The 56186-nt window shown below is 67.9% G+C and carries 55 protein-coding genes and 1 tRNA gene (2 of these 56 only partly in view); 33 read left to right on the top strand and 23 right to left on the bottom strand.

Features of this window, described 5'->3' with window-relative positions; genetic code table 11:
* The 12 genes from OKW76_RS01335 to OKW76_RS01280 form a co-directional block, all read left to right on the top strand.
* On the top strand, nt 1–172 hold the 3' portion of the coding sequence (locus OKW76_RS01335; protein WP_265553085.1) for a response regulator. Its footprint begins 548 nt before the window's first position; 172 of the gene's 720 nt are visible here — the last part of the coding sequence; its start codon lies off the left edge, out of view; the stop codon is at nt 170–172.
* 44 nt (nt 173–216) lie between these two features.
* Nucleotides 217–1524 (top strand): sensor histidine kinase, encoded by a 1308-nt coding sequence (locus OKW76_RS01330; protein ID WP_265553082.1) that lies wholly within the window; start codon nt 217–219, stop codon nt 1522–1524.
* Between the two features lie 51 nt (nt 1525–1575).
* A complete protein-coding gene (locus OKW76_RS01325) occupies nt 1576–2274 on the top strand; it encodes an endonuclease/exonuclease/phosphatase family protein (protein ID WP_265550464.1) in 699 nt (232 codons plus the stop codon).
* Nucleotides 2267–4558 (top strand): patatin-like protein, encoded by a 2292-nt coding sequence (locus OKW76_RS01320; RefSeq protein WP_265550462.1) that lies wholly within the window; start codon nt 2267–2269, stop codon nt 4556–4558. Before OKW76_RS01325 ends, OKW76_RS01320 begins: the two co-directional genes overlap by 8 nt.
* A gap of 65 nt (nt 4559–4623) precedes the next feature.
* Nucleotides 4624–5022 carry a LapA family protein gene (locus OKW76_RS01315; protein ID WP_265550460.1) on the top strand — a complete coding sequence of 133 codons (399 nt, stop codon included), beginning with the start codon at nt 4624–4626 and terminating at the stop codon, nt 5020–5022.
* Nucleotides 5019–5693 carry an orotidine-5'-phosphate decarboxylase gene (gene pyrF / locus OKW76_RS01310; RefSeq protein WP_265550458.1) on the top strand — a complete coding sequence of 225 codons (675 nt, stop codon included), beginning with the start codon at nt 5019–5021 and terminating at the stop codon, nt 5691–5693. Before OKW76_RS01315 ends, pyrF begins: the two co-directional genes overlap by 4 nt.
* Before the next feature lie 31 nt (nt 5694–5724).
* Nucleotides 5725–6360 carry a phosphoribosylanthranilate isomerase gene (locus tag OKW76_RS01305; RefSeq protein WP_265550455.1) on the top strand — a complete coding sequence of 212 codons (636 nt, stop codon included), beginning with the start codon at nt 5725–5727 and terminating at the stop codon, nt 6358–6360.
* A 258-nt stretch (nt 6361–6618) separates the two neighbouring features.
* Nucleotides 6619–7848: a tryptophan synthase subunit beta gene (gene trpB, locus OKW76_RS01300; RefSeq protein ID WP_265550453.1), complete on the top strand. Its 1230-nt coding sequence runs from the start codon at nt 6619–6621 to the stop codon at nt 7846–7848.
* A gap of 109 nt (nt 7849–7957) precedes the next feature.
* Nucleotides 7958–8767 carry a tryptophan synthase subunit alpha gene (trpA, locus tag OKW76_RS01295; RefSeq protein WP_265550451.1) on the top strand — a complete coding sequence of 270 codons (810 nt, stop codon included), beginning with the start codon at nt 7958–7960 and terminating at the stop codon, nt 8765–8767.
* Nucleotides 8764–9618 carry an acetyl-CoA carboxylase, carboxyltransferase subunit beta gene (gene accD, locus OKW76_RS01290; protein ID WP_265550448.1) on the top strand — a complete coding sequence of 285 codons (855 nt, stop codon included), beginning with the start codon at nt 8764–8766 and terminating at the stop codon, nt 9616–9618. The genes trpA and accD overlap by 4 nt, the downstream gene beginning before the upstream one ends.
* 117 nt (nt 9619–9735) lie before the next feature.
* Nucleotides 9736–11046, top strand: a complete 1311-nt coding sequence (locus OKW76_RS01285; RefSeq protein ID WP_265550447.1) for a bifunctional folylpolyglutamate synthase/dihydrofolate synthase — start codon at nt 9736–9738, stop codon at nt 11044–11046.
* Between the two features lie 68 nt (nt 11047–11114).
* Nucleotides 11115–11543 carry a DUF6628 family protein gene (locus tag OKW76_RS01280; RefSeq protein ID WP_265550445.1) on the top strand — a complete coding sequence of 143 codons (429 nt, stop codon included), beginning with the start codon at nt 11115–11117 and terminating at the stop codon, nt 11541–11543.
* Here OKW76_RS01280 and OKW76_RS01275 read toward each other — a convergent pair.
* Together OKW76_RS01275 and OKW76_RS01270 are read right to left on the bottom strand one after the other, a co-directional pair.
* Nucleotides 11536–13203, bottom strand: a complete 1668-nt coding sequence (locus tag OKW76_RS01275; protein ID WP_322740105.1) for an AmpG family muropeptide MFS transporter — start codon at nt 13201–13203, stop codon at nt 11536–11538. The two genes, OKW76_RS01280 and OKW76_RS01275, sit on opposite strands and share 8 nt — an antisense overlap.
* Nucleotides 13204–13304: 101 nt before the next feature.
* Nucleotides 13305–13736, bottom strand: coding sequence for a response regulator (locus tag OKW76_RS01270; RefSeq protein ID WP_265550443.1), 432 nt, complete (start codon nt 13734–13736; stop codon nt 13305–13307).
* Between the two features lie 141 nt (nt 13737–13877).
* Between OKW76_RS01270 and OKW76_RS01265 the strand changes: the two genes are divergently transcribed.
* The 3 genes from OKW76_RS01265 to OKW76_RS01255 all read left to right on the top strand — a co-directional run bounded on the left by OKW76_RS01265 (nt 13878) and on the right by OKW76_RS01255 (nt 15954).
* Nucleotides 13878–15161: a pseudouridine synthase gene (locus OKW76_RS01265; protein ID WP_265550441.1), complete on the top strand. Its 1284-nt coding sequence runs from the start codon at nt 13878–13880 to the stop codon at nt 15159–15161.
* Nucleotides 15162–15166: 5 nt separating this feature from the next.
* Nucleotides 15167–15706 carry a 16S rRNA (guanine(966)-N(2))-methyltransferase RsmD gene (gene rsmD, locus OKW76_RS01260; protein WP_265550440.1) on the top strand — a complete coding sequence of 180 codons (540 nt, stop codon included), beginning with the start codon at nt 15167–15169 and terminating at the stop codon, nt 15704–15706.
* 80 nt (nt 15707–15786) lie between these two features.
* Nucleotides 15787–15954, top strand: a complete 168-nt coding sequence (locus OKW76_RS01255; protein ID WP_256507545.1) for a hypothetical protein — start codon at nt 15787–15789, stop codon at nt 15952–15954.
* Between the two features lie 6 nt (nt 15955–15960).
* On the opposite strand, the gene OKW76_RS01250 is transcribed toward OKW76_RS01255, so the two are convergent.
* The 3 genes from OKW76_RS01250 to OKW76_RS01240 all read right to left on the bottom strand — a co-directional run bounded on the left by OKW76_RS01250 (nt 15961) and on the right by OKW76_RS01240 (nt 18887).
* Nucleotides 15961–17616: an inorganic phosphate transporter gene (locus OKW76_RS01250; RefSeq protein ID WP_265550437.1), complete on the bottom strand. Its 1656-nt coding sequence runs from the start codon at nt 17614–17616 to the stop codon at nt 15961–15963.
* A 75-nt stretch (nt 17617–17691) separates the two neighbouring features.
* Nucleotides 17692–18435 (bottom strand): ThuA domain-containing protein, encoded by a 744-nt coding sequence (locus tag OKW76_RS01245; RefSeq protein WP_265550436.1) that lies wholly within the window; start codon nt 18433–18435, stop codon nt 17692–17694.
* A gap of 53 nt (nt 18436–18488) precedes the next feature.
* On the bottom strand, nt 18489–18887 hold the full coding sequence (locus OKW76_RS01240) for a GFA family protein (protein ID WP_265550434.1): 399 nt from the start codon (nt 18885–18887) through the stop codon (nt 18489–18491).
* A gap of 104 nt (nt 18888–18991) precedes the next feature.
* Between OKW76_RS01240 and OKW76_RS01235 the strand changes: the two genes are divergently transcribed.
* The gene (locus OKW76_RS01235; RefSeq protein ID WP_265550433.1) at nt 18992–21283 is read left to right on the top strand and encodes an ATP-dependent helicase; all 2292 of its coding nucleotides are present in this window, start codon (nt 18992–18994) and stop codon (nt 21281–21283) included.
* A gap of 786 nt (nt 21284–22069) precedes the next feature.
* Here OKW76_RS01235 and OKW76_RS01230 read toward each other — a convergent pair.
* Together OKW76_RS01230 and OKW76_RS01225 are read right to left on the bottom strand one after the other, a co-directional pair.
* Entirely contained in the window at nt 22070–24139 is a 2070-nt protein-coding gene (locus OKW76_RS01230) for a catalase (protein ID WP_265550432.1), read from the bottom strand.
* A 102-nt stretch (nt 24140–24241) separates the two neighbouring features.
* Nucleotides 24242–24583: a hypothetical protein gene (locus OKW76_RS01225; RefSeq protein WP_265550431.1), complete on the bottom strand. Its 342-nt coding sequence runs from the start codon at nt 24581–24583 to the stop codon at nt 24242–24244.
* Between the two features lie 116 nt (nt 24584–24699).
* Between OKW76_RS01225 and OKW76_RS01220 the strand changes: the two genes are divergently transcribed.
* From OKW76_RS01220 to OKW76_RS01200, 5 genes are all read left to right on the top strand, one after another.
* On the top strand, nt 24700–24858 hold the full coding sequence (locus OKW76_RS01220) for a hypothetical protein (RefSeq protein ID WP_265550430.1): 159 nt from the start codon (nt 24700–24702) through the stop codon (nt 24856–24858).
* 92 nt (nt 24859–24950) lie between these two features.
* On the top strand, nt 24951–25775 hold the full coding sequence (locus OKW76_RS01215; protein ID WP_265550428.1) for an alpha/beta fold hydrolase: 825 nt from the start codon (nt 24951–24953) through the stop codon (nt 25773–25775).
* 109 nt (nt 25776–25884) lie between these two features.
* Nucleotides 25885–27213 (top strand): MFS transporter, encoded by a 1329-nt coding sequence (locus tag OKW76_RS01210; RefSeq protein ID WP_265550427.1) that lies wholly within the window; start codon nt 25885–25887, stop codon nt 27211–27213.
* On the top strand, nt 27210–28127 hold the full coding sequence (gene cysK / locus OKW76_RS01205; protein WP_265550425.1) for a cysteine synthase A: 918 nt from the start codon (nt 27210–27212) through the stop codon (nt 28125–28127). The genes OKW76_RS01210 and cysK overlap by 4 nt, the downstream gene beginning before the upstream one ends.
* A gap of 222 nt (nt 28128–28349) precedes the next feature.
* Nucleotides 28350–29651 carry a cell wall hydrolase gene (locus tag OKW76_RS01200; protein WP_265550423.1) on the top strand — a complete coding sequence of 434 codons (1302 nt, stop codon included), beginning with the start codon at nt 28350–28352 and terminating at the stop codon, nt 29649–29651.
* A 151-nt stretch (nt 29652–29802) separates the two neighbouring features.
* Here OKW76_RS01200 and OKW76_RS01195 read toward each other — a convergent pair whose 3' ends face one another.
* The 5 genes from OKW76_RS01195 to OKW76_RS01175 all read right to left on the bottom strand — a co-directional run bounded on the left by OKW76_RS01195 (nt 29803) and on the right by OKW76_RS01175 (nt 33875).
* Nucleotides 29803–31608: an acyl-CoA dehydrogenase C-terminal domain-containing protein gene (locus OKW76_RS01195; protein ID WP_265550421.1), complete on the bottom strand. Its 1806-nt coding sequence runs from the start codon at nt 31606–31608 to the stop codon at nt 29803–29805.
* A gap of 29 nt (nt 31609–31637) precedes the next feature.
* Nucleotides 31638–32045, bottom strand: coding sequence for a MerR family transcriptional regulator (locus tag OKW76_RS01190; protein WP_265553079.1), 408 nt, complete (start codon nt 32043–32045; stop codon nt 31638–31640).
* Between the two features lie 52 nt (nt 32046–32097).
* Entirely contained in the window at nt 32098–32601 is a 504-nt protein-coding gene (locus OKW76_RS01185; RefSeq protein ID WP_265550420.1) for a hypothetical protein, read from the bottom strand.
* A 125-nt stretch (nt 32602–32726) separates the two neighbouring features.
* The gene (gene hisI, locus OKW76_RS01180) at nt 32727–33107 is read right to left on the bottom strand and encodes a phosphoribosyl-AMP cyclohydrolase (RefSeq protein WP_265550418.1); all 381 of its coding nucleotides are present in this window, start codon (nt 33105–33107) and stop codon (nt 32727–32729) included.
* Between the two features lie 39 nt (nt 33108–33146).
* Nucleotides 33147–33875 (bottom strand): hypothetical protein, encoded by a 729-nt coding sequence (locus OKW76_RS01175; protein ID WP_265550416.1) that lies wholly within the window; start codon nt 33873–33875, stop codon nt 33147–33149.
* Between the two features lie 134 nt (nt 33876–34009).
* On the opposite strand from OKW76_RS01175, the gene purF reads away from it, so the two are divergent.
* Both purF and OKW76_RS01165 read left to right on the top strand, forming a co-directional pair.
* Entirely contained in the window at nt 34010–35467 is a 1458-nt protein-coding gene (gene purF / locus OKW76_RS01170) for an amidophosphoribosyltransferase (RefSeq protein ID WP_256507561.1), read from the top strand.
* 19 nt (nt 35468–35486) lie between these two features.
* Nucleotides 35487–36197 (top strand): SDR family NAD(P)-dependent oxidoreductase, encoded by a 711-nt coding sequence (locus OKW76_RS01165; RefSeq protein WP_265550411.1) that lies wholly within the window; start codon nt 35487–35489, stop codon nt 36195–36197.
* Between the two features lie 59 nt (nt 36198–36256).
* Here the strand turns inward: OKW76_RS01165 and OKW76_RS01160 are convergent, their stop codons facing one another.
* Nucleotides 36257–37603: a cryptochrome/photolyase family protein gene (locus OKW76_RS01160; RefSeq protein ID WP_265550409.1), complete on the bottom strand. Its 1347-nt coding sequence runs from the start codon at nt 37601–37603 to the stop codon at nt 36257–36259.
* Between the two features lie 55 nt (nt 37604–37658).
* The gene (locus OKW76_RS01155) at nt 37659–38615 is read right to left on the bottom strand and encodes a histone deacetylase (protein WP_265550407.1); all 957 of its coding nucleotides are present in this window, start codon (nt 38613–38615) and stop codon (nt 37659–37661) included.
* Between the two features lie 95 nt (nt 38616–38710).
* On the opposite strand from OKW76_RS01155, the gene OKW76_RS01150 reads away from it, so the two are divergent.
* From OKW76_RS01150 to OKW76_RS01125, 6 genes are all read left to right on the top strand, one after another.
* The gene (locus OKW76_RS01150; protein WP_265550405.1) at nt 38711–39211 is read left to right on the top strand and encodes an RNA pyrophosphohydrolase; all 501 of its coding nucleotides are present in this window, start codon (nt 38711–38713) and stop codon (nt 39209–39211) included.
* 59 nt (nt 39212–39270) lie between these two features.
* Complete coding sequence (locus OKW76_RS01145; RefSeq protein WP_265550403.1) at nt 39271–40182, top strand: DUF481 domain-containing protein; 912 nt, start codon at nt 39271–39273, stop codon at nt 40180–40182.
* Between the two features lie 144 nt (nt 40183–40326).
* Nucleotides 40327–41535, top strand: a complete 1209-nt coding sequence (locus OKW76_RS01140; protein WP_265550400.1) for a hydrolase — start codon at nt 40327–40329, stop codon at nt 41533–41535.
* The gene (locus OKW76_RS01135; protein WP_265550398.1) at nt 41532–42542 is read left to right on the top strand and encodes an arginine N-succinyltransferase; all 1011 of its coding nucleotides are present in this window, start codon (nt 41532–41534) and stop codon (nt 42540–42542) included. Before OKW76_RS01140 ends, OKW76_RS01135 begins: the two co-directional genes overlap by 4 nt.
* An 8-nt stretch (nt 42543–42550) precedes the next feature.
* On the top strand, nt 42551–43804 hold the full coding sequence (locus OKW76_RS01130; protein ID WP_265550396.1) for an N-succinylarginine dihydrolase: 1254 nt from the start codon (nt 42551–42553) through the stop codon (nt 43802–43804).
* Nucleotides 43805–43868: 64 nt separating this feature from the next.
* A complete protein-coding gene (locus OKW76_RS01125) occupies nt 43869–44087 on the top strand; it encodes a hypothetical protein (protein WP_265550394.1) in 219 nt (72 codons plus the stop codon).
* A 117-nt stretch (nt 44088–44204) separates the two neighbouring features.
* On the opposite strand, the gene fghA is transcribed toward OKW76_RS01125, so the two are convergent.
* The 3 genes from fghA to OKW76_RS01110 are packed head-to-tail and all read right to left on the bottom strand — an operon-like array spanning nt 44205 to nt 46593.
* Nucleotides 44205–45047, bottom strand: a complete 843-nt coding sequence (gene fghA, locus OKW76_RS01120; RefSeq protein ID WP_322740104.1) for an S-formylglutathione hydrolase — start codon at nt 45045–45047, stop codon at nt 44205–44207.
* The gene (locus tag OKW76_RS01115) at nt 45044–45427 is read right to left on the bottom strand and encodes a VOC family protein (protein ID WP_265553074.1); all 384 of its coding nucleotides are present in this window, start codon (nt 45425–45427) and stop codon (nt 45044–45046) included. The genes fghA and OKW76_RS01115 overlap by 4 nt, the downstream gene beginning before the upstream one ends.
* A 56-nt stretch (nt 45428–45483) precedes the next feature.
* Nucleotides 45484–46593, bottom strand: coding sequence for an S-(hydroxymethyl)glutathione dehydrogenase/class III alcohol dehydrogenase (locus OKW76_RS01110; protein WP_265550392.1), 1110 nt, complete (start codon nt 46591–46593; stop codon nt 45484–45486).
* Between the two features lie 119 nt (nt 46594–46712).
* On the opposite strand from OKW76_RS01110, the gene OKW76_RS01105 reads away from it, so the two are divergent.
* Complete coding sequence (locus OKW76_RS01105; RefSeq protein WP_265550390.1) at nt 46713–47480, top strand: FadR/GntR family transcriptional regulator; 768 nt, start codon at nt 46713–46715, stop codon at nt 47478–47480.
* 34 nt (nt 47481–47514) lie between these two features.
* On the opposite strand, the gene OKW76_RS01100 is transcribed toward OKW76_RS01105, so the two are convergent.
* A complete protein-coding gene (locus OKW76_RS01100; protein WP_265550387.1) occupies nt 47515–48810 on the bottom strand; it encodes a sugar MFS transporter in 1296 nt (431 codons plus the stop codon).
* Between the two features lie 265 nt (nt 48811–49075).
* On the opposite strand from OKW76_RS01100, the gene araD1 reads away from it, so the two are divergent.
* Complete coding sequence (gene araD1, locus OKW76_RS01095; RefSeq protein WP_265553072.1) at nt 49076–50062, top strand: AraD1 family protein; 987 nt, start codon at nt 49076–49078, stop codon at nt 50060–50062.
* Between the two features lie 8 nt (nt 50063–50070).
* Nucleotides 50071–50988, top strand: coding sequence for a Gfo/Idh/MocA family oxidoreductase (locus OKW76_RS01090; RefSeq protein WP_322740103.1), 918 nt, complete (start codon nt 50071–50073; stop codon nt 50986–50988).
* 19 nt (nt 50989–51007) lie between these two features.
* Here OKW76_RS01090 and OKW76_RS01085 read toward each other — a convergent pair whose 3' ends face one another.
* The 3 genes from OKW76_RS01085 to OKW76_RS01075 form a co-directional block, all read right to left on the bottom strand.
* Complete coding sequence (locus OKW76_RS01085; protein WP_265550384.1) at nt 51008–51874, bottom strand: SMP-30/gluconolactonase/LRE family protein; 867 nt, start codon at nt 51872–51874, stop codon at nt 51008–51010.
* Between the two features lie 60 nt (nt 51875–51934).
* Nucleotides 51935–52789 carry a fumarylacetoacetate hydrolase family protein gene (locus tag OKW76_RS01080; RefSeq protein ID WP_265550382.1) on the bottom strand — a complete coding sequence of 285 codons (855 nt, stop codon included), beginning with the start codon at nt 52787–52789 and terminating at the stop codon, nt 51935–51937.
* Between the two features lie 107 nt (nt 52790–52896).
* Nucleotides 52897–52973, bottom strand: a tRNA-Arg gene (locus tag OKW76_RS01075).
* A gap of 82 nt (nt 52974–53055) precedes the next feature.
* On the opposite strand from OKW76_RS01075, the gene OKW76_RS01070 reads away from it, so the two are divergent.
* Nucleotides 53056–53556: a hypothetical protein gene (locus OKW76_RS01070; RefSeq protein WP_265550380.1), complete on the top strand. Its 501-nt coding sequence runs from the start codon at nt 53056–53058 to the stop codon at nt 53554–53556.
* Nucleotides 53557–53727: 171 nt separating this feature from the next.
* Here the strand turns inward: OKW76_RS01070 and OKW76_RS01065 are convergent, their stop codons facing one another.
* Nucleotides 53728–55989 carry a fused MFS/spermidine synthase gene (locus tag OKW76_RS01065; RefSeq protein WP_265550378.1) on the bottom strand — a complete coding sequence of 754 codons (2262 nt, stop codon included), beginning with the start codon at nt 55987–55989 and terminating at the stop codon, nt 53728–53730.
* Nucleotides 55990–56027: 38 nt separating this feature from the next.
* Nucleotides 56028–56186, bottom strand: the 3' end of a protein-coding gene (locus OKW76_RS01060; RefSeq protein ID WP_265550377.1) for a GNAT family N-acetyltransferase. The gene runs 372 nt beyond the window's last position; only the last 159 of its 531 coding nucleotides appear in the window; its start codon lies beyond the right edge, outside the window; the stop codon is at nt 56028–56030.

Below are 56186 nucleotides of genomic sequence, written 5' to 3'. Positions count from 1 at the left end.
CCAGCTGCTCGACCTGACCCAGGGGCGCGAAGCCGCCGCCTTTGATCGTGCGATCGACAACCAGGTGAGCCGGCTGCGCAAGAAGATCGAACCCGACCCCAAGAACCCCTCGCTCATCAAGACCGTCTGGGGCGGCGGCTACACGCTGGCGAGCGAAGTCACCCGGCTGTGAAGCGGCTGCGGCTATGGCCGTCGAGCCTGGGCGGCCAGATCGCGATGCTGGTCGCGGTCGCGCTGTTCGTGGCGCAGGCGATCAACTTCGGGCTGCTGTATCGCGAGCGCCAGGCGCTGCGCTTCAGCCAGATCACCGCGCCCGCGATCACCCGGATCGTCGATGCCGCCGAACGGCTGCAAAGCGGCCGCGCCACGCCGTTCGAGCGGCCGCGCTCGCGGATCCGGCTCGAGGCGGCCAACCCGATCAACCCCGAATGGGCGCGCGCTGCCGAGGTCGAGGAAGGCATTCGCCAGGCGGCGCTCGATTCGGGGTTGCGGCTGGGGCGGATCGCCACCGGTATCCGCGATACCGATCCGCTCGATCCTCGGCTCCGCAAGATGAGCCCGCGCCGCGCCGCGCGAATCACCAGCCTGGGCGGCGAACTGGTGGTTGCGGTCGAGGTGCCCGGGCGCGGCTGGCTCGTGCTCAACGCGCCATGGCCGCGCACCGAGCGCACCCTGGTGTGGCAGCTGATCGCGCAGACGCTGATCCTCTATGCCTTCGTCCTGCTGCCCGTGCTGTGGATCGGCCGGCGGGTCGCGCAGCCGCTCCAGACGCTGGCAACCGCGGCGCATGCCTTCACCCCGGGCGGCCCGCCCGCCCCGGTCGAGGAGCGCGGCCCCGGCGATGTCCGTGCGGTGATCGCCGCCTATAACGGCCTGTCCGAACGCGTGAGCGCGATGCTCGACGAAAAGGACCGGATGCTCGGCGCGATCGGCCACGACCTGCGCACCCCGCTGGCGGCGCTGCGCGTGCGGATCGAATCGGTCGAGGACGACAATGACCGCCAGCGCATGGCCGACACGATCGACGAGATGACGGGGATGCTCGAGGACATATTGTCGCTCGCGCGGCTGGGGCGACCGAGCGAACCGCCGACCAATGTCGACCTCGCCGCCTTGGTCGATGCGGTGGTCGACGACTTTCGCGACCTCGGCCACGAAGTCGCGTTCGAGGAGGCCCCGCGCACCCGGATGCACCTTCGCCCGTCGCTGATGCGGCGCGCGGTGCGCAATCTCATCGAGAATGCGGTGAAATATGCCGGCGCCTGCGAGGTGCGGGTGGTGATCGAGCCGAGCCGCGTGGCGATCGAGGTTTGCGATCGTGGGCCGGGCATCCCGATCGACAAGCTCGACGCGGTGTTCGATCCGTTCACGCGGATCGAAACCTCGCGCAATCGCGAGACCGGCGGCATCGGACTCGGCCTCGCGCTCACCCGCGCGATCGTTCGCGATGCCGGCGGGCGGGTGTCGCTGGCGAACCGTGCGGGCGGCGGCCTGGTCGCACGAATCGAATTGCCACGCACCTGAACCGTCGGCCCCAGGAACTTCCCTCCCCCTCCCGCATTCACCCGGAACCCCATGCTCACACTCGCCAGCTACAACATGCACAAGGCCGTCGGCACCGACCGCCGCAGGCGGCCCGAGCGCACGCTCGAAGTGCTGCGCGAGATCGACGCCGATATCGTCGCGCTGCAGGAGGCCGATCGCCGCTTCGGCACGCGCGAGGCAATCTTCACCCCGCATCTGCTGGCCGAGCATAGCGACTATAAGGCGGTGCCCGTCGCGGTGCGTGCGCTCAGCATGGGCTGGCACGGCAACGTCCTGCTGGTGCGGCGCGAGGCCGAGATCGTCGATTGCACCCCGATCCACCTGCCCGCGCTCGAGCCGCGCGGCGCGGTGTCGGTCGATGTCCGGCTGCGCGGGATCACCGTGCGCGTGGTCGGCATGCATCTGGACCTGTCGGGGCTATGGCGGCGGCGGCAGGCGCATGCGATCCTGTCGCATCTCGATGGATGCACCCCCTTGCCGACGATCCTGATGGGCGACCTCAACGAATGGCGGCCGACCGCGGGCTGCGTCCAGGACTTCTGCCGCAGCTTCACCCAGGCCGACACCGGTGCGAGCTTCCACGCGAAGCGCCCGATCGCGCGGCTCGATCGGATCATGGTCAGCCGCGATTTGGAGATCGCCGAGTGCGGCGTCCACCGCAGCATGGTCGCGCGCACCGCCTCGGATCACCTGCCGATCTGGGCAAAGGTCGCGACCCGGCATGCGTGACAAGGAATTGCGGCTGGCGCTGGTCTGCTACGGCGGGGTCAGCTTGGCGGTGTACATGCACGGGATCACTAAGGAGGTGTGGCGGCTCGTTCAGGCTAGCCAGGCATTTTGCGACCCCGCCTCCGCGCCCGGCACCGGCGAAGAGGGGGTGTATCATGCGCTGTTGCAGGAAATGGCCGCGGAATCGGGGCTGCGCGTCCGCGTGCTGGTCGACATCCTCGCCGGCGCGAGCGCGGGCGGGATCAACAGCGTGTTCCTGGCGCAGGCGATCAGCACCGGCCAGAGCCTCGAGCCGCTCACCGACATGTGGCTGGAACAGGCCGATATCGATTCGCTGATCGACCCCGACCAGGCCCCCGCGTCGGGGATGACCAAATTCTGGGCGCGCCCGCTCGCCTGGATGGCGATCGGCGCCAAGGCAATCGAGGAAACCGTCGAGCACGCCGCGCGCGACGAGGTCCGCGCCAAGCTCGACACGCTGGTTCGCGCGCGATGGTTCGAACCGCCGTTCGGGGGGAAGCGGATGGTGCACATGCTGCTCGACGCGTTCGACGCGATGGCGAGCGGCCCCGTCGGCCCGCGGCTGCTGCCCCCCGGCCAGCCGCTCGACCTGTTCGTCACCGTGACCGATTTCGGCGGCCATCCCGAGCGTCTCCGGCTCCATTCGCCCGCCGAAGTCGTCGAGACCGAACACCGGCTGGTGCTGTCGTTCTCCGATGGCGGCAAGCCGGTGGATACGCTCGCCGACCCCGCCGAACTGGCATTCGCCGCGCGATCGACATCGAGCTTTCCCGGCGCCTTCCCGCCCTTCATGGTCGGCGAGCTCGACGCGGTGCTGGCCGATCGCGGCGCGAGCTGGCCGGGGCGGCTGGCGTTCCTGACGCGCGCGCTGCCGCGCCAGGTCGCCGCCAACAGCGTCGAGAAGGCAGCGCTGATCGACGGATCGGTGCTGGCCAACGCGCCGTTCCGCCCGGCGATCGACGCGCTGCGCGAACGCCCCGCGCGCCGGCAGGTCGATCGCCGCTTCGTGTTTATCGATCCGGTGCCGGGCTTTCGCTTCGCGCTGGGCGAACGCGCCAATGGCAAGCCGTCCTTCTTCCAGACGATGGCGGGCGCGATGTCCGAAATCCCGCGCCAGCAGCCGATCCGCGACGACCTCGAGATGCTGATGGACCGGTCGGACCAGATCGAACGCAAGCTCGTCGTGCTCGATCAGCTACGCGGCGAGGTCGAGCGTCAGGTCGAATCGCTGTTCGGCTACACATTGTTCCTCGATTATCCGACCCCCAAGCGGTTGGTCGGCTGGCGTCGCCGCGCGCAGACCGCCGCCACGGGCAAGGCAGGCTATGGCCATGCCGGCTATGCGCTGCTCAAGGTCGAGGTGGTGATCGACCGGCTCACCGGGATCCTGCAGCATGTCGGCGAGCAGGCGGGGCAGGAACGCCGCCGGACGATCCGCGCCGCAGTGGCGCAGGCGGTGCGCGCGCGCGGCGGCAATGAAGTCGGCACCGAGCATGCCGGCGGCGCGAGCCCGCGCGCGATCGCGTTCCTGCGTGGTTTCGACCTGGGCTTCCGGATCCGCCGGATGCGGCTGATGGTGCGGCGCATCGCCGAGCTCGACGGCGACCATGACCGCGCCGAGCTGATCGCGATCCGCGAAGCGGTGTATGAAGCGCTCGCCGCCTATCTCGAGCGCCACCGCGCCGAGCCGCTGGCCGCGCTACGCGAAGGCGTGCGGCGCTTGCCGGTCGATGCCGACGCGGTGCTCGATTCGCTCGAGGCGACAATGGACCTGCAGGCGCTCGACGCGCGAACCGACACCGCCGTCGCGGCCGCGCTGAGCGGGCTGCCGCGCGACGCGCGCCGATCGTTGCTGCTGACCTATCTGGGCTTCCCGTTCTTCGACATCGCCACGCTGCCGCTGTTGCAGGGCGAAGGGCTCGACGAATTCGATCCGGTCCGCGTCGACCGAATCGCGCCCGACGATGCCAGCGCGATCCGCAGCGGCGATGCCAGCGCGACGCTGAAAGGCGTGCAGTTCAACACCTTCGGCGCGTTCTTCAGCCGCGCCTATCGCGAGAACGACTATCTATGGGGCCGGCTGCACGGCGCCGACCGGCTGGTCGATATCGTGCTGTCGACGCTGCCCGCCACCGTTCGGCTCAAGCCCGGCCGGACCAGCGCGATCAAGCGATCCTTGTTCCTGGCGATCCTCGACGAGGAGGAGCCACGGCTCACCGCGATGCCCGGGCTGATCGAGTCGCTGCGCGCCGAGATCGGCTGAGGGTGGCCATGCGCCGGACGAGGGGTTAAGCGGAGGGCTGTACGGGGCAAGGAAGGCTGGGGCCGATGCAGTTTCTGCGAACGCTGATCTGGGTATTGCTGGCGGGCATCGTCGTCGCCTTTTCGATCAACAACTGGGTGACGGTGCCGGTGCGCCTGTGGGCCGGGCTGATCGCCGACATCAATTTGCCGCTGCTGCTGCTCGTCGCCTTCGCGGTCGGTTTCGTCCCGCTCTATCTGGTGCATGCCGCCGGGCAGTGGCGGTTGAAGTCGCGGCTGGCGAATGCCGAGCGTGCGCTCGCCGACCTGCGCGCCGCGACCGCCGCGCCGATCCTGGCCGACACCGCCGAGCCCGAACCCGCCGCTCACGTCCCTACCCCCGACCCGATCGTCGCTCCGATTGCCCCCACCGCGCCGGCAACCACGCTGTCGCCGCCGCTGCCATTCGAGGCTGATAGAAAATGAGTTCGCCGCTATATGTCGCGCTCGACACCCCCGACATCGCGCGCGCGCGCGCGATCGCGCAGGCGGTGCGGCACCATGTCGGCGGCATCAAGCTGGGCCTGGAATTCTTCATGGCCAATGGCCGCTCGGGCGTTCGCGAAATGGCCGATATCGGCCTGCCGATCTTCCTCGACCTGAAATTCCACGACATCCCCAACACCGTCGCCAAGGCGATCCAGGCGCTGGGGCCACTCGAGCCCGCGATCCTGACGGTCCACGCCTCGGGCGGGCGATCGATGATGGAGGATGCCAAGGCAGCGGCGCCGCTCGGCACCAAGGTGGTCGCGGTGACGATGCTCACCAGCCTCGACGGCGAAGACCTGCACTCGATCGGGCTGCAACGCGACCCGCACGAGCAGGTGGCTCGGCTGACCGAACTCGCGCGCGAGGCGGGGATCGACGGCGTGGTGTGTTCGGGGTTCGAGGTCGCGGCGGCGAAGAAGGTGTGGCCGCAGGGTTTCTTCGTCGTTCCCGGCGTCCGCCCCGCGGGCGGCAGCGCGAGCGACCAGAAACGCGTCGTCACCCCGCGCGCCGCGCTCGATGCCGGTGCATCGATCCTGGTGGTCGGACGCCCGATCACCAAGGCCGAAAATCCCGACGCCGCCGCGCGCGCGATCGAAGCGACCCTTTGACCGGGCAGCGGCGGCCGCCGAAAGCCAAGCCATGACGACCGCCAAGATCTGCGGGCTATCGACGCCCGAAACCGTCGCCGCCGCGCTCACCGGCGGCGCGAGCCATGTCGGGTTCGTCTTCTTCCCGCCCTCGCCGCGCCATTTGTCGTTCGACCAGGCACGGATGCTCGCCGAACCCGTGCCGGGTCATGTCGGCAAGGTCGGGGTATTCGTCGATCCCGATGATTCGTTGCTCGCCGAGGCGATCGGCGCCGGGCGGCTCGACGTGCTGCAGCTCCACAAGACCCCGCCCGAACGCATCGCCGCGATCCGGGCGCGGCATGGCATCGAGATCTGGGCGGCGATCGCGGTGCGGACGCGCGCCGACCTCGATGCGGCCGCCCGCCATCACGAGCTTGCCGACCGAATCCTCTACGACGCCAAGACCCCCGAGGGCGCTACGTTGCCCGGCGGCATGGGGGTTCGTTTCGACTGGACCTTGCTCGACGGCTATCGCCACCCGCTGCCCTGGGCGCTGTCGGGCGGGCTCGACGCGGGCAATGTGCAGGATGCGATTCGCCAGACGCGCGCGCCGATCGTCGACGTATCCTCGGGGGTCGAAAGCGCGCCGGGGGTGAAGGACGTGTCGCGGATCGCGGCGTTCCTGGCAGCGGTGGCGAAGGCGTAAAGCGCCCCCGGTCATTGTTTCTCGACTGCGCTCGAAACGAACGGGAGGGGTTTGGGGCTGCTCTTGGCGTTGGGGTCGATACGTGTGGTCGAGCTGCCACGCCCTACCCCAACCCGTTCGTTTCGAGCGCAGTCGAGAAACCGACCCATGCGCCCGCGTCGCGTTTCTCGACTTCGCTCGAAACGAACGGTGATGCCAAGCCCTCCCCGCCCTTCGCCCTGCTCGACACGCAACCCGGCTATGCTTAAAGCGCAGCGGATGAACGCACCCAATAGTCTGCGCCAGCAGCCCGACGAACGCGGCCATTTCGGCCAATATGGCGGCCGCTATGTCGCCGAAACGCTGATGCCGCTGGTCCTCGAGCTCGACCGCGAATATCGCGCCGCCAAGCAGGACCCCGCCTTTGCCGCGCAGTTCGACGACCTGCTCGAACATTATGTCGGCCGCCCGAGCCCGCTTTATTATGCCGAACGGCTCACCGACACGCTGCGCGAAAGCGCCGACGACGGCATGGGTGCTGAAGTCTGGTTCAAGCGCGACGAGCTGAACCATACCGGCGCGCACAAGATCAACAATTGCGTCGGCCAGATCCTGCTGGCGATCCGCATGGGCAAGACGCGGATCATCGCCGAGACCGGCGCGGGCCAGCACGGCGTCGCCACCGCGACGGTGTGCGCGCGCTTCGGCCTGCCCTGCGTCATCTATATGGGTGCGCGCGATATCGAGCGACAGCAGCCCAACGTCTTCCGGATGAAGCTCTTGGGCGCCGAAGTCCGCCCGGTGACGTCGGGCGCGGCGACGTTGAAGGATGCGATGAACGAGGGGCTGCGCGACTGGGTCGCCAACGTCCACGACACCTTTTACATCATCGGCACCGCCGCCGGCCCGCACCCCTATCCCGAGCTGGTGCGCGATTTCCAGAGCGTGATCGGCAAGGAGGCGCGCGCGCAGATGCTGTCGCGCACCGGCCGCCTGCCCGATCTGCTGGTCGCGGCGATCGGCGGCGGATCGAATGCGATCGGGCTGTTCCACCCCTTCCTCGACGATGTCGCCGTCAAGATGCTCGGCGTCGAGGCCGCGGGCCATGGGCTCGACAATCTGCACGCCGCCAGCCTTGCCGGCGGATCGCCGGGGGTGCTCCACGGCAACAGGACCTATTTGCTGCAGGACGAGGACGGCCAGATCGCCGAGGCGCATTCGATCTCGGCGGGGCTCGATTATCCGGGCATCGGCCCCGAACATGCCTGGCTCAAGGACATCGGCCGCGTCGAATACACCTCGATCACCGATACCGAGGCGCTCGATGCGTTCCAGTTGCTGTGCAGGGTCGAAGGGATCATCCCCGCGCTCGAACCGGCGCACGCGATCGCCGCCGTTGCCAAGCGCGCGCGCCAGATGCCGCGCGACGGGGTGATCCTGGCGAATCTGTGCGGCCGCGGCGACAAGGACATCTTTACCGTCGCGCAGGCGTTGGGGGTGGAGATATGAGCCGCCGGAACCGTCGTCGCCCCAGCGAAAGCTGGGGCCTCCCCGTGATCGCAGCGTCGCGCTTGCCGCACGAGACCCCAGCTTTCGCTGGGGTGACGGGCCAAGCTGTATGACTCGCCTGTCCACCGCGTTCGCCACCGCCAACGCCGCCGGCCGTGCCGCGCTCGTCGCGTTCGTCACTGCGGGCGATCCCACGCCTGCCGCTACCCCGGCGATCCTCGACGCGCTGGTCGCGGGCGGGGCCGATGTGATCGAGCTCGGCATGCCCTTCACCGATCCGATGGCCGATGGCCCCGCGATCCAGGCGGCGAACCTGCGCAGCCTGACGGCGCGCACCACCACCGCCGACATCCTCGCGATCGCCAAGGAATTCCGCGCGCGCCACCCGGCGGTGCCGTTGATCCTGATGGGCTATGCCAACCCGATGCTGCGGCGCGGCCCCGACTGGTTCGCAACCCAGGCCGCTTCGGCGGGCGTCGATGGCGTGATCTGTGTCGATGTGCCGCCCGAGGAAGACGATGCGCTGGGACCGGCGCTGCGCGATGCCGGGCTCGACCTGATCCGCCTCGCCACCCCGACCACCGATGTCGCGCGGCTGCCCGCGGTGCTCGATGGCGCGTCGGGGTTCATCTATTATGTCTCGGTCGCGGGGATCACCGGATCGCAGCAGGCGGCGCAGGGCTCGATCGACGATGCCGTCGCGCGGCTCAAGGCGTCGACCGACCTGCCGATCGCGGTGGGCTTCGGCGTTCGTACCCCCGATCAGGCGGCGCAGATCGGCCGCGTCGCCGACGGCGTCGTCGTCGGGTCGGCGATCGTCGAATTGGTGGGGCAGCATGGCGCCGCTGCGCCCGCGGCGGTCATCCCCTATATCCGATCGCTGGCCGAGGCGCTGGCGACCGCAAGGACCTTTGCATGAGCTGGCTGAACAACGTCCGCAACGCGCTCGCCTTCGTTTCGAAGAAGGAGACGCCCGACAATCTGTGGCACAAGTGCAAGGGCTGCGGCCAGCTGGTGTTCGTCAAGGAGTTCGAGGAGAATCTCCACGTCTGCCCGCTGTGCGATCATCATGCGCGGATCGGCCCCAATGAGCGCTTCGCGCAATTGTTCGACGAGGGCACCTGCAAGCGGCTGCCGATGCCGCGGGTGCCCGAGGATCCGCTGAAGTTCCGCGACACCAAGCCCTATGCCGGGCGGCTGAAGGCGGCGCGGACCGAGACCGGCGACCAGGACGCCTTCGTAAACGCGCGCGGGACGGTGCTGGGCAAGCGGATGGTGATCGGCGTCCAGAATTTCGCCTTCATGGGCGGATCGATGGGCCAGGCGGTGGGCGAAGGCTTCATCGCCGGGGTCGAGGCGGCGATCGCCGCGCGCGCGCCCTTCGTGGTGTTCACCGCCAGCGGCGGCGCGCGGATGCAGGAGGGCATCCTCAGCCTGATGCAGATGCCGCGCACCACGGTGGCGATCGAGATGCTGCACGATGCCGGGCTGCCCTATGTCGTGGTGCTGACCGATCCGACATCGGGCGGGGTGATGGCGGCCTATGCGATGCTGGGCGACATCCAGATCGCCGAGCCCAAGGCGACGCTGGCCTTCACCGGCCGCCGCGTGATCGAGCAGACGATCCGCGAAAAGCTGCCCGAGAATTTCCAGACGAGCGAATATTATCGCGACCACGGGCTGATCGACATGGTGGTCGAGCGCAAGGACCTGCGCGCGACGCTGGCGAATCTGGCCGATTATCTGTGCGGCGGACGCGCGGCGGCGTAGGCTCTCTTCCCCCCTCCCGCTTGCGGGAGGGGTCGGGGGAGGGCCTGTCCGAGCATACGCATTGGCGGCTGAACACGCCCTGCCCTAGCCCCTCCCACAAGTGGGAGGGGGACTGACGTGGATCACGCGCGTTCTTTCGATCCGCTTGTCCAGGCGCAGCTCGACCGGCTGACCGCGCTGGGGCCGGGTGCCGACGTGCTCGGGCTCGACCGGATCACGCGGTTGCTGGCACGGCTCGGCGATCCGCATCTTGCGCTGCCGCCGGTCTTCCATGTCGCGGGCACCAACGGCAAGGGATCGACCTGCGCCTTTCTGCGCACCGCGCTCGAGGCGTCGGGCTACCGCGTCCATGTCTATACCAGCCCGCATCTGGTGCGGTTCAACGAGCGCATCCGCGTGGCGGGGACGCTGATCGACGATGCGGTGCTGGGGCCGTTGCTCGCCGAAGTGCTCGACAAGGGCGGCGACATCGGTGCCAGCTTCTTCGAGGTGACGACCGCGGCGGCGTTCCTGGCCTTTGCGCGGACCCCCGCCGATGCCTGCGTGATCGAGGTGGGGCTCGGCGGGCGGCTCGACGCGACCAATGTGGTGCAGCCGCTGGTGACCGGGATTGCCGGGCTTGGGATCGACCACCAAGCGTTCCTGGGCAATACGCTGCTCGACATCGCGGGCGAGAAGGCGGGCATCGCCAAGCGCGGCGTGCCGCTGGTGACCCAGCGCCATGCCCCGGCGATCACCGAGCATATTGCCGCGATCGCCGAGGCGGCAGGGGCACCGCAATTTCGCTGCAACCGCGACTGGCGGCTGCGGGTGGGTACCGTTTCGGCCAACCTGCTGTATCGCGACGAAGCCATCCGCATGGTGTTGCCCGCCCCCACGCTGCCGGGACCGCATCAGGCACGCAATCTGGGGCTCGCCATCGCGATGCTGCGCCGGCAATCGGCGCTAGCCGTGCCGATCGCCGCGCTGACCGCCGCCGCGCGCGACACGCGCTGGCCCGCGCGGATGCAGCGGCTCGCGGCGGGGCCGCTGCTCGCACGGCTGCCCGCCGGCAGCGCGATCTGGGTCGATGGCGCGCATAACCGGTCGGCGGCGCAGTCACTCGCGCAGACGCTGGCGATCGTCGCCGGGGGCGAACCGGTCGCTGCGATCCTGGGGGTGCTCGCCAACAAGGACGCCGACGGCATCCTCGAAGCGCTGGCGCCGCAGCTCGCGTCGGTGCGGACCGTGCCGGTACCGGGCCACGCGCATTTCGCGCCCGCCGACCTTGCCGAGCGCGCGCGGGCGCTGGGCATCGACGCGGCGCCCGCCGCCGATGTGCCAGCGGCGGTCGACAGCCTCGGCGACCGCCCCCGCCGGGTCGTCATCCTAGGGTCGCTCTATCTCGCGGGCGAAGTGCTCGCCGCCAACGACGAGCTGCCGACCTGACGCCTTATTGATATTGACTTGCAATAGCCAAGCGCCGACATTGCCGCTATCGCCAGCGGAGACTCGCCTTGACCCCCACCACCCACAGCCTCGCCAGCACCCTGCCCCATGCCCAGCCCGACGATCCGGGCGCGCGGCTGCTGCTGTTCGGGATCCGCCAGATGGGCGCGCACGGGCTCAACGATGCGGCGTGCACCCAGGCGTTCCTCACCGCCTTCGGGGTCGATTTCCGCCGACCGTTGATCCTGCTGCGCACGATGATGCACGAAATGTCGCAGGTCGCGGCGCGGCCGATCCAGATCGCGCCCTGGTGCTGCCACCGCATGACCGGCGGTGAAGCGACCCTGCTCACCGTGCTGCGCCGGATCGACGCCAGCCCCGAAACCGCGGGCATGCTGCTGGCCGACCTGCTCGGCGTGCGCGACGCATCGAGCGTCGCGGCCACCGCACATCTGGTGGCGCAGGCGTTCGCCGATTCGGGGCTGCCGCTCAGGTAAGACGCGCGGCGGGCTCTTCGGGGCCTAGCACGATCGCCGGTGCCTTGGGCGCCCCCCGCCACCATTCGATCAGCACCAGCACGACCGCAACGCCGCCCAGAGCGGTGGTAAACAGGAAAATCTGCGCATAGCCCACGCGATCGAGCGCCTCGCCGATCGCCGCCCGCCCGAGCGCCCCGACCAGGAAGGTCATCGACGACAGCAGCGCATATTGCACCGCGCTATATTCGCGCGAGGTGATCGACGAGATATACGCGACGAACGCGGTGCCCGCCAAACCGCCCGCGATGTTCTCGCCCGAAATCGCGAGCATCAGCCGCAGCATCCGCAGGTCGACCCCGGTCTGGTCGAGCATCAGCGCGCGTGCGAAGCCATCGATCCACATGCCGCCCATCGCCAGATCGGCATAGAGCAGGTTCGATGCCGCAGCGACGATGCCGCCCGCCAGCAAGGTCGGCATCCGCCCCAGCGTCGCGAGCATCAGCCCGCCGATCCCGACCCCGACGATCGTCATGATCACCCCGAACAGCTTCGAGGCGAACGCGACCTCGTCGTTCGTGTACTGCAGATATTCGAGATAGAAGGGGAAGGCGAACGGCGCCCAGATCGAATCGCTGATCCGGTAGAGCAGGATCAGCGCGAGAACGAGGAACGCCCCCCAGCGCAGCCGCTGGACGATCTCGGCGAGCGGCAGGATCAACGCGCGATAACAATGGTTAGCGGTGGTCTGGAGCGCCCCCTGACGCTGCTGCTCGCCGCCGTCGATATGTGGCAGCCGGTTGGTCCAGCCGGCGATCAAGGCGGGCAGGATCACCGTGGCAATGATGATCCACGGCCCCATCGTCTGGGTGAAGACCCCCGCCGACACCGCGGTTTCGCCCGGCGCAAGCGGGCGCAGCGCCGCGACCATGAAGCTGCCGAGCGTGACGATCGCCCAGCCCCAGCAGACCGCGACGATGCCGAGCGCGATCGCCCGCTCGCGCGGGCGCGGTACCGCATGCCCCGCGAGCGGCGAGCGTTCGTCCTCGAGGTCGCGTTTGATCTCGGGGGTGAACAACGTCATCGTCAGCACGCCGAGCATCGCGAAGCCCATGCCGAAATACACCGTCGGCCAGCTTACCCTTGCCGCCAGCACCAGCGCCAGCGCGCCGCCCGACAGCGCCGCGAGCCGGTTGCCGAGCTGGTACACCGCAGAGAGCAATTCGACCGTCGCCGCCTCGTCGGCGATCTCGATCCGCCAGGCGTCCATCACCACGTCCTGAGTCGCCGACAGGAAAGCGGCGACCACCGCGATCGCCGCGAAGGTGCCCATCGCGGTCAGCGGATCGGTGGCGGCGAGCATCCACAGCAGCACCGCGAGCGCGCCCTGGCACAGCACCAGCCAGGAGCGCCTGCGCCCAAGCCGCGAGAGCAGCGGCAATTGCGCGCGATCGACCAGCGGCGACCAGAGGAATTTGAAGGCATAGGCAAGCCCGATCCACGACAGCACGCCGATCGTCGCCAAGCTCACCTTCAATTCGCCGAGCCAGGCATTGAGCGTGCCGATCAGCAGCACGAACGGCAGCCCCGACCCGAACCCGAGCACCAGCATCGCCGTCGTCTTGCGGTTGCGCACCGCCGCGCGCACCAGCGCAAACCCCTTCAACTTCTCGTCCAACACCCGTCCCCGCTATGATCGGGCGAATCTAGCCGAACCTGCGAAGAAGGATAGCCGTCACGCGCCGAACCGTTCGCGGCGCACAGCCGCCGGTTACGGCGTGCTCAGGCGGCGCGCGCGAACAGGTTGAAGCCGGCGGGCAAGCGCTTGGGGGCGTCGCCCTCGAGTACCGCCTCGATCGCGTTGATCGCCAGCAACAGGTCGCGCTGCGGATAGGGCTTGGCCAGGCATCCCGCCGCCAGCGTCTGCGCCTCGCCGGGGCAGCTGCCGGTGACGAACAGCACCTGCACCCCGCCCGCCTGCGCCGCGCGGGCGACGTCGATCCCGCTGCCATCGGCAAGGTTGAGGTCGACCAGCACCAGGTGCACGTCGGGATCGGCGGCGAGCAGCGCGGTCGCATCGGCGACGCTATCGAGCGTGCCGACGATCTCGAAGCCCTCGGCGGTGAGGAAATGTTCGGTGTCGAACGCAACCAGCGGCTCGTCCTCGACGATCAGGATGCGGATGATCCGCCGCTTCTTCCTCCCGAACAGCATGATTTGTCTCGTTTCCCCACGCGACTCAGGCAAATACCCGCCAGTCGATCGCACAACTCTTACACCGCGCTTGCGATCCGCCCAATGAACGGCGTCGCAATCTTTTTGCCGCGCGGGCATGGTTGGACTATCAGCGCCTGCGTGTCACAATCCAATCCCAAAGACGGCCCCAAAGAGGGCCAACGTATCGCCAAGCTGCTGGCGCGTGCAGGAATCGCGTCGCGCCGCGAAATCGAACGCATGATCGAGGAGCGGCGGATCGCGATCGACGGCGTGCCGCTCGAAACCGCGGCGACGATCATCGCGTCGCTGCGCGGGGTGACGGTCGACGGCAATCCCGTCGCCGCCGCCGAGCCGGCGCGGCTGTTCCGCTATCACAAGCCACCGGGGCTGCTCACCGCCGAGCGCGATCCCAAGGGCCGCCCGACGATCTACGACAAATTGCCGCGCGATCTGCCGCGGGTGATCCCGGTCGGCCGGCTCGATCTGAATACCGAAGGGCTGTTGCTGCTCACCACCGATGGCGAATTGAAGCGCCAGCTCGAATTGCCCGCGACCGGGGTGAAGCGCACCTATCGTGCGCGCGCCTATGGCAGCGTCAGCCAGGCGCAGCTCGAGGACCTGATCGAGGGCGTCGAGATCGAGGGCGTGCGATACGGTTCGATCGACGCCAATCTTGAGCGGCGCACCGGGGCGAATACCTGGATCGAGATGACGCTGACCGAGGGCAAGAACCGCGAAGTCCGGCGCGTGCTCGAATATCTGGGGCTGCAGGTTTCGCGGCTGATCCGCACCAGCTATGGCCCGATCCCGCTCGCCAACATGCCCGCGGGAATGGTCGACGAGATCCGCCAGCACGATCTGGTGGCGTTCCGCCGCGAGCTGAAGCTGCCCGCCGCCGCGCGCAGCGACCAGCCGCTCGACATCAAGCCGCGCGCGCAAAAGGCGCGGCCGATCGAGCTCGCACCGGCTCCTGCGCGCCGCGAACCCGAAGGCCGCCGCAAGGTCGCCGCACCCGCCACGCCGCGCCCGGCACGGACGCCGACCTATGCGGTCGAAGCCCCCCGCCCCTCGCGGCCCGAGCGCCCGGGTGCGAGCGATCGCCGCGACGAGCGGATCGAGCGTACCAATGCCCCGCTCACCCCCGCCGATCGTGCGCGCAACGCGCGTGCGCGCGCCAAGGCCGAGCGTACCGAACAAATGGAAACCGATCGGCGCATGCTCGCCCCCAAGCCCAAGCGGAATACCGGCACCGCGCGCCCGTCGCGCCCTCCGCCCGCGCCGCGCGCCTCGGCTGGTCCGCGTGCCTCGGCTGGCCCGCGCGCTGCCGGTCCGCGGAGCTCGGAAGGGCCGCGGACGCCGACCGGCCCGCGCGGTCCGGCACCCAAGCGCCCCGGTGGCGGCAATCGTTCGCGTAAGGGCTGAATCACATGCGTATCATTTCAGGGCTGTATCGCGGCCGTCCGCTCGTCGCGCCCAAGGGCGAAGACACCCGTCCCACCGCCGATCGGGTGCGTGAGGCGTTGTTCTCGATGCTCGCCAGCCGCCTCGGCAGCTTCGAGGAGCTCGCCGTCGCCGACCTGTTCGCGGGATCGGGCGCGCTGGGGTTCGAGGCGCTGTCGCGCGGCGCGGCATCGTGCCTGTTCGTCGAGCAGGACAAGGCGGCACTCGATGCGCTGCGCGCCAACGCGACCAAATTGGGGGTCAAGCCCGATATCCGCGCGCAATCGGTGCTGACGCTCGGGCCGGCGGTGAAGCCGCTCGACGTGATCCTGATGGACCCGCCCTACGGCACCGGCGCGGGCGTGGTGGCGCTCGACCGGCTGCAGCGGCTCGGCTGGACCGGCCCCGCGACCTGGATCAGCATCGAGACCGGGCATACCGAAAAGGTCGAGATCGCCGGCTTCGAGATCGATGCCGACCGCAAGCACGGCAAGGCGAAGCTGACGCTGCTCCGTCCGGTGGGCTGACGCCGAGCGCGTCGTTCATCGCGCGCTAACCCATTGAAGCGTATTGCTGTCCGCAATGTAACGCGTGACGGGGATCGACGATGGTCAGGCATCGCAAATATCGGATCGGCAGCGCGCTGCTGATGGTGGCGGGGGCGGGCGTGCTGCTCGCGTTCATCCAGCCGAGCGGCGCGCCGGGACGGACGATCGGCGAGCGCTGGGACGCGATCACCCGCAGCGCCGGCGAATATCTCCGCCAGCCGGTCTAGCCCGGCTCAGCCGTTGCCGGTCGCGCGCACCAGCGTGAGCAGCAGCCAGTAGAGGCCACCCGACAGCAGCATCGCCACCGGCAGGGTCAGCACCCAAGCCAGCGCCATGTTGCGGATCGTCCGCGCCTGCAGCCCCTGCCCGTTGGCGACCGCCGCGCCCGCGACCCCAGACGACAGGATATGCGTCGTCGATACCGGCAGGCCGAAGCGATCGGCGGCGAGGATCGTGCACGCCGCGACCAGCTCGGCCGATGCGCCCATCCCATAGGTCAGATGCGCCTTGCCGATCTTCTCCCCCACGGTGATGACGATCCGCTTCCACCCGACCATCGTCCCCAGCCCCAGCGCCAGCGCGACGGTGATCTTCACCCACAAGGGAATGAAGCGCGTGCCAGCTTCGAGCTGGTCCTGATAGGCGTCGATCGCTGCGATCTCGGGCGCCGAGAAGCGGCGCTGCGCCGACTCGGCCTTGAGCGCAAGCTTCGAGGTGTCGAGCGCGAGATACATGTCGCCGCGCAAATTGGGGGTCGCCTGCGCCGGCACCCGCGCGAGGGCGCCATAGCCCGCGACCTGCTCGCTGACGTCGCGCGAGATCACGCCGAGCGCGGCATAGGTTTCGGGTCGCTCGACATCGCGCGTCTGCAGCGCCTGCGTAAGGATCGCGCGGGCGTTGGCGATCGGCAGCGGCGTCGCGAGCCCGCCCTTGCTTTCGAACACCGCGGCGGCGCGATCGGCGGTGGCGACGAACGCCGGCGTCGCGCTTTCGGGCATCGTGCGGTTGAGCGCATAGGCGGTGGGGGCGCAGCCGATCAGGATCAGCATGATCAGCCCCATCCCCTTCTGCCCGTCGTTGCTGCCGTGGCTGAACGACACCGCGGTGCAGGTGAAGATCAGCAGCGCGCGGATGCCGCGCGGCGGTGGCGCGTCGCGCTCGGGGGCGCTGTAGAGCTTGGGGTTCTTGAGCACCGCGCGCATCACCAGCAGCAGCAGCAGCGCGGCGAAGAAGCCGATCAGCGGCGCGATCGCGAGCCCGGTGAGCACCTTCTGCGCCTGGCTCCAATCGACCCCCGAGGTGCCGCCGGTCGACCCCGCAGTCATCAGCTGGTTGGCAAAGCCTACCCCGAGCACCGATCCGATCAGCGTGTGGCTCGACGAATTGGGCAGCCCGACATACCAGGTGGCAAGGTTCCACAGCACCGCGGCGAGCAGCAGTGCGAAGATCATCGCGAACCCAGCGCTCGACCCGACATTGAGCAGCAGATCGACCGGCAGCAGCGTGATGATCGCATAGGCGACCGCGCCCGAGGACAGCATCACGCCGAGGAAGTTGAAGAAGCCCGACCAGATCACCGCCAGGTTGGCGGGCATTGCGTTGGTGTAGATTACCGTCGCCACCGCGTTGGCGGTGTCGTGGAAGCCGTTCACGAATTCGAACCCAAGCGCGATCACCAGCGCGAGCGCGAGGAACGCGAACGCGCCGAGCGCCAGTTCCTCGCCCACCCCTTGCGTGTCGATCAGCACGCTGGCGCAGGCATAGACGAAGCCGCCCAGCAGCAGCCCGAAGAAGATCAGCCGCGCAAAGGGGTGCGGCTTGGCATCGAGCGACGGCCCCGCGGGCGCGCGATCGAGGGGCTCATGGGGATCTAGCGCGATGGTAGCCATTGCGCGCCTTTGGGTAGGCAATGTGACGGGTTGATGACAGCGACGCGAGCGGGGCGTGCGCCCCGCCCGCCGCGGCTATCGCCGGCGCAGCGCCCAATCGAGCCCTGCCCCCAGATGCTGCAGATACCAGGGCTCGCTAAAGCTGGCATCGGCATGGCCCATCGCGGTGTAGAACACGCGGCCGCCTTCGAATTCATGCGCCCATGCCGCGGGATTGGGGTTCGCGTCCTTCTCGCCGATCGAAGCCGGATCGACGGTTGCCAGCAGATCGACGGTGGGGTCGAAATCCTTGAAATAATACCATTCGTCGGCGCGGCGCTGCTTGCCGGTCATGCCTCCGGCGGCGGGGTGCTTCGAATCGACGATCGTCACGTCGCCGGTCGGCGTGCCGCGCGGATGGCTTTCGAACCAGCCGCCGATCATCTGCCCGTACCACGGCCAGGCCAAATGCGAATCGGCGGCACCATGCACCGCGACGATCCCGCCGCCGCCGCGCACGAACGCCTGCAGCGCCGCCCGCCGATCCCCCACCAGCCATTCGGACGCCGGATCGGCGGGGTTGGTGGTGCTGCTCAGGAAGACGATCGCATCGATGTCCTTCAGCTTTTGCGGGCTGAAGATCGCCGGGTCTTCGCTCGCGATGACGGTGAAATCGCGCTGCGTCCCCATCCGCTTCAGCGCCGCGACCCCCGCCTCGATCGAGGCGTGGCGGTATCCGGTGGTATGCGAAAACACGAGCACGCGCGCGGGCGCGGCGAAAGCATCGGTCGGCAGCAGCACGATCGACAGGAACAACAGCACCAACCGGTACAATGTCATAGGGGATTTTCCTTCATTCCCGGGGTGAGCTTGGGGTGGCGCCAGGCTTGGCTTCATTCGAAGGGCGGAAAGCGCTCGAACGCGGGCAAGGCCTCGACGCCCTGCATCCAGCCGATCCGTTCGGCGACCTGGATGTGCGACTGGGCGGGGATCGCGTCGGGATCGTCGAGCGTTCCGGTCTGAACGTCGACCAGCCCGGGCAGCATCGCGTCGTTGCGATAGAACAGCCCGGTCCCACAGGTGCCGCAAAATTCGCGGCGACCATCGGCCGACGAGGCATAGGTCTTGGGCTCGCCGCTCACCTGCAGCTGGTCGGCAGGCAGCATCGCCCACCCCACCATCGGCGCGCCAGCCGATCGCCGACAATCGGCGCAATGGCAAAGCGCGTGGTGCAGCACCTGCGCCGGCATCGCATAGGAAATCGCGCCGCAATGGCATCTTCCGGTCAGCATCACCCTCTCCCAAGAACGCTGTGCAGCGGGCGTATCATCGCCCTGCCCCCGCGCCAATCCCGAAACGCTTGCCCCGCGATGCGCCGTTCCCTACCTGTTCACCGATGTCGCACCCCCAACCAAGCCCCGACGATCCGCCCTATCTGCGCGGCCTGAACACGCCGCAGCGCCAGGCAGTGCTCACCACCGACGGCCCGGTGCTGGTGCTCGCGGGCGCTGGCACCGGCAAGACCGCGGCGCTCACCGCGCGGCTGGCGCACCTGCTCTACACCCGCAAGGCATGGCCGTCGGAGATCCTGGCGGTCACCTTCACCAACAAGGCCGCGCGCGAAATGCGCGAGCGCGTCGGGCGGCTGGTGGGCGACGCGGTCGAGGGGATGCCGTGGCTGGGCACCTTCCATTCGATCGGTGCCAAGATGGTGCGCCGCCATGCCGAGCTGATCGGGCTGCAAAGCAATTTCACCATCCTCGATACCGACGATCAGTTGCGGCTGATGAAGCAGCTGATCGCCGCCGCCGACCTCGATGAGAAACGCTGGCCCGCGCGCCAATTGGGCGGGCTGATCGACGGGTGGAAGAACAAGGGGATGACCCCCAAGGACCTCGACGCGGGCGAGGCCGAATTATTCGCCAATGGCCGCGGCCAGGAGCTGTACGCCGCCTACCAGGCGCGGCTGCTCGCGCTCAACGCCTGCGATTTCGGCGACCTGCTGCTCCACGCGCTGGTGCTGCTCAAGACGCATCGCGAGGTGCTCGAGCAATATCAGCAGCGCTTCCGCTACATGCTGGTCGACGAGTATCAGGACACCAACAGCGTCCAATATCTGTGGCTGCGGCTGCTGGCACAGGCGCGCAAAAATCTGTGCTGCGTCGGCGATGACGACCAGTCGATCTATTCGTGGCGCGGCGCGCAGGTAGAGAACATCCTGAAGTTCGAGCGCGACTTTCCCGGCGCGGCGGTGATCAAGCTCGAGCAGAATTACCGTTCGACCGGGCATATCCTCGCCGCCGCATCGGGGGTGATCGCACATAATGGCGGTCGCCTCGGCAAGACGTTGTGGACCGAGGCGGACGAGGGCGAGAAGGTCCGCGTGGTCGGAGTCTGGGACGGCCCCGAGGAAGCGCGCCGTGTCGGCGAGCAGATCGAGGGCGAGATGCGCCCAAGAAACGGAGAGGGCGGGCTCAGCCTCAACGACGTCGCGATCCTGGTCCGCGCGCAGCACCAGACGCGCGAATTCGAGGATCGCTTCATCGCGATCGGCATGCCCTATCGCATCGTCGGCGGCTTCCGCTTTTATGAACGCGCCGAAATTCGCGATGCGCTGGCATATCTGCGCGTCGTCTCGCAACCCGCCGACGATCTGGCGTTCGAACGAATCGTCAACGTCCCCAAACGGGGCCTGGGCGACAAGGCGGTACAGAAGGTCCACCAGCTCGCGCGGGCCGAGGGCATTCCGCTCACCACCGCCGCCGCGCGGATCCTCGACACCGACGAACTGACCCCGCAGGCGCGGCGCTCGCTCGGCAATCTCGTGGGCGACATGGCACGCTGGCGCGCGATGGCGGGCGAGTTGCCGCATGCCGAGCTGGCGCGGCAATTGCTCGACGAAAGCGGCTATACCGCGATGCTCCAGGCCGAAAAGTCGGCCGAGGCAGCGGGTCGGCTCGAGAACCTCACCGAACTCGTGCGCGCGATGGAGGAATATGAAAGCCTCGGCGCGTTCCTCGAGCATGTCAGCCTGGTGATGGACAATGAGAATCGCCAGCAGGACGCGCAGGTGACGATCATGACGATCCACGCCGCCAAGGGCCTCGAATACGACACGGTGTTTTTGGTCGGCTGGGAAGAAGGCATCTTCCCCTCGCAGCGCGCGCTCGACGAAGGCGGGCTGGCGAGCCTCGAGGAAGAGCGCCGTCTTGCCTATGTCGCGATCACCCGCGCGCGGCGGAAGGCGACGATCCTTCACGCCGCCAACCGCCGGATCTATGGCCAATGGACGTCGAGCCTGCCCTCGCGCTTCGTTGAGGAACTGCCACCCGAGCATATCGAGGCCGAAACGACGATGTCGGGGGGCGAAAGCCTGTGGCGCGCCAATTGGAGCGAGAATGCCGATCCGTTTTCGGACGTCGCGCGCGGATCGGGGCGCGGGCCGGGCTGGCAGCGCGCTGCGTCGACCGGGACGTTCGTCCGCGAGCCGACGCGGATCATCGAGGCGCGAGCGTCGGCGGTGAGCCTTGGCAACAAGGGGCGCAGCGACGTCTCGGTGGGTCTGCGCGTGTTCCACCAGAAATTCGGCTATGGCAGCATCGCCGAGATCGAGGGCAACAAGCTCGAGATCGATTTCGAGACCGCGGGGCGCAAGCGGGTGATGGACAGCTTCGTTACGGTGGGGTGAGGGCTGCTTCCCCGCAACCGTTCGTCCTAAGTAGCCATTGCGCTTGTCGAAATGGCGTATCGAAGGACCGGCCCGCTTGGGGCAATGTTCTTCGATACGGGCCTTCGCCTCCGCTCAGTCCCTACTCAGGACGAACGGGGAAGACGGAACGGCACAAATGCCCCAATCCCCAACCGTTCGTCCTGAGTGGCCGCTGAGCTCGTCGAAGCGGCGTATCGAAGGACCCGCCGCTTGGGGCACTGTCCTTCGATACGGGCCTTCGCCTCCGCTCAGTCCCTACTCAGGACGAACGGGGGGAGATGGGACGGCACAAATGCCCCAACCCCCGCCCGTTCGTCCTGAGTAGCCGCTGAGCTCGTCGAAGCGGCGTATCGAAGGACACGCCCGCTTGGGGCAATGTCCTTAGATACGGGCCTTCGCCTCCGCTCAGTCCCTGCTCAGGACGAACGGGGGGGGGGAGACGGGACGGCACCCATCCCCAAACCCCAACCGTTCGTCCTGAGTAGCCGCTGAGCCCGTCGAAGCGGCGTATCGAAGGACCCGCCCGCTTGGGGTAACATCCTTCGATACGGGCCTTCGCCTTCGCTCAGTCCCTACTCAGGACGAACGGGGGAGAAGACGGAGCGGCACCCATGCCCCAATCCCCGCCCGTTCGTCCTGAGTAGCCGCTGAGCCCGTCGAAGCGGCGTATCGAAGGACCGGTCCGCTTGGGGCAATGTCCTTCGATACGGGCCTTCGCCTCCGCTCAGTCCCTACTCAGGACAAACGGGGTTATAGCAGCCAAACTCACGCCAGCATGCGCACCTTGGGCTCGCGATCGTAGAAGCGATGCGCCGCCGCCGCAATGAAATCGCCGCCCAGCCCGGTGACCCCGGCATCGGCCTCGACCCCCGCCTTGTCGAGCAGCGGCTTGGCCGCATCGTTCGCGCCGATCGCCTTGAGGTGACCGAACGCATCCATCGCGAACTGCACCGCCGCGGCTTCCTTGAGCAGCATCGCGGTGCCTTGCGCCGACAGCACCAGCGCCACCGCGTCGAACAATTGCGAGGGCATGCCCGCGAGCTGGCCATCGGCCTTGCGCTTCGACCCGTCGGCGAGCGTCGCGCCGCCGACCTTGGGCGCGATCAGCACCGCCTTGGCACCCTCGGCCTCGATCGCGGCGACCAGCGCATCGATCTCGGCCCCGTCGCTGCCATCGGCGATCAGGATGCCGACTGCACGACCCTTGAGCATCGGCTTCATGTTCTTGTGGATCGACAAGGCGTCCGAAGGCTTCATGTCGACCGGCTCGCGCGCGGCCTGTGCCTTGGCGGGCAAGTCGATGCCGAGGCCATCGGCGACGCGCTGTGCCAGCGCCTCATCGACGTTGCGCAGATTGGCCACCATCCGCGGACGGATCGCCTCCAACCCGACCTTCGACAGCTCGAACACGAAGGACGAGGCGATATGCGCCTGCTCATGCGCGTCCTGCGATTTCCAGAACAACCGCGCCTGGCTGTAATGATCGGCGAACAGATCGGCGCGGATGCGCAGCTTCTCGCCCTGCTCGTCGTCGCCGGTGATCGCGTTGGTCGTCGCGAAGCCACGCGTCGGGCTCTCGCGCGGGCCGCCATCCTCGCCAAACTCGGCCAAGCTGTTGGGCTCGTAGTTCGCGCGGCCCTTGGGCACTTGCGTCTGCATCTTGCCGTCGCGCTGGAAATTGCCGAACGGGCAGCGCGGCGCGTTGATCGGAATCTGATGGAAGTTGGTGGTTCCAAGCCGCGAATTCTGCGTGTCGAGATAGCTGAACAGCCGCCCCTGCAGCAGCGGATCGTTCGAGAAATCGATACCCGGCACGATGTTGGTCGGCAAAAACGCGACCTGCTCGGTCTCGGCGAAGAAATTGTCGACGTTGCGGTTGAGCGTCAGCTTGCCGATGATCCGGACGGGAACGTCCTCCTCGGGGATCAGCTTGGTCGCGTCGAGCACGTCATAGGGCTGCGCGCGGGCAAAGGCTTCGTCGAACACCTGGATGCCGAGTTCCCATTCGGGGAAGCTGCCGGTGTCGATCGCTTCCCACAGGTCGCGGCGCTGATAGTCGTTATCGGCGGCCTGGAGCTTGAGCGCTTCGTCCCAAATCGTCGATTGCAGGCCGAGCACTGGCTTCCAATGGAACTTCACGAAGCTCGACTTACCCTCGGCATTGACCAGCTGGAAGGTGTGGACGGCGAACCCCTCCATCGTGCGGAAGCTGCGCGGCAGCGTCCGGTCGGACATCGCCCACATCAGCATATGCGTCGATTCGGGCATCAGGCTGGCCCAATCCCAGAAGGTATCGTGCGCGCTGCCCGCCTGCGGATAGGCGCGATCTGCCTCCATCTTCACCGCGTGGACGAGGTCGGGGAACTTGATCGCGTCCTGGATGAAGAAGACCGGGATGTTGTTGCCAACCAGATCCCAATTGCCTTCCTTGGTGTAGAATTTGACTGCGAAACCGCGCACGTCGCGCGGGGTGTCGACCGATCCGGCGCCACCCGCGACGGTCGAGAAGCGCACGAACACTTCGGTCTGCTCGCCCTTGGCGAACACCGCAGCGCGCGACAGGTCGGAGATGTCGGCGGTCGCTTCGAACACGCCGTGCGCGCCCGAGCCGCGGGCATGGACGATCCGCTCGGGGATACGCTCGTGATCGAAGTGGAAGATCTTCTCGCGCAGCACGAAGTCTTCGAGCAGCGTGGGGCCGCGCTTGCCCGATTTCAGGCTGTTCTGGTTGTCGCTGATCGGCATGCCGTGATTGGTCGTCAGCACCGGCGTATCGCCCGCCGCCTGCTGATGCGTTTCGCCGCCGTTGCCGTGGACGATCTTGGTATCGCTCATAAATTCGCTTTCCTCGTTCGTGTGATAAACGCACGAACCGGCAAAAGCGGCGCAGTCAGCAGGATTAAAATCGACAGCGCCGGCGAGCGGCCGGCGATCGGCTCAGTCGGGCTCGACCGCGAGCAATATCTCGCCGCCATATTTGGCATCGCCCGGCTGGAACAACTCGCTGACGTAGAAGCGCTCGTTCGTGCGCTGGAGATTGCCCAGGCCGATTAGCTTGAACGTCCCCAGCTTCACCTCGCGCGGGGGGGCGTCGTTGAGTCGCAGCGTCACCGCATCGACGAACATGTCGCCATGGCGGGTCCACATCGCGTGCGGCGCCAGGATGATCTCGGTGCGGTTATAGGTCGCCGATACGCACGTTTTGCGCACGATCGCTTCGAAGATCGTGGGCGCGGGGCCGGCAGGTGCTGCGACTTCGTCGTCTGCGGGAAGCTTCATGGCATCCATGCTATACCTTCATGCTGCATCGCAGCAAGAACCAAAACGGGCAGGCGTGGTTCCGCATAGCATAATCGCGCGTTGATCGGCGGCAGCTTTTGCACAGGAGACGATCGATGAGCGACCAACAGCGCGAAAAACCCGACGGGCAAGCCAACAACAACACGCCCGCGCCGATCGACGAGCCCGGCAACCAGGCACCCGCCCCCGGCACCCCCGACGACGATCAGCCGGGCGGCGATATCGAAGGCCAGCCCGACTACGGCGGCAACTGAACGAGCGTGCGGCGCCGGGTGCGCTGGCGCACCACCGCGGAACGCCCGGTGCCGCGACCCGTTGGCGCGGTTCGACCTTCAGGAGAACGACCATGCCCTATGTCAAAACCCGCGACGGCACCGATCTGTACGTCAAGGATTGGGGCAGCGGGCGGCCCGTCGTGCTGATCCATGGTTGGCCGCTGTCGGCGGACAGCTGGGACCCGCAAGCGATGGCGCTCGCCGAGGCGGGGCACCGCGTGATCGCCTATGATCGCCGCGGCTTCGGCCGGTCGAGCCAGCCATGGAGCGGCTATGATTACGACACGCTCTCGGACGATCTTGCCGATGTGATGGCGGCGGCGGGCGTCACCGATGGCGCGGCGATCATCGGCTTCTCGATGGGCGGCGGCGAGGTCGCGCGCTACATGTCGCGGCATGGCGGCAAGGGCGTGGCGATGACCGGGCTGATCGGATCGGTGGTTCCCGGGATGCTCAAGACCGAGGCGAACCCGCACGGCGTTCCGCCTGAGGAACTCGACAAGATCGGCGCGCAGATCGCGACCGACCGGGCCAAATTCTTCGGCTCGTTCCTGCGCGATTTCTATGGCGTCGGGCTGATGTCGCATCCCGTGAGCGAGGAAACGGTGAACGCGTCGTGGAACGTCGCGATGCAGGCCAGCCTCAAAGCGACGCTCGAATGCGCGAAGTCGTTCGGCACCACCGATTTCGTCCCCGACCTTGCCGCCTTCACCGTGCCCACGCTGGTGGTCCACGGCACAGCCGACGCAACGGTGCCGATCGGCGCGACCGCGCACCGGGTGAAGGAGCATGTCCCGAGCGCGCAGCTGGTCGAATATGAGGGCGCACCGCATGGGCTGTTCGCGACGCACGGCAACCGCCTCACCAAGGATCTGCTGACCTTCCTCGGCGGCTGACGGCCCGCCTCAAGTGGCGGCGGGGAAAGGCGGTTTGCCAAGCCAGCCTTTACCCTGCCCCACAAACCCTCGTTGCGCATCGCGCGCCGTGCGGCCTAAGCCCTCGCGCATGAGCGCGCCGCATCCCTTCACCATCCATAATTTCCGCGCCTATTGGCTGGCGCGGTTGTCGAACACGCTGGCGCAGATGGCGATGGTGATCGTCATCGGTTGGCAGGTGTACGACATTGCGCGCCAGACGATGTCGATCCGCGATGCCGCGTTCCAGCTCGGCTGGATCGGCGTCGCGCAGTTCGTGCCGCTGCTGCTGCTGTCGCTGGTCGCGGGCTGGGTCGCCGACCGGGTCGATCGCCGCTGGATCGCGCGCGGCGCGGTCGCGCTCGAGGCGGCGTGCGCGCTGCTGCTCGCATGGCTGACCTATCATGGCGAGATCACCCTGCCCTGGCTGTTCTTCGTCGCGGCATTGCTCGGCGTCGCGCGCGCCTTCGCCGGCCCCGCGCTGCAGGCACTCGCGCCCAACCTCGTGCCGATCGCGGTGCTGCCCGCGGCGATCGCGATGAGTTCGATCGCCTGGCAGGCGGGGTCGGTACTCGGCCCGGCGATGGGCGGCTATCTGTACGCCGCCAACCAGTGGCTGCCCTATGCGGTGTCGGCGGGGCTGTTCGGGCTGGGCTTCGTGATGCTGACGCTCATCAAGCCGGTCGAGCGCAAGCAGATGACGGGCACGCGCAACCCGTGGGCACAGATGGTCGACGGGCTTGCCTATGTCCGGCGCAACCGGCTGGTGCTCGGCGCGATCAGCCTCGACCTGTTCGCGGTGCTGCTCGGCGGCGCGACCGCGATGCTGCCGATCTATGCGCGCGACATCCTGCAGATCGGCGCCGACGGGCTCGGCCATCTGCGCGCCGCGCCCGCCGCGGGTGCGGTGCTGGTCGCGATCTGGTTCGCCTGGAAGCCGCTCACCAACGATGTCGGGGTCAAGATGCTGTGGTCGGTCGCGGCGTTCGGCGCGGCGACCGCGATGTTCGGGCTGTCGGCACCGTTGCTGCTGCCGTACCTCGGCGAATCCGCGATCGGCAGCGATTTCGCGCCCGCGGTACTGGTCGCGCTCGCCTCGCTGTTCGTGGTCGGGGCGACCGACATGGTGTCGGTCTATGTCCGCCAGTCGCTGATCCAACTGCACACCCCCGACGACATGCGCGGGCGTGTTGGTGCGGTGTCGACGCTGTTCGTGTCGGGCTCGAACGAGCTCGGCGAGGCGCGCTCGGGCTTCCTTGCCGCCGCGGTCGGGCCCGTCGTAGCGGTTGTAGGCGGCGGGATTGCCGCCATATTGGTGACCGCATGGTGGGCGCGGCTGTTCCCCGAACTGGGCCGGGCGCGCACCTTCGCGCCGCCCGAAACGCTCGAATTCACCTCGATCAAGGAGACGACGATATGAAGGCGAACACGATCCTCGACACGATCGGCAACACCCCGCACATCCGCGTCGCGCGGTTGTTTCCCGATGCCGAAGTGTGGATCAAGTCTGAGCGGTCGAACCCCGGCGGGTCGATCAAGGATCGGATCGCGGTCGCGATGGTCGAAGCCGCCGAAGCATCGGGCGACCTCAAGCCCGGCGGCACGATCGTCGAGCCGACCAGCGGCAACACCGGCGTCGGGCTGGCGATGGTCGCCGCGGTGAAGGGCTACAAGCTGGTCCTCGTCATGCCCGAGAGCATGTCGATCGAGCGCCGCCGGCTGATGCTGGCGTACGGCGCGACCTTCGACCTCACCCCGCGCGAGAAGGGGATGAAGGGCGCGATCGAGCGCGCGATCGAGCTGGTCGAGCAAACCCCGGGCGCGTGGATGCCGCAGCAGTTCGAAAACCCTGCGAACATCGACGTCCATGTCCGCACCACCGCGCAGGAAATCCTCGCCGATTTCGCCGACACGCCGATCGACGTGATCATCACCGGGGTCGGCACCGGCGGCCACATCACCGCGGTGTCCGAGGTGCTCAAGCAGCATTGGCCCGAGCTGAAGGTCTATGCGGTCGAGCCCGAAGCCTCGCCGGTGATCTCGGGCGGCCAGCCGGGGCCGCATCCGATCCAGGGGATCGGCGCGGGCTTCGTGCCGCGCAACCTCCACACCCAGGCGATCGACGGCGTGATCAAGGTCGCCGCCGACACCGCCAAGGAAATGGCGCGGCGTTCGGCGCGCGAGGAGGGCATGTTGGTCGGCATCTCGTCGGGCGGCACGCTGGCGGCGATCGCGCAGAAGCTGGGCGAACTGCCCGCGGGCAGCCGTGTGCTCGGGTTCAACTACGATACCGGCGAGCGCTATCTGTCGGTTCCCGACTTCCTGCCCGAGTGATGGCGGGGGCGGTTTAGCTACTGCCGACCGCCTACCGTTACCGTCACCCCGGACTTGTTCCGGGGTCCACCGCTCGGCGAGCGACGTCCCCGATTGTTGCTCGGTGGACCCCGGACCGAGTCCGGGGTGACGGGGGGGGGGGCGAGGGTAGCGGCCCCCTCCCCCACTCGCTCGAAACCCGCTAAGATTCGGCGCCCGCCGACCCCCCGCGACAAGGCCCGCATGACGCCAACCCCTCCCCCGACGACGCCCGTCATCCGCGCGATCCTGGCCGTGCTGGCGTTGCTGGCGGTGCTGGTGCCCGCGATCATCGTCGCCACCGCACCGCGCATCGTGCCGGTGGAACGCACGCTCGCGCGCCCTGCCGTCCGGGTGATCCCGCCCGCCGAACTCCCCCCGGTCGAGCCCACCGCGTTCGTCGCGGTCGATCCCGCCGATGCGCGCAGCTTCAACGCGGCGGTGCCCTTCTCGAGCGCCCCAAACCTTCCCGCGCGCGCCTTTCGCATTGCGGGGGCGCCTGACAGCATCGCGCGCGCGACCGACTGCCTGACCGCGGGCGTGCTCTACGAATCGGGCGACGATTCGGTCGGGCAACGCGCGGTGGCACAGGTGATCCTCAACCGCGTCCGCCACCCCGCCTTCCCCAAATCGGTGTGCGGCGTCGTCTTCCAGGGCAGCGAGCGATCGACCGGCTGCCAGTTCACCTTCACCTGCGACGGCGCGCTGGCGCGGCGCTATTCGGACGCCGCCTGGGGGCGCGCGCGCGCGGTCGCGACCGCGGCGCTGCAGGGCCGGGTCGACAAGCGGGTCGGCACCGCAACCCATTATCATACCGACTGGGTGATGCCCTATTGGAGCAGCAGCCTCGACAAGATCAGCGAAGTGAACACCCATTTGTTCTTCCGCTGGACCGGCTGGTGGGGCACGCCACCGGCGTTTCGCGGTCGCTATGCGGGGACCGAGCCGGTGGTGCCCGAACTTGCGGGCATCGCGGCTTCGCACGCGTCCGGCGAAGTTCCCGCCGGCGTCGAGGACGCAACCGTCGCGGCGACGACGATCGCGCTCGGCGACATGCCGGCACCGCTACCGACCGATCCCAACAGCTTCGCGATCACCCTCGATCCGCGCCTCGAGGCCGACGAATATGCCGTCTATGCCAAGCGGCTGTGCGGCGAGCGCAGCTATTGCAAGCTGCTTGGCTGGACCGAGCGTGCCGACACCCCCGCGATCCTTCCCGCCGAACCCGCGATCCTGGCGCGAATGGCGTTCAGCTATTTGCGCGATTCGGCACGCGGCTATGAACGGGCGCTGTGGAACTGCGACCGCTTCGCCCGCCCCGATCGCCGCGACTGCATGAAGCGCCAAGCGCTGCCAGCGCCCAAGCGCGACGCAACACCGGCGGCGGCAGCGGCCACGCCTGCGCCGCCGGTGCCCGACCTTAGCGGCGTCCGTCGGCGCAGCGGCACGCTGGTGCCGGTGCCGGGTCCGTCCACGACCCCGACGGAAGCCCCGGCGAAGCGCTGACCTGGACGCGAGATACGTTCGGGTTTCCCACCCCATACCGTTCGTGCCGAGCTTGTCGAAGCACTGCCCTTTCTTCGCGCCCGGCCGGCAAAAGAAGGACGGTGCTTCGACAGGCTCAGCACGAACGGATAAGTTGGAGCCGTGAGTCTCCTCAGGCCGCCAGGAACATCTCGGGATCCAGCGCCATGATTGCGTCGGCGCCGCCCTCGATCTTGCGGCGGAGCGCACCGGTGTCGGGCATGATCCGTTCGGCATAGAAGCGCGCGGTCACCAGCTTGGCGCCGAGGAACTTCGCATCGCCCTCGCCCGCCGCCAGCAGCGCGTTCGCGGCGCGCACCATCCGCAGCCACATCAAGCCGGTCGCGACGATGCCCATGATGTGCATGTACGAATGCGCACCCGCGCCGACATGGTTGGGGTTCTGCATCCCGTTCGCCATGAACCACATCGTCGATGCCTGCAGGTCGCCCAGCGCCTTTTCGAGCCGCCCCGCGAACTCCGCGGTCGCTTCGTCCTGCGCCTTGGCATCGGCGATCTCGCCCGCCACCAGCTTGAAGAACGCCTGCACCGCGCGGCCGCCCTTCTGCGCCAGCTTGCGGCCGACGAGGTCCATCGCCTGCACGCCGTTGGTGCCTTCGTAGATCATCGCGATCCGCGCATCGCGGACATATTGCTCCATCCCCCATTCGGCGATGTAGCCATGCCCGCCATAGACCTGCTGCGCGCTGGTCGCGATGTCATAGCCCTTGTCGGTGCCGTATCCCTTGATCACCGGGGTCAGCAGCCCGATCAGGTCGTCGGCCATTTCGCGCTCTTCCTCGGTCGCGGCCTTGTGCGCCAGATCGACCTGGAGCGCGCCCCACAGGCACAAGGCGCGAAGCCCTTCGGTCAGCGCCTTGGCCTCCATCAGCATCCGACGGACATCGGGGTGGACGAACAACGTGTCAGCCTTTTCGGCGGGCTCGGCGGCGCCGGTGAGCGCGCGTCCCTGCCGCCGGTCACCCGCATAGGCGACCGCGTTCTGGTACGCAGTCTCGGCGACGCCCAGCCCCTGCAGCCCGACGCCCAGCCGCGCGGCGTTCATCATGATGAACATCGCCGCCAGCCCCTTCATCTCCTCGCCCACCAGCCAGCCGGTCGCGCCGTCATAGTTCATCACGCAGGTCGAATTGGCGTGGATGCCCATCTTGTGCTCGATCGACCCGCAGGTGACCCCGTTGCGGTCGCCCAGCGATCCGTCGTCGTTGACCAGGACCTTGGGCACCACGAACAGGCTGATCCCCTTCGAGCTGTCGGGCGCGCCCGGCGTCTTGGCGAGCACCAAATGGATGATGTTCGAGGTCAGGTCGTGCTCGCCCGACGAAATGAAGATCTTGGTGCCGGTGATCGCATAGCTGCCGTCTCCCTGCGGCTCGGCCTTGGTCTTGATCAGCCCCAGATCGGTGCCGCATTGCGGCTCGGTCAGGTTCATCGTGCCGCCCCATTCGCCCGACACCATCTTGGGAACGTAGAGCTCCTTCTGCGCCTGCGATCCCTTGGCGAGCAATGCGGCGATCGCGCCGTGGGTCAGCCCCGGATACATCGCGAAGGCCATGTTGGCCGAGATCATATATTCCTCGAACGCGGTCGAGACGACGTGCGGCATCGCCTGGCCGCCGAACTCCTCGGGCGCCGCCAGCGTCGCCCAGCCGCTCTCGACAAACTGCTTATACGCTTCCTTGAAACCGTCAGGCGTGGTCACGCTGCCATCGGCGTGGCGGGTGCAGCCCTGCTGGTCGCCCGACAGGTTTACGGGGAACAGCACCTCGGCGACGAACTTGCCGCCCTCTTCGAGCACCGCGTTCACCACGTCGGGGGTGGCATTGGCGAAGCCCGGCAGGTTGGCGTGCTTGTCGAGCTGAACGACGTGATCGAGGATGAAGCGCGTATCGCGCACGGGCGGCGTATATTGCGGCATGGGTCTCTCCGGTCAGTCTTTGGTTCTGGTCAGTTCGGCGCGGCCTGGCCGTCGACGACGGACAGGAAGGCGTTGAGTTCGGCGATCGCTTCGTCGATGTCGTGCTTCTGCGCTTCCAACGTCGCGACGCGCGCGCGGCAGCGCTCGATCGTTACTTGGCGCTGGACTTGGCGGCCGTCGCCGACATCGTACAGGTCGATCATCTCGCGGATCTCGCCCAGGCTGAACCCGACGCGCTTGCCGCGCAGGATCCACGCCAGCCGCGCGCGATCGCGATGCGAATAGATTCGAGACATGCCGCGACGTTCGGGGGCGATCAGCCCCTCATCCTCGTAGAAGCGCAGCGCGCGCGCGGTGACCCCGAACTCGGCGCACAGGTCCGAGATGGTGAAGCATTCGAGGTCCTGGCGCGGCGCGATCGGCGCGAGCGCGGTCATGATGGAAAGCGCATTGGGCATTGTCGGGAAATACCCGACCTTTACGTAAACGTCAACTAGCCGGGTCGCTGTCGCACAAGGGGCGCCCGCGCGGATCGCGCAGCGCGCGTGCCTCGGCCTCGACCCCCGACAGCCGATCGACGGTCAGCGCACCGAGCGAGGCGCGCGAGCGGCACCGGCGCGCACAGGCCTTGGGTACGCGCGGTGGAAACACGATCCGCTCGCCCGCGATCGTCGCGTCGAACGCGCAGCCGTCGCCGAGCTCGACCCGCAAGGTCGAACCCGCGCGAGTCGCGGTGCCGCGCGCCGAGCAATCGACGCCCTGGCCGTAATCGACCGTCGCGCCGATCCGGTAGGCGCCGCCCTCGCCGATCAGGCACAGCCGATCGGTGTCGCGGGCGTACAGGCCCGCGAGGCTGACATCGTCGGGATCGCGCACCAGCCCGCGTTCGATCGCGGCGGTTTCGAGGTCGAGCGGTTCGGCGGGATTGCGGGGGGACTCGCCGGAGCAGGCCGCGAGGATAAGGTGGATCGCGAACCCCAACGAGATCGTCACCCCCCGCCCAACCGTCACCCCGGACTTGGTCCGGGGTCCACCGCGCCCCATCCACCGCCTCCGCGAGGGGCGGCGTGGACCCCGGACCACGTCCGGGGTGACGCGACGGTTAGGCATCGGAAGCCTCACGCCGCCCCCGGCACCTCATCGCCCACCGCCTCGAGCCCCCCGGCGGTCACCCGGCGATAGAAGCAACTCCGCGCGCCGGTATGGCAAGCCGGCCCCGCAGGCTCGACGATCAGCCACACCGCGTCCTGGTCGCAGTCGATGCGGATATCGCGCACGCGCAGCACATGCCCCGAGCTCTCGCCCTTCTTCCAGAGCCGCCCGCGGCTGCGCGACCAGAAGGTCGCCTCGCGGTTGGCGACGGTCGCCGCCAGCGCCTCGGCGTTCATATGCGCGAGCATCAGCACCTCGCCAGTGGCAGCATCGGTGGCGACGGCGGTGATGAGTCCCGCAGCATCATATCGGGGGGCCAGCGTCAGCCCGGTTTCGCGATCGTCCATCGGGCGGGTGTAGTCAGCGATCGAGCGCCCTTCAATCGGTCAGCGCGGCGAACTCTCGCTGGCGGTATCGGGAGCACTAACCCCTGCGCCGATCCCCATGCCGCCTACCGCCATGCCCCCGCCCATCGCCGCACCGCCACCGCCCCTGCCGCCGCCGCCCCTGCCGCCACCGCCACGCTCGCCATCGCCGCCGCCCCTGCCCTTGCCGCCGCCCGACCCCGCCGGGCGGGTCGGCCCCTGCACCGGGATCGACGCCGCGACATCGGCGGGGATCGGCCCCAGCTGCAGCGCGTGGCGGACATAGTCGCGCAGCGACACCACCAGCTCATGGACATGCACGCTGCGCCCCGCGACCAGGTCGCGCGCCGCGCGCTCGGCCAGCCGGACATGCTCGTCGGTGCCAAGCAACAGGATATCGGCCAGCGCCGCCTCTACCGAATCGCGGATCCGGCGCGACCGGTCCGACCCCAGCGCCTCGGCCGACAGGTCGACCGGGGCGACCCCCTCGGCATCGGGCGCCGCCGCACCCGCGCGGCGCAGGTCGCCCAGATGCGCCGGATCGACCGCGAGGTTGCCGGTGAACGACCCGCCGAGCACCTTGTAGGCGGCGATCAGCGTGCGCAGCCGCTCGTTGATCTGGCGGTTCATCCGTTCGCGCCGCTGCTGGATAGTCGTCATCACCACCAGCCGGATGCCGACGCCGATCAGCGTCACCAGCGCCAGCCCGCCGATCGTGGTCAAGATCCCCTGCCACGAACTGAAATCCATGAACCGCAACGCCGCCTCCAACCTGCCACCCGGGCTTCCGCGCCCGCGACTTCAACACGCGTGTTACAAACAGGCGACAAAGTCCGATCGACCCCCTATATGCCCGGCTACCCCACTAACAAAGCACTGGCCGTATGCGAACCACCAATCCGTTCGATGACGACAAGCTGCGCGAGGAATGCGGTGTGTTCGGCGTTTCGGGAACCGACAGCGCCGCGGCGCTGGTCGCGCTCGGGCTCCACGCGCTGCAGCATCGCGGGCAGGAAGCCGCGGGCATTTCGAGCTATGACGGCGTCCAGTTCCACACCCATCGCGCGATGGGGCATGTCGCGGGCAATTTCGACCGCGACGACATCATCCGCCAGCTCCCCGGCACCGTCGCCGCCGGCCATGTCCGCTATTCGACCACGGGCGAGACCGCGCTGCGCAACGTCCAGCCGCTCTACGCCGACCTGGCGAGCGGCGGATTCGCGATCGCGCACAACGGCAACATCTCGAACGCGATGCGGCTCAAGCGCGACCTGGTGCGCCGCGGTTCGATCTTCCAGTCGACCAGCGATACCGAAGTCATCATCCACCTCGTCGCCACGTCGAGCTACCGCTCGCTGCTCGACAAGTTCATCGATGCGCTGCGCCAGGTCGAGGGTGCCTATTCGCTGATCTGCATGACCCCCGAGGGGATGATCGCCTGCCGCGATCCGCTCGGCATCCGCCCGCTGGTGATGGGCCGGCTCGGTGACAGCGTCATCTTCGCGTCGGAAACGGTCGCGCTCGACGTGGTCGGTGCCGAATTCGTCCGCGCGGTCGATCCGGGCGAGCTGGTGATCGTCCAGGGCGACGACATCCGCTCGATTCGCCCCTTCGCGCCGGTCGCGCCGCGCCCGTGCATCTTCGAATATGTCTATTTCTCGCGTCCCGATTCGATCGCCGAGGACCGCTCGATCTATTCGGTGCGCAAGGCGATCGGCGCGCAGCTGGCGATCGAAAATCCGGTCGAGGCCGACCTGATCATCCCGGTGCCCGATTCGGGCACGCCAGCGGCGATCGGCTATGCCCAGCAATCGGGGATTCCGTTCGAGCTCGGCATCATCCGCTCGCATTATGTCGGGCGCACCTTCATCCAGCCGGGCGACAAGGTCCGGCATCTCGGCGTGAAGCTGAAGCACAACGCCAATCGCGCGCTGATCAAGGGCAAGCGCGTGGTGCTGATCGACGATTCGATCGTGCGCGGCACCACCAGTCTCAAGATCGTCGAGATGATGCGCGAGGCGGGCGCCGCCGAGATCCACATGCGGATCGCCTCGCCGCCGACCCGGCATAGCTGCTTCTACGGCGTCGACACCCCCGAGCGCGCCAAGCTGCTCGCGGCGAAGTTCGACGTCAGCGGGATGACCGACTTCATCCACGCCGACAGCCTGGCCTTCGTCTCGATCGACGGGCTCTACAAGGCGCTCGGCGAAGCCCGCCGCGCCGAGATCCGCCCCAAATATTGCGACGCCTGCTTCACCGGCGATTACCCCACGACGCTGACCGACCAGGACGAAAGCTCGCCCGTCGAGCAGTTCTCGATGCTCGAAGAGCGCGTCGGCTAACCCCCCACATGAGGACTGCATGACCGACAAGCCCCTTTCCGGCCGGCTGGCGCTCGTCACCGGTGCCAGCCGCGGCATCGGTGCCGCCACCGCGCTCGCGCTCGCCGATGCCGGTGCGCATGTGGTGCTAACTGCGCGCACCACCGGCGGGCTCGAGGAGATTGAGGACAAAATCTATGCCGCTGGCGGCAACGCGACGATCGCGCCGATGGACCTGACGCAGACCGACAGCGTCGTCCGGCTGGCAGGCGCGATCCACGAACGCTGGCAAAAGCTCGACATCCTGGTGCTCAACGCCGCGATGCTCGGTTCGCTCAGCGCGGTCCCGGCGATCGACATGAAGGAATGGTCGAAGGTCTTCACGCTGAACGTCACCGCGCAGGCAGCCCTGCTCGCCTCGTTCGACGGCCTGCTGCGTGCATCGGAGGGTGCGCGCATCATCGGGCTGACCTCGAGCGTCGGTCGCGTCCCGCGCGCCTATTGGGGCGCCTATGGCGCGTCGAAGGCGGCGTTCGAGACGCTGCTCGCCAGCTATGGCGAGGAAGTGCGCAACATCACCCAGGTCCGCACCGCGATCCTCGATCCCGGCGCGACCCGCACCAAGATGCGCGAACGCGCCTATCCGGGTGAGGATCCTGCGAGCGTGAAGCCCCCCGAAACGGTGGCGGCGCGCATCCTGCAGCTGGCGATCGACGGGTTCGAGACCAACCATGTCGAGCGGGTCGGCTAGCGCCGATGCTCGACGGGCGGGGCCGCACCCAGTCGGCCCCGCAACCGCCAGATCGTGCTTTATTGGACCTGCTTGACCGCCGATAGCGCGCGTTCGCGTGCCTCGCGATGGCCGATGATCTTGGCCGGATAGTCCTTCGGGCGGCAGCCATATTCGTCGGGGTCGTGGATCGCGGGGCCGCGGATATGCGCCAGTTCGGGCACCCACTGCCGGATATAGTCGCCGGCATCGAACTTCTCGGACTGGACGAGCGGCGCCATAATCCGCCCGAACATGTTCGAATCGACCCCGGTACCCGCCACCCATTGCCAATTGACCGCGTTGTTGCCGTAATCGGCATCGACCAGCGTGTCCCAGAACCAGCGCTCGCCCTCGCGCCAGTCGATCAGCAGATGCTTGATCAGGAAGCTGGCGGTGATCATCCGCACGCGATTATGCATCCAGCCGGTCGCCCAGAGCTGGCGCATCCCGGCATCGACGATCGGATAGCCCGTCCGCCCGCGCTGCCATGCGCGCAGGTCCGCAGGCGCGCTACGCCAGGGCATGTCATCGAACTTGGGCCGGCCGTTCGCCTTGCCGTAATCGGGTCGCTCTAGGATTACCCCGCTGGTGAAATCGCGCCAGGCCAGTTCCTTGCGAAAGGTCATGGCCTCGGCCCCGCCGCCCGCCAGGTGCCAGGCGTCGCGCGGCGAAATCTCGCCGAAGTGGAGATGCGGCGACAAGCGCGAGCTGCCTTCGACCGACGGCAGGTTGCGCGCTTCGTCATAGGCTTCGACATGCGCGGCGAAGCGCTTGGCCGCCGCGCGCGCGGCATCCTCACCCGGAGTCCAGTCGGCGAAGCCCGTCGACCAGTCGGGACCGGTCGGCAGCAGCTTCCAGTCGGCGAGGCTTTCGCTCTTGGGCCAAACATCGGGCGCCGCGATCTTGCGCGGCATCGGCAGTCCCTCGGCAGGCGGCAATTGCTGCGACAGCGCCTTCCAGAACGACGAATAGATTTTGAACAACCCGCCCGATCCGGTGGTCACATCCTCGATCCGCGCGAGATGATTGCCGTCGTACAGGCACAGCCGGTCGCCCAGCTGCTGCTCGGCCTTGACCCACCAGGGTTCGTAATGATGGATCGCATGGATGCGCTCGGCGCCGGTTTCGTCGAGCAACTTGCCGAGCTCGGCCACCGCGTCGCCGCGCCGCAGGATCAGCCGCGATCCCTTGTCGGCTAGCGCCTTGCCGAAGGTATCGAGCGCGTGGTGCAACCACCAACGCTGCGCTCCGCCCATCCGCCATTGGCCCGGCGCGTCGTCGTCGAGGATGTAGACGGGGATGACCGCGCCTTCATGCGCGGCGGCGACGAGGGCGGGCTGGTCGTGGAGGCGAAGGTCTTGGCGGAGCCAGAGGAGCGATGTCACTTCTGCTCCCCTCCCCCTTGCCGGAGGGGTCGGGGGTGGGACTTTTCGACGTCTCTCATCGCTTCGTCATGCCCACCCCTAGCCCCTCCCGCAAGCGGCAGGGGGACGCGTCCCTGAGTTGGTACGCTCTGCCCAGCGTCAGGATCGACGCCACGTGCCGTGCCGCCACCTCCATCGCATCATGCCCGTATCCGCCCCCCAGCGCGCTTGCGAGCGGCAGCCCGCGCGACGCTGCCAGCCCGGCGATCCACGCTTCGCGCCGCGCCAGCCCGTCATGCGTCAGCGCTAGCCGCCCCAGCCGGTCGCCCTCGAAGGGGTCGACCCCCGCCTGGTACAGGATCAGGTCGGGCGCGAACCAGTCGAGCAGTGGGACCAAGGTCTCCGCGAGCGTCTCGAGATACGCGTCGTCGCCCACGCCATCGGCCAGCGGCACGTCGAGCGTCGAACGCGCCTTGCGCACCGGGAAGTTCTTTTCGGCATGGATCGAATAGGTCGCGATGTCGGTGCGTCCCGCGGTGAGCGCGGCGGTGCCGTCGCCCTGGTGGACGTCGCAATCGACGATCAGCACGCGGTTCGCGCGGCGCTCCTCGATCAGCCGGTTCGCCGCCACCGCCAGGTCGTTGAACACGCAGAACCCCGCCCCGGTCTCGCTCAGCGCGTGATGGCTGCCACCCGCGGTGTTGGCGGCGAAGCCACGCTCGATCGCCAACCGCGCCGCCAGATAGGTGCCCCCCGGCACCGCCTGCGCGCGCGTCGCCACCACCGGCGTCACCGCAAAGCCGATCCGGCGCTCCTTGCTAGCGGGCACCCTCGCGCCAAGCACTTCGGCGACATAATCGGGATCGTGCACCGCATCGAGCCACGCGCGCGGCATCGGCTCGGGCAGATGCCAGTCGATCGCCGCGCCGCTTCGGGCCAGCAGGTCACGCACCAGCCCGTTCTTGTTCCATTGATAGGCGCTGCGCGTGGGCGCGGGCGCGACATAGTCGGGGTGGTGGACAATCGCGATCACACCTCGGTAGGTAGGGCGCGGCAGCGCTGCGCCCAATACCGCCCGGGTGCCGCACCCGCCGCCGCGCGATACGCCCCCGAACGAACGGACATCGAATGACCCAGCACGCCGATCTGCCCTATCGCCCTTGCGCCGGGGTGATGCTGCTCAACCGCCACGGGCTGGTGTTCGTCGGCCAACGGCTCGATTCCACCGCCGAGGCCTGGCAGATGCCGCAGGGCGGGATCGACCCCGGCGAGGACGCGCTCGACGCCGCGATCCGCGAGCTCGGCGAGGAAACCGGCGTCGTCCCCGATCTCGTCGAACTCCTCGCGCGCGGTGGCGAGGAGCTGCGCTACGACCTGCCCGACGAGCTGATCGGCAAATTGTGGAAGGGCAAATGGCGCGGCCAGCGCCAGCATTGGTTCCTGTTCCGCTTCCTGGGCGAGGATCACGACATCGACATCCGCACGCACGAGCCCGAATTCCGCACCTGGCGCTGGGTCGAGCCCGCCGAGCTTCCCGCGCTGATCGTGCCCTTCAAGCGCGAGCTGTACGGCCAGATCCTCGAAATGTTCGCCGAACCGCTCGGCTTGCGCGACGAACCGGCGAACTGAGGGGTCGGCCATGCCGTACGGTCTTTTCGCCGCCGCATTCGTCTGACAAAGCCAGCAGCGTGTCCCAAGGCCTTCCCCTCATCGCGATCGCATTGCTCGTCAGCCCCGACGATCCGGTGCTCAAGGCGCCCGGCGACCAGATCCCCGTCGAGGTGAAGGCGATGCTCGACGCGGCGATCGCCTCGGGCAACGAGGGCGAGGTCAACACGCTCGTCAAATATGTCCAGCAGGTGAAGATGCCCTCGTCCGATCGCGTCGCGCGGCTCGCGCAGGCGTGGAAGAACGATCGCGCCGCCAGCGCGCAAAAGCGGATGCAGGAGGCCGATTTCCTGACCTTGGTGAAGGGCCGGGTCGAACTCGGCGGCTTCACCACCAGCGGCAACACCAGCAACTCGGGCGTGACCGGCCGGGTGGAAGTGAAGCGCGAGGGGCTGAACTGGCGTCACAAGCTGCTGCTGCAGGCCGATTATCAGGAGAGCTTCGGGCTCACCAGCCGCGAGCGCTACGTCGCGTCGTACGAGCCCAACTACAAGGTCGACGACCGGCTCTACGTCTATGGCGCCACACAATATGAGAGCGATCGGTTCCTGGGCTATATCAACCGCTATTCGGCATCGAGCGGTGCGGGCTACAGCGCGATCCGCCGCACCGGGATGCGGCTCGATCTCGAGCTCGGCCCCGCCTATCGCTACACCGACTATACCGACGACACGAGCGAGAGCAATGTGGCGGCGCGCGGATCGCTGGCGTTCGAATGGAAGGTGTCGCCGCGCATCGAGCTGCGCCAGAACGCATCGGCCTATCTGCAGAGCGCGAACAGCACGATCTCGAGCAACACCGCGCTCAACGCCAAGGTGCTCGGGCCGCTGTCGGCGCAGCTTTCGTACATCGTGCAATATGAAAGCATGCCGCCGGTAGGCCGCGTCGACACCGACACCACCAGCCGGGCCTCGCTGGTGTACGAGTTCTAGGGATCGGTAAGCGGACATCTGCCTTCCGTTCGTTTCGAGCGAAGTCGAGAAACCACCCCACCCGAACACCCGGTTTCTCGACTGCGCTCGAAACGAACGGCAGTGGGGTGACGCCACCCTGCCCCCGCGCTACCACCCACGTCGATGAACACGCTTTCCCCCGTCGAGCGCGCCGCGGTCGATCACGTCCATACCGAGCCGATGCGCGAACAGGTCGAGCGCTGGGTCGCGATAAACTCGGGTACGCGCAACCTTGCCGGCGTTGCCGCGATGGGCGCGGTGCTTGCCGATGCCTTTGCCGCGTTGCCCGGCGACCTCGCGATGGTAGACGCCGCGCCGGTCGAACAGGTCGATCCTTCGGGTGCCGTCGCGGCGCTTGACCACGCCCCCCACCTTCACCTGATCGTCCGCCCTGAAGCGCCGGTGCAGATGCTCTTCACCGGACATATGGACACCGTCTATCCGGTCGATCACCCGTTCCAGACGATGCGCGTGTTGCCCGACGGCGCGTGGAACGGCCCCGGCGCCGCCGACATGAAGGGTGGGCTCGCGGTGATGCTGGCAGCGCTCAAGGCGGTCGAGGCGAGCGCGCTCGCGCCGCGGATCGGCTATGAAGTCGTCATCGGATCGGACGAGGAAACCGGCTCCTTCTCCTCCGCTGCGCTGCTGGCCAAGGCGGCGCGGGGCAAGGTCGCGGCGCTCACCTACGAGCCCGCGCTCGCCGACGGCACGCTGGCGGGCGCGCGCGGCGGCACGGGCAATTTCTCGCTGATCGTCACCGGCCGCTCGGCGCATGCCGGGCGCAACCCAGACGACGGCCGCAACGCTGTCCTTGCCGCCGCCGACCTCGCGCTGCGCCTGGTCCGCGCGCGTCGCGCCGGGCTGTCGGTGAACCCCGCACGGATCGAGGGCGGCGGGCCGAACAACGTCGTCCCCGATCATGCGATCCTGCGCGTCAACTTCCGCCCAGCCGATGCTGCCGCGATCGCCGACGCGCAAAAGGCGCTCGACGTCGCGATCGCCGAAGTCGCGCTCGAACACGATGTCCGCATCGCGCTCCACGGCAGCTTCAATCGCCCGCCCAAGCCGATCGACCCGGCCGCCGAAGCGCTGTTCGGGCTGGTCAAGCAGGCCGGCGCCGATCTCGGCATCCCGATCGCCTGGCGCGCCACCGGCGGGGTATGCGACGGCAACAACATCGCGGCATGCGGTGTGCCGGTGGTCGACACGATGGGGGTGCGCGGCGGCGCGATCCATTCGCCCGACGAGTTCATGCTGCCCGAAAGCCTGGCCGAACGCGCCGCGCTCTCGGCGGTCACCATCCTTCGAATCGCCGAGCGAGGCCGGCCATGAGCTTCCGCATCCGCGCCGCGCGCGACAGCGACCTGCAGCCGCTCTACGAGATGGCGAAGCTGACCGGCGGCGGCTTCACCAACCTGCCGCCCGACAAGCCCGCGCTCAAGGCCAAGCTGGATCGCAGCCACGCCGCCTTTGCGCGCGAGGACGACGAATTACGCGACGACCTGTTCGTGCTGGTGCTCGAAAACGTCGAGACCGGCGACGTGCGCGGCACCTGCCAGATCTTCACCAAGGTGGGTGAGCATTGGCCCTTCTACAGCTATCGCCTCGGCACGATCAGCAAGCACAGCCAGGAGCTCAACCGCACCTTCCGCTCGGAAACGCTGAGCCTGGTCAACGACCTAGAAGGCGCGAGCGAGGTCGGCGGGTTGTTCCTCCACCCCGGCGAGCGCGCCGGCGGCCTCGGTATGCTGCTCGCGCGGAGCCGCTATCTGTTCATCGCCGCGCACCGCGCGCGCTTCGCCGATCGGACGCTTGCCGAGCTTCGCGGGATCATCGACGAAGCCGGCGGGTCGCCCTTCTGGGACGGGGTGGCGGGGCGCTTCTTCGGCATGAGCTTCCAGCAGGCCGACGAGTTCAACGCGACGCACGGCAACCAGTTCATCGCCGACCTGATGCCCAAGCATCCCATCTACATCGCGATGCTGAGCGAAAGCGCGCGCGCGACGATCGGGCTGCCACACCCCAAGGGGCGTGCGGCGATGCGGATGCTCGAAAATGAAGGCTTCCAGTATGAAGGCTATGTCGACATTTTCGACGGTGGCCCGACGATGACCGCCAAGACCGACCAGATCCGCAGCGTCCGCGACGCGGTCGCGACGACGGTCGGCGGGATCGCCGACGATGGCGACCAGGCGCTGATCGCGACCGGCCAGCTAGCGGGCTTCCGCGCCGCCTATGGCCGGGTAGCACGCGACCGCGATGCCACGCTGATCGATGCCGAGGCGGCTCAAGCCTTGGGGATCGGTACCGGCGACCCCATTCGATATGTAGCGCGATAGGAACGCCGATGCTGCGCGAGATCAATTTCGACGGGATCATCGGCCCGAGCCATAATTATGCGGGCCTAAGCCACGGCAACCTCGCGGCAACGCGCAATGCGGGCGGCACCTCGGCGCCGAGGGCGGCGGCGCTGCAGGGGCTGGCCAAGATGCGCGCGAACCTCGCGCTGGGCCTGGTGCAGGGCATCCTGCTGCCGCACCGCCGGCCCGACCATGGCTGGCTGGCGACGCTCGCAACCGACTATGCTTCGGCCCCCGCGCATCTGCAGGCGCAGGCGCTGTCGGCTTCGGCGATGTGGGCGGCGAATGCGGCCACGGTCTCGCCCGCGCCCGACACCGCCGATGGCCGCTGCCACCTGACCGTCGCCAATCTGGTGACGATGCCGCATCGCAGCCACGAATGGCCGCAGACGCTGGCGCAGCTACGCCTCGCCTTCGCGGACCCGGCGTTCATGGTGCACGGCCCGATCCCGGCGCCGTTCGGCGACGAGGGCGCCGCCAACCATATGCGCCTCGCCCCCGCGCACGACGCCCCCGGCGTCGAAGTCTTCGTCTATGGCGAGCGCGGCGGCCCCTTCCCCGCGCGCCAGCATCGCCAGGCGAGCACCAGCATCGCCGGCCATCACCGGCTGTCGCCCGGCGCGACGATCTTCGCGCAGCAATCCGAAGCCGCGATCGCAGCGGGGGCGTTCCATAACGATGTCGTCGCGGTCGCCAACGAGGCCGTCCTCTTCGCGCACGAACAGGCGTTCGAGCATCGCGATCCATTCCATGCCGAGCTTCGCGCCGCGCTGCCCGCGGTCGAGATCGTCGAGGTACCTGCGGCACGTGTAAGCCTGGCCGACGCCATCGCCTCCTATCTGTTCAACGCACAGCTGGTGACGTTGCCCGGCGGCGGCATGGCGTTGATCCTGCCGACCGAGGCGCGCGACACCCCCGCGGTGTGGGGCTGGCTGCAGGAACTGGTCGCGGGCAACGGGCCGATCCGGCGGCTCGAAGTGGTCGATGTCCGCGAATCGATGGCCAATGGCGGCGGTCCTGCGTGCCTGAGACTGCGGGTGGTCGCCGATCCTGCCACGATCGACCCGCGATTCCTGGTCGACGAGGCGAAGCTCGCCGCGATCGAGGCGGTGGTCGGCGAGCATTGGCCCGAACATATCGCCCCCGATGCGATCGGCGACCCGGCGCTGATCGCGACGATCGAGCGCGGCCACCGCGCGTTGCTCGAAGCGCTCGACCTTGTCGGGTTAATTGACAACTAACCAATGCGCGCGGGCGCTATCCGCGCGTTTCGGCGATCGGCACGGTTCGTGCTAGGGCATGGCCATGTTCCAGCGCATCGCCCGGTTGTTCGTCATCAAGACCAAGTTCGAGGCGTTCCTCGTGATCTATGGCCTCGGCGTCGGCTCGGTCGCGCGCGGGGTCGCATATCTCGAACAATATCCGGGCATCGGCGGCTGGCTGTTGTTCGGCGTGTGCCCGCTGGCGGTGTTCATCGCCGGCGGTGCGATCCTCGACTCGGTCGAACGGCGCTACGACGAATGACGTCGACCGCGCCGTAGCCGGTTTTCTACAAACCCGTTCGTTTCGAGCGCAGTCGAGAAACCTCAGGTCCCGCTGTCGGCGGTTTCTCGACTACGCTCGAAACCAACGGTTCAGGGGTCAACCCTTCAGCCGCTCGGCGTGCCACGCGATGTGGTCGGCCATGAAGGTCTCGATGAAATAATAGCTATGGTCGTACCCGGCCTGCATCCGCAGCGTCAGGTCGATCCCCGCCGCGGCGCAGGCCTCGCGCAACAATTCGGGCTTGAGCTGTTCGACCAGGAACTGGTCGGCGTCACCCTGATCGACCAGCAATGCATCGACCCGCGCGCCATCGGCGATCAGCGCGCACGCGTCATATGCACGCCACGCCGCCTTGTCGGGGCCGAGATAGCCGCCCAGCGCCTTCTCGCCCCAGCCGCAGGCTAGCGGCGAGGCGATCGGCGCGAACGCCGAGATGCTCGCGAACCGACCGGGGTTGCGAAGCCCGATCGTCAGCGCGCCATGCCCGCCCATCGAATGGCCGGTGATCGCCTGCCGCGCCATGTCGGCCATCGGAAACTGCGCCGCGATCAGCCCCGGCAGCTCGTCCTCGACATAGCTGCGCATCCGGAAATTGACCGCCCAGGGCGCCTGCGTCGCATCGACATAGAAGCCCGCGCCCTTGCCGAAATCATAGCCGTCGTCGTCGGGAACCTCGTCGCCGCGCGGCGAGGTATCGGGCGCGACGAAGATGACGCCGTGCTCGGCGCAGGCAGCGCGGAACCCGCCCTTGTCGGTGACATTGGCATGGGTGCAGGTCAGCCCCGACAGATACCAGACCACCGGCAGCTTCGCGCCCTCTGCATGCGGGGGCACATAGACCGAGAAGGTCATGTCGGTGCCCGTCGCCGACGACGCGTGGCGGTACACCCCTTGGGTACCGCCAAACGCGCGGTTGGTGGAAACCGTCTCTATGCTCATGCTGCGGGACGATGCATCGCGCAGACCTTGTTGCCCGCCGGATCGCGCAGATAGGCAAGGTACAATTTGCCGAACGCATTCGAGCGGTAGCCCGGTGCATCCTCGATCGCGGTGCCCCCGGCGGCAACGCCTGCCGCATGCCAGGCGTCGGCGGCCTCGGGCGAAGCAGCCGCGAAGCCCACCGTCCCGCCATTGGCGTGGCAGGCGGGCGCACCGTCGATCGGCTTGGTCAACAGGAACAGCCCTGCAGGATGCATATAGATGACGCGCCCCTTGTCATCGGCGCGGCCGGGCTTGATCCCGAGCGCCCCGAGCGTTGCGTCATAAAACGCCTTCGAGGCATCGATATCGTCGGTGCCGAGCATCACATGGCTGAACATCGTCTTCCCCTCCTTATTGTCGCCCATCCCGGTCCAATCCCGGGGCGGTACGCTGCTTAATACACCACGACGCTGCGGATGCTCTCGCCCGCATGCATCAGGTCGAACCCCTTGTTGATCTCGTCGAGCGTCAGCACGTGCGTGATCATCGGGTCGATCGCGATCTTGCCGTCCATGTACCAGTCGACGATCTTGGGGACGTCGGTGCGCCCGCGCGCGCCGCCGAACGCGGTGCCGCGCCAGTTGCGCCCGGTGACGAGCTGGAACGGCCGCGTGCTGATCTCCTTGCCCGCCTCGGCGACGCCGATGATGATGCTCGTACCCCAGCCACGATGGCACGCCTCGAGCGCCTGGCGCATCACGTCGGTGTTGCCGGTGCAGTCGAAGGTGTAATCAGCCCCGCCGTCGGTGAGCGCCACCAGATGCGCGACGATATCGCCGCCGACGTCCTTGGGGTTCACGAAATGGGTCATGCCGAACTGGCGGCCCCATGCCTCGCGATCGGGATTGATGTCGACGCCGACGATCATCCCCGCCCCTGCCAGCCGCGCGCCCTGCAGCACGTTCAGGCCGATGCCACCCAGGCCGAAGACGATCACGGTGTCGCCGACCTGCACCTTGGCGGTATTCACCACCGCGCCGACGCCGGTGGTCACCCCGCAGCCGATATAGCAGCTGGTCTTGAACGGCGCGTCGTCGCGGATCTTGGCGACCGCGATCTCGGGCAGCACGGTGAAGTTCGAAAAGGTCGAGCAGCCCATATAATGGTAGATCGGCTGGCCCTTGTGGCTGAAGCGCGTCGTGCCGTCGGGCATCAGCCCTTTCCCTTGCGTCGCGCGGATCGCGGTGCAGAGGTTGGTCTTGCCGCTGAGGCACGATTTACACTGGCGGCATTCGGGGGTGTAGAGTGGGATGACGTGGTCGCCCGGCGCGACACTGGTGACCCCCGCGCCCACTTCGCGCACGATGCCGGCGCCCTCATGCCCGAGCACCGAGGGGAAGATGCCCTCCGAATCGAGCCCGTCGAGCGTGTAGGCGTCGGTGTGGCAGATGCCCGTCGCCATGATCTCGACCAGCACTTCGCCCGCCTTGGGGCCTTCCAGATCGAGCTCGACGATCTCCAGCGGCTGCTTCGCTTCGAATGCGACGGCGGCGCGGGTCTTCATTGGCTTTTGCTCCTGGGCGGTGTTGGCGTCGCTTTCCAAGTCGCCACCCTGCCGCCCCGCGTCAACCCCGCGTGCCGCCGGTATTTGACCCGAGGCGCGGCTGGAGTAGGATCACAGCCATGACTACCAAGGCAACCCCCGCGCCCGATACCCAGACCCAGCGCAAGTCGCTGCGCATCCACGGCGTTATCGCGCGCGATCTCGGCATGTCGATCGTCACCGGCCACTATGCACCGGGCGAAGTTTTGAACGGCGAGGTCGCGGCGTCGGGCGACCTTCAGGTATCGCGCACCGCCTATCGCGAAGCGCTGCGTATCCTCGCCGCCAAGGGGCTGGTCGAATCGCGGCCAAAGACCGGCACGCGGGTATCGGCGCGCGCGAAATGGCATTTGCTCGACCCCGATGTGCTGTCGTGGATCTTCGCGGTCGAGCCCGAGGATACGCTGCTCGAAAGCCTGTTCGAGCTTCGGCTGATCGTCGAGCCGCAAGCCGCGGGGCTGGCGGCGACGCGGCGCACCGACGAGCATCTCGCGCAGATGCTGGCGGCGCTCGAGGGGATGACCGAACATACGCTGGCATCGGAAGCCGGGCGGCTGGCCGACCAGCATTTCCACGCGGCGTTGCTCGATGCCTCGGGCAATCCCTTCCTCGCATCGCTCGCCAGCGGGGTCGGTGCGGCGGTCGCGTGGACCACGGTGTTCAAGCAGCGCAACGAACCGCTTCGCCGCGATCCGCTGCCCGAGCATTGGCGGGTGTACGACGCCGTCGCCGCGGGCGATGCCGACGAAGCGCGGCGGGTGATGACCGAGCTGGTCGACATGGCGTTTCTCGACACCACCCGCGCGCTGGTTGCCAAGGACGAGCAACTGCTGCCGTCCGAGGCCTGACCCCGCCCCGACCGGCGGGAACGGGGTCAGCGCTTCAATCGAGCGAGTGCGTCACCTTGCTGCCCCACAGCGCGTAGAACAGCACATAGAGCTCGCACGCCGCGGTCAGCAGGAACGACATCTGCAGCCCATAGGCGTCGGCCAACCAGCCCTGCACCACCACCAGCGCACCGCCGGCGATCGCCATGATCAGCAGCCCCGACCCTTCTTCGGTCAACGGCCCCAGCCCGCGGATGCCGAGGGTGAAGATCGTGGGGAACATGATCGAATGGAACAGCCCGACCGAGATCAGCGCCCACATCGCGGCATGGCCGGTTGCGAAGGTGGCGATCAGCATGACCACGGTCGCGCCGATGCTCGCAAACGCCAGCACCTTGGCCGCGTCGACCTTCTGCATCACCACCGCGCCGGCTAGCCGGCCGACCATCATCCCGCCCCATAGCAGGAACAGATAGTTCGACGCCTGCTGCTGCGTCAGGTTGCCGATGTCGGGCTGCGCGACGAAGTTGATGAACAGGTTGCCGACGCCGATCTCGGCGATCAGGTAGATGAAGATCGCAGGGATACCGAACACCAGGTTGCGGTGCTTCCAAAGCGACAGGTTCTTGCGATCGGCCTTGGCCGAACGCTGCGTCGCCGCACCCATAGCGGGCAGCGGGAAGCGCGCGATCACGATCGCCAGCACCGCGAGCACCGCCGCGACGATCAGATAGGGCAGCACCACCGATTGCGCGTCGGCCAGCCGTTCGGCGGGGGTCAACGCTGCGGCGCCAGCGCTCGCGGTGCCGCCGGCGGTCCGTCCCAGGATCAGATAGCCGCCGAACAACGGCGCGAGGGTCGCACCCGCCGAATTGAAGGCCTGCACCAGATTAAGCCGCGACGAGGCGGTTTCGGGGCTACCCACGACTGCGACATAGGGGTTGGCCGCGACCTGCAGCAGCGTGATGCCGCTGGCGATCACGAACAGCGCGAACAGCGTGACGCCATAGGAAGGGATCTGTGCCGCCGGCACCATGCCCAGCGCGCCCGCCGCCATCAGCGCCAGGCCAACGACCATCGATTTCTGATAGCCGATCCTGGCGATCAGCTTGGCCGAGGGGATCGACGCGACGAAATAGGCGATGAACCATACCGATTCGATCAGCGTCGTTTGGGTATAAGACAGGTCGAACACCGAGCGCAGATGCGGCAGCAGCGTCCCGTTGATGACGGTGATGAACCCCCACATGAAGAACAGGCTGGCGAGCAGCGTCAGCGCCGAGCGATACACCTGCGGGCCTGCGCTGGTGCCCTGCCCCGTGGCGGCGGTTGCGGTTGGCGGTACCGCCATCTATCGGTTCCCAGCAATCGGGAGGGCGACGATCTGCATCCGAAATCCTCTCTTGATGGCGCCGGCCGCTTTGGGACCGATCGCTACGTATAATCAGACAAAGGGACGGGTATTCGGCCAACCGCGCGGGTGCAAGCCGTCTTTGCCGATTGATCGAAGCCCGACCCGAGGTTAAGTCTGAGTAATAATATTCGGAGAGGATCGCGAATGACGCTGACTTCCACCCTTGGCGGCAATGCCGCCCCAATCGGCGCGGTCTGAGGCGATGGCGATCCGCATCCTTCAGTTCCGCGACGGCGCGAGCCGCGCGGTGGCCATGCTCGACGACGCCGGCCCCGCGCGCCGCGTCGATGGTGTCGCTTCGACCTATGATCTCGCCAAGGCCGCGCTGGCCGAGGGCGTGTCGCTCGCCGACGCCGCCAGCGCGCGCGCGGGCGAGGCGATCGATATCGACGCGCTGCTTGCGCAAGGATCGCTGCTCGCGCCGATCGACCATCCCGATGCCGGGCATTGCTGGCTGACCGGCACCGGCCTCACGCATCTCGGCTCGGCCGAGGGGCGCAACAAGATGCACCAGGCCGCCGCCGGCGCCGCGGTCACCGATTCGATGCGGATGTTCCAGCTGGGGGTCGAAGGCGGCAAGCCCGCCGCCGGCACCCCCGGCGTCCAGCCCGAATGGTTCTACAAGGGCGACGGCAGCCATTTGCTCCCCACCGGCGCCGCGCTCCCCTCGCCCGCCTTTGCCGAGGACGGCAGCGAGGAGCCCGAACTCGCGGGCATCTACATCATCGATGACGAGGGCCGGCCGCGCCGCCTGGGCTTCGCGCTCGCCAACGAGTTTTCCGACCATATCGTCGAGCGCGGCAATTATCTGTGGCTCGCGCATTCGAAGCTGCGCCACGCCGCGCTGGGCGCCGAGCTGCTGACCGGCGACCTGCCACAGGACGTTCGCGGCACCAGCCGCGTCGTCCGCGACGGCAGCACGATCTGGGAAAAGCCCTTCCTGTCGGGCGAGGCGAACATGTCGCACAGCATCGCCAATCTCGAGCATCACCACTTCAAATATGCGCTGTTCCGCCGCCCCGGTGACATCCATGTCCATTTCTACGGCACCGCGACGCTGTCGTTCGCCGACGGAATCCAGACGCAGGATGGCGACCGGTTCGAGATCGAAGCCGCGCCCTTCCGCCTGCCGCTCGCCAACCCGCTGACCACCAGCGCACCCGAAACGATCGAGATCCTGCCGCTATGACCCGCCCAGTGACTCGGATAGCCATCGCCGGTATCGGCAAGATCGCCCGCGACCAGCACATCCCCTCGATCGCCGCGAACCCCGATTTCGACTTCGTCGCAGCGGTCACCGGGCACCAGGCGCCCGAGGGCATTCCCGGCTTCCGCACCGTCGCCGAGATGATGGCCGCCGATCCGGGGGTCGAGGCGATCTCGATCTGCACCCCGCCGCGCGGGCGGCTGGCGCTGGTGCAGCAGGCGGTCGACCACGGGCTCGACGTCATGATCGAAAAGCCCCCCGCCGCGACCTTGTCCGAGGCGCAGGCGATCGTCGACACCGTCGCGAAGGCCGGCCGCGTGCTCTACGTCACCTGGCATTCGCGCGAAGCCGCCGCGGTCGAACCCGCACGAGCCTGGCTCGAGGGCAAGAAGATCAACCGGGTCGAGGTGAACTGGAAGGAAGACGTCCGCGTCTGGCATCCGGGGCAGGCCTGGATCTGGGAGCCGGGAATCGGCGTGTTCGATCCCGGCATCAACGCGCTGTCGGTGATCACTCATATCCTGCCACGCCCGCTGCTGCTCCAGCAGTCGGCGCTGCGCTACCCGTCGAACAAGCCGTCGCCGATCGCCGCCGACCTCCATTTCGAGGACAGCGCGGGCGTGCCGGTAGATGTGTTCTTCGATTTCGATCAGCGCGGACCGCAGACCTGGGACATCGATATCGACACCGATGGCGGCCAGCTCAAATTATCGCTCGGCGCGTCGAAGATGGCGGTCGACGGCAACCCCGTCGACCTCGCCGACGACCCCGAATATGCCCGCCTCTATCGCCGCTTCGCGCAGCTGCTCAAGACGCGGACCAGCGACACCGATCTCACCCCCTTCGCGCATGTCGCCGACGCCTATCTGCTCGGCCGGCGCAGCGAAGTCGGGGCGTTCGAGGAATGATCACCGGGGTGAGCCGCGCTCACCCCGCATAGAGGTTCGGCAGCAACCCCGTCGCGCCCGAATCGACCTCGAACAGCGCGCCGGCGTGCGGCTCGTCTTCCTTGCCGTCGCGCGCCGAAGTCACGAACATCCGGTCGAGCTTGGGCCCGGCAAAGGTGATGTTGGTGATCTGGCTCGCGGGCAGCGCAATGTGGCGGTCGACTTGGCCCTCGGGGGTGAAGCGCGTGATCCGCGATCCGCCCCATAGCGCGACCCACAGACCGCCCTCCGAATCGACCGTCATCCCGTCGGGATTGCCCCAGCCGGGCTGGTCGATCCGGATGAACACGCTGCGCGGCCCCGCCTCGCCATCGGCGAAGGGGTAGCGGTAGATCAGCCCCTCGGTAGTGCTGTTGTGGTAGAGCCATTTGCCGTCGGGGCTGAACGCCGGGCCGTTGGTGACGGCATAGCCGCTGTCGATCTTGGTAAGGCTGCGATCGGCGCCCAGCCGATAGAAGCTGCCCACCGGCTGGTCGGCCCCCACCGGCATCGTTCCCGCCCAGATATTGCCCGCGGCATCGGCCTTGGCGTCGTTCAGCCGGTTGTCGGGCATGCCGGGCTCGGGGCTCAGCAGCGGGGTCAGCTTCATGTTGGCGAGGTCGAGCAGCTTGAAGCCGCTCTGCAACCCGGCAACCAGCCCCGGCTGGTCGCGGCGTTCGATCACCCAGCCGATCCGCTCGGGCATATGCCAGCGCGCGATATTGCCGTCGCCCAGCGACAGCCGGTTGAGCGCGTGCCCCGAGATATCGACCCAATAGACCGCCTGCTCGCGCGCCGACCAATAGGTGCCCTCGCCCAGGCGATCGCGCATCCCGCCGCGCTCGACGATTTTCCAGGCTTCGGCCATTCGACTATCTCTCCGTTCTTATCCGCCCGTGCTTATCCGCCCGTTCTTATCCGCCCGTTCTTATCCGAGCGTCGCATCGCCCAGATGGCGCCACGCGACAACGCGCTGATGCTGCTCGCCCAGCCCGGTGATGCCAAGCCGCATCGTATCGCCGGCCTTCAGGAAGATCGATTCGGGCTTCTGGCCCTCGCCCACCCCCGGCGGGGTGCCGGTGATCAGCAGGTCGCCCGGATACAGCGTCACATAGCGGCTGACATAGGCGATGATCTCGGCCACCCCGAAGATCATCGTGCGGCTGTTGCCGGTCTGCATCCGCTGGCCGTTGACGTCGAGGAACAGGTCGAGGCCCTGCGGATCGCCGATCGCGTCGGGGGTCACCAGCCAGGGACCGACGGGGCAGAAGCTGTCATGCCCCTTGCCCTTGCTCCATTGCGACCCGCGCTGCTTCTGGTTGAAGCGCTCGGACACGTCGTTGACGACGCAATAGCCCGCGACATGCGCCAGCGCATCGGCCTGCTCGACATAGCGACAGGTCTTGCCGATCACGACGCCCAGCTCGACCTCCCAGTCGGTATGCGTCGAATCCTTGGGCAGCATCACCTCGTCGTTCGGCCCGGTCAGCGCCGACAGCGGCTTCATGAACATCGCCGGCTCGGTCGGGATCGGCAGCCCCGATTCGATCGCGTGATCCTCGTAGTTCAGCCCGACCGCGACGATCTTGCCGATTCCCGCGACGGGAACGCCGAGCCGCGGTTCGCCCTCGACCAGCGGCAGCGTCGCCGGATCGATCGAAAGCCCGGCGATCGCCGCGGGGGTGATGTCGTCGATGATCCGGCTGAGGTCGCGCAGCGCGCCGGCATCGTCGATCAATCCGGGCTGTTCCGACCCGCGCGGGCCGAAGCGACAGAATTTCATGGGGGAATCCTCAAGGTGGTGCCGTGTGCAAGCGCCGACCCTAGCCGCTTCCGAAGCGACATACAAAAACCCCGCCAAGTCACTGACCTGGCGGGGTTTCCGTATCTTGGTGCGCCCGGAACGATTCGAACGTCCGACCCTCAGATTCGTAGTCTGATGCTCTATCCAGCTGAGCTACGGGCGCTTGGGAGAGGCGCTAATATAAGGGGATTGCTGACTGCGCAAGCCCGTTGCGTCGGTTTAATTGCAGGCATAGAGCCAAGGCCATGTCGCACCGCCTCCTGCTTGCCGCCTTCGTCACCCTGGTGGGCGGGTGCGCCGCCCCCGATGGCGACTATCCCTCGCTGCTGCCGCGACCGATCGAGCAGACCAGCTTCGCCGAGCCCGACCGCGCGGTGGCCGAAGCCGCCGCCGATCCGGCGCTCGAGGTGAAGCTCGCCGAACAGGCCGAAGCGCTCGCGAGCACGGGCGCCGCCTTCGACCGCGCTGCTGCCGAAGCCGAGCGGCTAGGCCGCACGGCGCGCGGCGCGGCCACCGGCTCCGAACCCTGGATCGCCGCGCAGGTCGCGCTCAGCGGGCTCGACGCACTGCGCGGTGCCACCAGCGAGACGCTGACCGACATCGAACGAATCGCGATCGATCGCGCCGCGCAGGGCCTGCCAGCCTATCCCGAACTCCAGCGCCTGCTCGAACGCGCGCAGGCGCAGAACCGCGCGCAGATCGATCGGATCGACGCGATCGAGGCCGGCGTCCAGCCCGCGGGCTAGCAAATAATGCCTATACCTTGATCCGTTCGTGCTGAGCCTGTCGAAGCACCGCCCTTTCTTCGCGTCGGGTTGGCGAAAGGAGAACGGTCCTTCGACACGCTCAGGAAGAACGGGTGAGATGCGGCGGCCCGCGCCAGGGTCATCGAGCGAAGGCGGGAAACCCTGGGCCGCTCAGAACTCGTCGAGCGGGCTGCGCATCACCGGGACGATCGAGGCATAATCGTCGGTCCACGCCTCGACCTTGCGGTTCGAGCGGATTTCCTCCCAGTCGCCTGCGCGCGATGCCAGCGCCGCCAGTGTCCCCGGATCGCGTGACAGTGCGATCCAGTCCGAATGCGTCGCCTCCGAATTGTCCGTCGGCCCCGGGCTGTACGACAGCTTGGCGCCGAACCAGCCGCCGCCCTTCACCGTCGCGAACACCACCGGTTCGAGATCTAGGAAGCGGTTCGAGATATGTACCAGCAGCAGCCCGTCGGGCGCCAGCGCGCGCGAATAGGTCGCGAACGCCTCGCGCGTCATCAGGTGCATCGGCACCGCGTCGGACGAAAACGCATCGAGCACCAGCAGGTCGAGGCTGTTCGGCTGCTGCGCGGCGATCGACAGCCGCGCGTCGCCCAGCGCGATATCGGCATCGGGCAGGCAATCGCGCAGGAACCTGAACTTGCCCGAATCGCGCGCCAGGCCGATCACCGTCGGGTCGATCTCGTAGAAGCGCCAGCGCTGCCCCGGCTGCGCGTAGCAAGCGAGCGTGCCGGTCCCCAGCCCCACCGCCCCCACGCGCGCCGCCGGGCCATAGAGTTCGTTCAGCGCCTGCAGCGCCAGCCCGACGCCCGATCCGGGCATGTAATAGCTCGTCGCGGTGCGGCGGACGTTCGCATCGCCCAGGAACTGGGTGCCGTGCAGCGTCGTGCCGTGCGCCAGCGTGCGGATTCCCTGCGCGGGATAGTCGCGGATCGTATAGACGCCGAAATAGCTCCGCGTCCGCACGTCGCCCTCGATGCTCGACCGGAGCGCGCGGTAGCCGCCGAACAGGAACAGCGCGCCCGCCAGCACCACGACGAAGGGGATCCGCGTGCCGACAGTCACCATTCCCAGCGCCACCAACGCGATAAAGCCGATATTCTCGTGCTTCGCGCCCAGCACATTGCCGGGGTTGAACAGCCCGACATTGACGATGATCGCCACCAGCGCGACCACCCCCGCGGTCTTGACCCACACCGCGCCGCGATCGCCTTCCCACAGCCGCTCGACCACCGGCAGCAGGAACGCGCGCGGAGCCAAAATGCCTGCGGCGAGGATCAGGATCGGATATTCATAGGTCCAGTCGAAGATCACCGGCGCGACCAGCCCGGCGAACACCCCGCCGAGCGCGCCGCCGACCGACATCGCCAGATAGAAGCCCGTCAGCCGGTCGGGCTCGGGGCGCAACCGGTACATCTGCGTGTGCAGCGCCACCGCGACCATGAACAACAGCACCAGCGCCAGCAGCGCGTTGAGGAAGGGATAATCCTGGCTCCCGCCGATCATCGCCCCGCCGAAGGTGAGGATCGTCACCGGCGCGAACAAGGTCAGCGCGTCGGCCACGCGGCGCCCGGTGGCGAAGGCGACGGTGAAGCTCAGCAGATACAGCCCCAGCGGCAGCACCCACAGCAAGGGCACCGCGACGATGTCGGTGGTGAGGAAGGTCGAGGTCGCCAGCATCAGCCCCGACGGGACGAACGCCAGCACCACCCAATGCGCGAACCGCCGCGCGCCGGGCTTGGCGCTGGTCGGCAGCGCCGCCGTCGCCGCGGCCCCGCGCGGCAGCTTCCACGCGCACAACGCCACCAGCACGACCAGCAGCGCATAGCCCGCGCTCCACAACAGGCTCTGGCTCGAAAGCGCCATGCTCGGCTCGACCAGCAGCGGATAGGCGATCAGCCCGCCGAAGCTGCCGACGTTCGACGCTGCATAGAGCGCATAGGGGTTCTGCGCCGGCGCCGATGCGGCGAACCAGCGCTGGAGCAGCGGTGCCTGCGCCGATACCGCGAAGAACAGCGGCCCGATCGATGCGCCGAGCAGCCAGGGCACCCAGATCGCGGGCTCGGCATCGGGCGGCGGATTGGCCTGCATCAGCCCGATCGGCAGCCACAGGGCCGCGACCGCCAAGACGCCCAGATGGATCAACGCCTGCCGCTTGACGCTGACCCGCCCCAGCCAATGCGCATAGGCATAGCCGCCCAGCAGCAGCGCCTGGTACACCAGCATCGCCGAGTTCCACACCGCGGGCGCACCGCCCAGCCGGGGCAACGCCATCCGCGCGATCATCGGCTGGACCAGGAACAGCAGGAACGATCCGGTGAGGATCGCGACGACGAACAGCGATCGGGCGCTGGTTCGCGATGAAAGGTCCGGACCCGCCGCAGCGACATCCCCGACGGGTTGGGTGGTCATGCCGAGGGTTCTATCAGCCGATCGGGGATATGGAAGGCTCAGCGGTCGCGGTCGATCGCATAGACGATCATCGCGCCGATCGGGTCGCCGGGATAGTTGGGATGCTGGAAATCGAGATCGGCCCGCCGCGCCATCCCCAGCCGCCGCATCAGTCCCCAGGACCGGTCATTGCCCGCGCTGGTCCACGCCGCGATGCT

The sequence above is a fragment of the Sphingomonas sp. S1-29 genome, from assembly GCF_026167545.1.
Classification (GTDB): domain Bacteria; phylum Pseudomonadota; class Alphaproteobacteria; order Sphingomonadales; family Sphingomonadaceae; genus Sphingomonas.
This window is presented reverse-complemented; position numbering and strand designations above follow the sequence as displayed.

What these genes read in the sequence shown, in the direction of transcription:
- OKW76_RS01330 (WP_265553082.1), top strand. Translation starts at nt 217, where the DNA reads ATGCTGGTCGCGGTCGCGCTGTTCGTGGCGCAGGCGATCAACTTCGGG.
- OKW76_RS01325 (WP_265550464.1), top strand. Translation starts at nt 1,576, where the DNA reads ATGCTCACACTCGCCAGCTACAACATGCACAAGGCCGTCGGCACCGAC.
- OKW76_RS01320 (WP_265550462.1), top strand. Translation starts at nt 2,267, where the DNA reads ATGCGTGACAAGGAATTGCGGCTGGCGCTGGTCTGCTACGGCGGGGTC.
- OKW76_RS01315 (WP_265550460.1), top strand. Translation starts at nt 4,624, where the DNA reads ATGCAGTTTCTGCGAACGCTGATCTGGGTATTGCTGGCGGGCATCGTC.
- pyrF (WP_265550458.1), top strand. Translation starts at nt 5,019, where the DNA reads ATGAGTTCGCCGCTATATGTCGCGCTCGACACCCCCGACATCGCGCGC.
- OKW76_RS01305 (WP_265550455.1), top strand. Translation starts at nt 5,725, where the DNA reads ATGACGACCGCCAAGATCTGCGGGCTATCGACGCCCGAAACCGTCGCC.
- trpB (WP_265550453.1), top strand. Translation starts at nt 6,619, where the DNA reads ATGAACGCACCCAATAGTCTGCGCCAGCAGCCCGACGAACGCGGCCAT.
- trpA (WP_265550451.1), top strand. Translation starts at nt 7,958, where the DNA reads ATGACTCGCCTGTCCACCGCGTTCGCCACCGCCAACGCCGCCGGCCGT.
- accD (WP_265550448.1), top strand. Translation starts at nt 8,764, where the DNA reads ATGAGCTGGCTGAACAACGTCCGCAACGCGCTCGCCTTCGTTTCGAAG.
- OKW76_RS01270 (WP_265550443.1), bottom strand. Translation starts at nt 13,736, where the DNA reads ATGCTGTTCGGGAGGAAGAAGCGGCGGATCATCCGCATCCTGATCGTC.
- rsmD (WP_265550440.1), top strand. Translation starts at nt 15,167, where the DNA reads ATGCGTATCATTTCAGGGCTGTATCGCGGCCGTCCGCTCGTCGCGCCC.
- OKW76_RS01255 (WP_256507545.1), top strand. Translation starts at nt 15,787, where the DNA reads ATGGTCAGGCATCGCAAATATCGGATCGGCAGCGCGCTGCTGATGGTG.
- OKW76_RS01250 (WP_265550437.1), bottom strand. Translation starts at nt 17,616, where the DNA reads ATGGCTACCATCGCGCTAGATCCCCATGAGCCCCTCGATCGCGCGCCC.
- OKW76_RS01245 (WP_265550436.1), bottom strand. Translation starts at nt 18,435, where the DNA reads ATGACATTGTACCGGTTGGTGCTGTTGTTCCTGTCGATCGTGCTGCTG.
- OKW76_RS01240 (WP_265550434.1), bottom strand. Translation starts at nt 18,887, where the DNA reads ATGCTGACCGGAAGATGCCATTGCGGCGCGATTTCCTATGCGATGCCG.
- OKW76_RS01235 (WP_265550433.1), top strand. Translation starts at nt 18,992, where the DNA reads ATGTCGCACCCCCAACCAAGCCCCGACGATCCGCCCTATCTGCGCGGC.
- OKW76_RS01230 (WP_265550432.1), bottom strand. Translation starts at nt 24,139, where the DNA reads ATGAGCGATACCAAGATCGTCCACGGCAACGGCGGCGAAACGCATCAG.
- OKW76_RS01225 (WP_265550431.1), bottom strand. Translation starts at nt 24,583, where the DNA reads ATGAAGCTTCCCGCAGACGACGAAGTCGCAGCACCTGCCGGCCCCGCG.
- OKW76_RS01220 (WP_265550430.1), top strand. Translation starts at nt 24,700, where the DNA reads ATGAGCGACCAACAGCGCGAAAAACCCGACGGGCAAGCCAACAACAAC.
- OKW76_RS01215 (WP_265550428.1), top strand. Translation starts at nt 24,951, where the DNA reads ATGCCCTATGTCAAAACCCGCGACGGCACCGATCTGTACGTCAAGGAT.
- OKW76_RS01210 (WP_265550427.1), top strand. Translation starts at nt 25,885, where the DNA reads ATGAGCGCGCCGCATCCCTTCACCATCCATAATTTCCGCGCCTATTGG.
- cysK (WP_265550425.1), top strand. Translation starts at nt 27,210, where the DNA reads ATGAAGGCGAACACGATCCTCGACACGATCGGCAACACCCCGCACATC.
- OKW76_RS01200 (WP_265550423.1), top strand. Translation starts at nt 28,350, where the DNA reads ATGACGCCAACCCCTCCCCCGACGACGCCCGTCATCCGCGCGATCCTG.
- OKW76_RS01195 (WP_265550421.1), bottom strand. Translation starts at nt 31,608, where the DNA reads ATGCCGCAATATACGCCGCCCGTGCGCGATACGCGCTTCATCCTCGAT.
- OKW76_RS01190 (WP_265553079.1), bottom strand. Translation starts at nt 32,045, where the DNA reads ATGACCGCGCTCGCGCCGATCGCGCCGCGCCAGGACCTCGAATGCTTC.
- hisI (WP_265550418.1), bottom strand. Translation starts at nt 33,107, where the DNA reads ATGGACGATCGCGAAACCGGGCTGACGCTGGCCCCCCGATATGATGCT.
- OKW76_RS01175 (WP_265550416.1), bottom strand. Translation starts at nt 33,875, where the DNA reads ATGGATTTCAGTTCGTGGCAGGGGATCTTGACCACGATCGGCGGGCTG.
- purF (WP_256507561.1), top strand. Translation starts at nt 34,010, where the DNA reads ATGCGAACCACCAATCCGTTCGATGACGACAAGCTGCGCGAGGAATGC.
- OKW76_RS01165 (WP_265550411.1), top strand. Translation starts at nt 35,487, where the DNA reads ATGACCGACAAGCCCCTTTCCGGCCGGCTGGCGCTCGTCACCGGTGCC.
- OKW76_RS01150 (WP_265550405.1), top strand. Translation starts at nt 38,711, where the DNA reads ATGACCCAGCACGCCGATCTGCCCTATCGCCCTTGCGCCGGGGTGATG.
- OKW76_RS01140 (WP_265550400.1), top strand. Translation starts at nt 40,327, where the DNA reads ATGAACACGCTTTCCCCCGTCGAGCGCGCCGCGGTCGATCACGTCCAT.
- OKW76_RS01135 (WP_265550398.1), top strand. Translation starts at nt 41,532, where the DNA reads ATGAGCTTCCGCATCCGCGCCGCGCGCGACAGCGACCTGCAGCCGCTC.
- OKW76_RS01130 (WP_265550396.1), top strand. Translation starts at nt 42,551, where the DNA reads ATGCTGCGCGAGATCAATTTCGACGGGATCATCGGCCCGAGCCATAAT.
- OKW76_RS01125 (WP_265550394.1), top strand. Translation starts at nt 43,869, where the DNA reads ATGTTCCAGCGCATCGCCCGGTTGTTCGTCATCAAGACCAAGTTCGAG.
- fghA (WP_322740104.1), bottom strand. Translation starts at nt 45,047, where the DNA reads ATGAGCATAGAGACGGTTTCCACCAACCGCGCGTTTGGCGGTACCCAA.
- OKW76_RS01115 (WP_265553074.1), bottom strand. Translation starts at nt 45,427, where the DNA reads ATGTTCAGCCATGTGATGCTCGGCACCGACGATATCGATGCCTCGAAG.
- OKW76_RS01110 (WP_265550392.1), bottom strand. Translation starts at nt 46,593, where the DNA reads ATGAAGACCCGCGCCGCCGTCGCATTCGAAGCGAAGCAGCCGCTGGAG.
- OKW76_RS01105 (WP_265550390.1), top strand. Translation starts at nt 46,713, where the DNA reads ATGACTACCAAGGCAACCCCCGCGCCCGATACCCAGACCCAGCGCAAG.
- OKW76_RS01100 (WP_265550387.1), bottom strand. Translation starts at nt 48,810, where the DNA reads ATGGCGGTACCGCCAACCGCAACCGCCGCCACGGGGCAGGGCACCAGC.
- araD1 (WP_265553072.1), top strand. Translation starts at nt 49,076, where the DNA reads ATGGCGATCCGCATCCTTCAGTTCCGCGACGGCGCGAGCCGCGCGGTG.
- OKW76_RS01085 (WP_265550384.1), bottom strand. Translation starts at nt 51,874, where the DNA reads ATGGCCGAAGCCTGGAAAATCGTCGAGCGCGGCGGGATGCGCGATCGC.
- OKW76_RS01080 (WP_265550382.1), bottom strand. Translation starts at nt 52,789, where the DNA reads ATGAAATTCTGTCGCTTCGGCCCGCGCGGGTCGGAACAGCCCGGATTG.
- OKW76_RS01070 (WP_265550380.1), top strand. Translation starts at nt 53,056, where the DNA reads ATGTCGCACCGCCTCCTGCTTGCCGCCTTCGTCACCCTGGTGGGCGGG.
- OKW76_RS01065 (WP_265550378.1), bottom strand. Translation starts at nt 55,989, where the DNA reads ATGACCACCCAACCCGTCGGGGATGTCGCTGCGGCGGGTCCGGACCTT.